Origin of the sequence: Corallococcus sp. AB032C (assembly GCF_003668935.1) — a bacterium.
Classification (GTDB): domain Bacteria; phylum Myxococcota; class Myxococcia; order Myxococcales; family Myxococcaceae; genus Corallococcus; species Corallococcus exiguus.
In genome coordinates, this window is the sequence record NZ_RAWP01000076.1 from 1 (window position 1) to 49,986 (window position 49,986).

Below are 49,986 nucleotides of genomic sequence, written 5' to 3' on the forward strand. Positions count from 1 at the left end.
GGGCAACCGGAGCGGGGCGCGCACGGCGCCGGCCAGGACCAGGGCGCCCACCACCTTGTCCACGGCGTTGTGGCGGCCCACATCCTCATAGGAGGCGAGCAGCTCGCCATGGGCATCCAGCGCGGCGGCGGCGTGCACTCCACCGGTGTGTTCAAACGTGTGTTGGATGTCGCGCAGGCGTTCGGTGGCGCGGGCCACGGTGTGGGCGGAGAGGACGGGGCCTGGGGCGACGGGGGCGCACGTGGCCATCAGGTCGTCCACGTCGCGGCGGCCGCACACGCCGCAGGCGGAGGTGGTGAGGGTGCCGCGGCGGGTGGCCTCCACGCGCTCCAGGTCGAGCACGGCACCGGCGGCGGGGACGACCTCCAGCACGTTGCCGTACCCTTCCTCGCCGGGGTGGCCGCAGTGGAACAGGCTGCCCAGGTCGTCGCGGTCGTTGAGGATGCCTTCGGCGAAGAGAAAACCCACCGCCAGCTCGCGATCATGCCCGGGGGTCCGCATGGTGGTGGCGACGGGGTCGCCATTCACGCGGATCTCCAGGGGCTCCTCCACGGCCACGCGGTCATCCTCGGCCGCACGGAGCGTGTCTCCGTCGAAGCGGCGCACGGCGCGGTGGGTGACGCCGCGCGGTTCAGGGAGAGGAGGCTTCGCATTGGCGTTCGATGCGCGAACGTCCGGCCGCGCGGCGACCTGGCCCAGCCACCGGGTGAGGAAGTCCGCGACGGCGTGAGCGGTGGCCGGCACGCGCGGGCGCGAGGCCACGGCGGGAGGAAGCGCGGGCGCGTCCGTCACCAGGGCGAGCACGTCGGGGCGCGAGGCCGCGAGCGGTGCTTCCAGGCCCTCGCGCCACACCTCCAGCTTCGGGAGCGGGCCGTCCTTCCAGCCCTCCACGAGCACCAGGTCCACGCGGTCCGCGTCGCGCGCGAGGAGCGAGGGGGACAGGGGCTGCCGGGTGGTGAGCTGCGTGCCGTCCGGCGTGGCGAAGCCGGTGAGCGCGGCGCCCGCGGCGTCCAGGCGCGCGGTGTCGCTGCCCGGGCGGTGGAGCGGGTGTGCATCCGAGGAGTGCTTCACGTACGCGACGCGCAGGCCGCGCGAGGCCAGCTCCGGCAGCAGGCGCTCCAGGAGCGTCGTCTTGCCGGCGCTGGAGTGGCCGATGACGGCGAGCGCGGGAGGCGGCTTCACGCGGCCTCCACGGCGTGGAAGACCGGTGCGTCGAAGAGCTGCACGTCCACGGCTTCGCCCTCGGCGAAGTCGGCGCGGCCGGCGGGGAGCACGGCCCAGCCCCGGGCGGCCACGTTCTGCAGAATCTGTCCGGCGCCCTGGGGACGCAGGCGGGCCCACGGTTCGACGCTGTCCTCGCGCGCTTCGAGCGCCGCGACGGTGACGAGGTAGGTGAGGCCGGCCTGCTTGTGGCGGGGCTCGGAGAGGCGGGCGCGGGTGACGCGGCGCTGTTCGATGACGCCCTGGTGCTTGAAGAGGAGGGGCCGCGCGAACTGGTCGAACGCGACGGTGGCGGCGCCGGGGTTGCCGGGCAGCACGACGACGGCGGTGGAGCCCAGGCGGGCCACGGCCACGGGCTTGCCGGGCTTGAGCGCGACGCCGTCCACGAGGAAGCGCGCGCCCATGCGGGTGAGGACGCGCTTCACGCAGTCCTTGTCGCCCACTGACGCGCCGCCGGTGGTGATGAGCACGTCGACCTGGGGCGCGAGCTTCTCCAGCTGGGCGTGCAGCTCCGCCTCGTCGTCGCGCGAGCGGGCCAGGTGCGTGACGTCCGCGCCGGCCTCGCGGGCGAGGGCGGCCACGAGGAGGCGGTTGCTCTCGAAGACCTGGTGGGGTTGCGCGGGCTGGCCGGGGGAAACGAGCTCGTCGCCGGTGGCGATGACAGCGACGCGCGGCGCGGGGCGCACGAGCGCGGTGGCTTCGCCCAGCGACGCGAGCACGCCGAGCACGGTGGCGTCCACGCGCTGGCCGGCGGGGAACAGCGGCGTGCCGGGCATCACCTCTTCGCCGGCGCGGCGCAGGTCATGGCCGGGGGCGACGGAGACGAAGAGGTCCACATGGGTGCCGTCGTCGGTTGGGCGCGCGGCCTCCTGGCGGACGACGGCGTCCGCGCCAGGGGAGAGGGGGGCGCCGGTGAAGACGCGCGCGGCCTCGCCGGGCTGGAGGGCGCGGCGCGGGAGGTGGCCGGCGTAGACGGTGTCGACGATGCGCAGGCGCGCGGGGCGGTCGCGGTTGGCGCCCCGGGTCTCCTCGGCGCGCACGGCCCACCCGTCCATGGCGGAGTTGTCGCAGCCGGGCAGCGCGCGTGACGCGACGACGCCCGCGGCGAGGAACCGGCCATGGGCTTCCATCAAGGGAAGGCGAGCGGGGGCCGCGGGCACGATGGCATCGAGCGCGGCCAGTCGCGCGGCGGGGAGGGGAGTCAGCGGCATGCGTCCAGGAGGGGGAGCAGGACTCTACGACGGGGTGCGCGTGCCTTGTCCACACGGGGCATGGGAGCGGCGGTTGCTCCCTCCCTCTGGGGGTTGGCGAAATCCCGGGTGTGAAGCGTTCTCGCGGAGGATGAGAGGTGTGTAGGGTCGGCGGACATGGACGGATCCGCGACCTTTCCCGACGTGACGCTGGCCATCCTGGCAGGGGGGCAGGGGACCCGGCTGGGGGGCGTGGCCAAGGGGCTGCTGAGCGTGGAGGGGCTCACAACCTTGGAACGGCTGCGGGCGTTCGGGTCGCATTTCGAGGACGTGTTGCTGGTGGCGAATGTTCCGGCGCCGTACGAGCGCTTCGGGCTCCGCACGGTGGCGGACGCGGTGAAGGGCAAGGGAGCGCCGGGAGGGGTCCATGCGGCCCTGGGCGCGGCCCGCACGCCGTGGGTGTTCGCGGTGGCGTGTGACATGCCGTTCGTGACGGAGGCCGCGGCGCGGGTGGTGCTGGACGCGCGAGGCGAGGATGTGGACGCGGTGTGCATCGAGCGGGACGGACGGTGGGAGCCGTTGTTCGCGGCGTATCGTACGGAGCGGGTGTCACACTGGGGTGAAGCCTTGGTGGAGGATCCGTCTCTGCGGCAGCTGCTGATGCGGTTCCGTACGCGGACCTTGCCGGTGGACGCACTGCGCGCGGTGGATCCGGAGCTGCGTGCGCTGGCGAACGTGAACACGCCGGAGGATTTGGTTCGGTATGGGGTGACGTTGCCCTGATTACCGCTCCGACTGGGGCGCCATGAATCGTGCGTAGGGCATGCCCGCCCGTGGCGCCGAGCCCTGGCCCAGCACGGGCAACGGGAAGCTCAGGGGTTTTCCGTCCGATGCTTCCGTGTTCCCCTCCACCTGTGCCGCACCCAGTCCCTGTCGCTGTCCCTGGAACGTGGCCTGAGGATTCCTCGCGGAGGCCCTGCCCGCCTGGATGACGGCATAACGCGCGGCCACCGCTCCCACCGTGGACAGCACGTCCGCCGTCACCTGCTTCCACCGTGCGCGCCCAGGCAGCACGTCCATCACCAATCCCGCCAGTGAGCACGTCCGAGACAGCGTCCACAGCGCTCCCGAGACACCCGTGCGCAGGGGCTTCCCCACCTCCACCACCTGCCGCGCCTCCAGCTCCACCGCTTCGCGCGTGAACACCTCCGCCACCTTGCCCGCGACCCGGAAGCGGCGCAGCACTCGCTCCTCTGCGTTCGTGTGTGGGAATAGGGACAACAAACTCCCAGCGCTCGCGGTCGCGGAGGCCATGAAGAACAGCGGCAGTGTGCGCCCTACCTGCTGCCACAGGGGCACCGCCGTGTTGCTCACCAGCACCGCCGTGTACCCGGCGAGCGGCAACCCCAGCACCGCGCCCACCAGTCCCGCCGTGCGTCCCATGACTCCAAGAGCCCCGGGCATCCGCCGCAGCACGAACGCCGCCGTGTTCACCGCGCCCGAACCGGCCAGCACCCACGAACCCACGCTCATAGGGGACGTGGGCCGGAACACGCGCAGCATGTTCAGGAATCGCGATGGCCGGCCCAGGTCGTGGATCAACAGGCCCGCGCTCACGATGTCCCCCGCCGTGGCCACCGCGTGACAGCGCCCCGCCAGCCGCTCCAGCCTCCGTCCCCCCAGGTACTCCAGCGTCACCCCGAGCACGCTCGCCGCGCCCGCCACCCCGCCCACGTAGAAGTACGCCGGGACCGTCCAGATCCACAGCGGCTCCTTCAACACCGGCATGCCGTAGTAGCTCGGCGCCTCCGCGTTGTCCGGCCCCGACCGCGACGGCACCGTGGACAGCACTCCGGCTCCGTGCCGAGCAGGCTCCGGATCCTTCACCCGCTGCTGGGCGCCCTCGCCCTCCAGGATGCCCGCGCGCGTGTCGATGTTCCGCCCGTCCGCCTTGCGCTGGAGCCGATCCAACAGCGTGTCGTCGCTCATCCGCGCCCCTCCCGACCGAACGCCACCGCGCCCACCGCCACCGCCACCATGCCCACCGCGCCCATCGCCACCGAGGCCCATGAGCGCAGCGCCTTCTTCGTCGGCACCACCGGATCGGGCGGCAGGTTGTAGACCTCAGGCTTGTCCAACAGCAGGAAGAACGCGTTGAGCCCACCCGTGCCCGGTTGGTTCTCCGCGTCCTTCCCGTACAGGTACGCGTCCGTCACGCCCCGCTGATGCAGGTCGCGCACCCGCGACTCCGCGCGCGCGCGCAACTCGTCCAAATCACCGTACTGGATGGACGCAGTGGGACACGCCTTCGCGCACGCGGGCGTCTGGTCGTCACCGATTCGGTCGTAACAGAGGGTGCACTTCCACGCGCGCCCGTCGTCCTCGCGCCGGTCAATCACTCCGAACGGACACGCCGACACGCAGTAGCCGCAGCCGTTGCACACGTCCGGCTGCACGTAGACCGTGTCGAACTCCGTGCGCACGATGGCGCCCGTGGGACATGCCTCCAGGCACCCCGCGCGCTGGCAGTGCTTGCACACGTCCGACATCATCAGCCACGAGAAGTCCCCCGCGCCCGACGTCTGCCCCTGCAACGGCACCGGCCGCTCCACGAACGCCACGTGCCGCCAGGTCGACGCGCCCAGGTGCGCCGTCTGGTCGTAGGACATCCCCGTGAAGTGGAAGCCGTCGTCCGGAAGCTGGTTCCACTGCTTGCACGCGACCTCGCACGCCTTGCAGCCGATGCAGAGCGTCGTGTCCGTGAAGAACCCCTTGCGGCTCCCCATGCGCCTATCCCTTCCCCTCGGGTTCCTGCGTCTCCGAATGGTCCGTGTCCCCAGGCGGCGTCACGTCGCGAGGCACCTCCGGCACCGTCAGCGGAGGCGGCGCCGCTCCCGCCGCGGCCCTCTCCCCCGAGCGCATCCGCCCCGCCCGCAGGTCCGCCGTGAACACCTTCGACTCCTGGATGTCCACGTTCTGATCCGCGACGAACGCCGTCAGCTCGTTGGCCCCTTCACCGCGCACGCGCCCCGTGACGCCCCAATGGTACGGCAGGCCAATCTGGTGCACCTGCAGCCCCTTCACCTTCAGCGGACGGATGCGCTCCGTGACGAGCGCCCGGCACTCCAGGTCCCCTCGCGCCGTGGCGATGGTGCACCAGTCCCCATTCTTCAGCCCCTTCTCGCGCGCCAGTTCCGGGGAGATCTCGCAGAACATCTCCGGCTGCAATTCGCTCAGCCAGGACAGCCAGCGCGACATGCCGCCCGCGGTGTGGTGCTCGGTCAGCCGGTACGTCGTGACCAGATACGGATAGCGCGGGTCGCCCCAGGCCCGGTGATAGGGATTGTCCTTGCGCTTCCACTCCTCGCGCGTGGGGCTGCACTGCTGCGCGTAGAGCGGGTTGGGCACCACCGACTCCATCGGCTCGTAGTGCGTGGGCAGCGGCCCGTCCATCATCCCGCTGGGCGCGAAGAGCCAGCCCTTGCCGTCCGCCTGCAAGAGGAACGGATCATTGCCGGCGATGGTCGCCAGCCCCGTCGCGCCCTCGGGCGGCCGGTACTCCGGCGGCCGGTCCGCGATGAAGTCCGGCACGTCCTCGCCGGTCCACTTCTTCTCGCCCGCGTCCCACCACACGTAGCGCTTGCGCTCGCTCCAGGGCTTGCCGTTCGCGTCCGCTGACGCGCGGTTGTAGAGGATGCGCCGGTTGGACGGCCACGCCCATCCCCACTCGGGCGCCACCCACGTCTGCTCCTGCCCCGGCTTGCGCCGCGCCGTCTGGTTGACGCCGTCCTTGAAGCAACCCGAGTAGATCCAACAGCCGCACGCCGTGGAGCCGTCGTCCTTCAGCGCCGTGAAGCCATCCACCAGCTTCCCGTCCGCCACCGTGTAGCCGTTGATCTCCTTCAGCACCGCCTCCGCGGAGGGCTCCGCGTGCGGCCCGTGCGTGGGATAGTCCCACGTCAAATCCAGCAGCGGCGCGTCCTTCGGATCCGTGGAGCCCGCGTAGCGCTCACGCAGCTTGCGCCCCAGGTGGTAGGCGAAGTGCAGCTCGCTGCGCGTGTCCCCCGCCGGCTCCACCGCCTTGTGATGCCATTGCAGCAGCCGCTGCGTGTTGGTGAAGGTGCCGTCCTTCTCCGTGTGCGCGGCGGCTGGGAAGAAGAACACCTCCGTCTGGATGTCCTCCGGCCGCACCTGCCCGGACTGGATCTCCGGCGCCGTGCGCCAGAACTCCGCGGTCTCGATGAGCGTGAAGTCGCGCACCACCAGCCAGTCCAGCTTGCGCAGCCCCTTGCGCTGGAGCGCCCCGTTCATGCTGCCCACGGCGGGGTTCTCCCCCATGACGAAGTAGCCCTGGAGCTTCCCGTCCGCCATGTCCGCCACGGTCTGCATGTGCGAGTGGTTGCCCGTCAGCCGGGGCAGGTGGTTGAACAGGTAGTCGTTGCCCTGTGTTGCCCGGTCCCCGAACCACGCCTTGAGCAGGGACACCGCGTACTTGGGGAACTCCGTCCACCAGCCGCTGCCGGACTTGTTCTTGCGGATGTAGTGCTCCAGCGAGTCCGTGCCGCTCGCGCGCGGCATGGGCAGGTAGCCGGGCAGCAGGTTGTAGAGCGTGGGGATGTCCGTGGAGCCCTGGATGGACGCGTGCCCTCGCAGGGCGAGGATGCCTCCGCCGGGCCGGCCGATGTTGCCCAGCAGCAACTGGAGGATGGCCGCCGTGCGGATGTACTGCACGCCCACCGTGTGCTGCGTCCAGCCCACCGCGTAGCAGAACGCGCTGGTGCGCTCCGGGTTGGAGTTGTCACACAGCGTCCGCGCGACCTGGAGGAACAGCGCCTCGTCCACGCCGCACACCTGGGACACCACCTTCGGCGTGTAGCGCGCGAAGTGGCGCTTCAAGAGCTGGAACACGCATCGGGGATGCTGGAGCGTCTCGTCCCGGTGCTCGTCGCGGAGGTCCACGCGGTGGTCATGCCCGCCCGCGCCCGCGCCCGGCTCGTCCGTCAGCTCCTTGTGGCCCGCCGCCGGCACCACTCCGGACACGCCCTGGTACTGCCAGGTGTGGATGTCATAGCGGTTGTCCTTCGGCTGGTAGCCGCTGAAGAGCCCCTCCAGGTCCTCCGTGTCCAGGAAGCCCTCGCGGATGAGCGTGGCCGCGTTGGTGTACTGCACCACGTAGTCGCGGAAGTACCGCTCGTGCTCCAGCACGTAGTGGATGAGCCCGCCCAGGAACGCGATGTCCGAGCCCACTCGGATGGGCGCGTAGATATCCGCCACCGCGCTGGTGCGCGTGTAGCGCGGGTCCACGTGGATGACCTTCGCGCCCCGGGCCTTCGCCTCCATCACCCACTGGAAGCCCACCGGATGGCACTCGGCCATGTTGGACCCCTGGATGAGGATGCAGTCCGAGTGCTGCAGGTCCTGCTGGAACGTCGTGGCTCCGCCGCGGCCGAACGTGATGCCCAGACCGGGCACCGTGGACGCGTGTCATATTCGTGCCTGGTTCTCCACCTGCACGACGCCCAGCGCGCTGAAGAGCTTCTTGAGGAGGTAGTTCTCCTCGTTGTCCAGCGTCGCCCCGCCCAGGTGAGCCAACCCCAGCGTCCGGTTCACCCGCTGGCCCTTCGCGTCCGTCACCTCGAACGTCGCGTCGCGCGTGCGCTTCACGCGCTCGGCCACCTTCTCCATCGCCTCTTCCAGCGGGATGGGCTCCCACTCCGTGCCGCCGGGGCGGCGGTAGAGGACCTGCTGCACGCGTTGCGTTCCCGTGACCAACTGGAAGGTGGCGGCCCCTTTGGGACACAGCCTTCCGCGTGAGATGGGGGAATGCGGGTCACCCTCGATGTCGAGGATGCGCCCGTCGCGCACGTGCACCTCCTGCCCGCAGCCCACCGCGCAGTACGGACAGATGGACTTCACGACCGCATCAGCGGACTTCGTGCGCGGCGTCAGCGAGCGGCTTCGCGCCGACATCGCCGTGTCGCCCAGGGCCCGGCTGTCTCCTCGGGCGAACTGCCGCGGCACGGGCCAACCCTTCATCAGGTCGCGGAACTTCAAGGCCGCCCCTCCTACGGATGCGCACGTGGAATCTGGTGCACAAGATGGGGACGCGCGGCGGTGCGGACCAGTGCCGCCGGTCCCTGGCTCGCGTCCAGCAGTGAACGCGAGAGCAGGCGAGCAGGCACGGAAATGCGCGGCGCGCGAAATCAGACCGGGGGGGCTGAATCGTTACTACTCCACGGTGCCAACGCCTCTTCCTGCTCCACCCTCCCCTGGGGCCCCGCGGGCCTTCAGGCGGAGCAGGAAGACCCACAGCCACGTGATGGCCGGAGACGTGGCGGAGAGCGAGTGGAGAACCTGCATGACGGACAGTGCCCCTCTCATCCTGTTGATCGAGGACGAGGAAGACCTTCGGGACGCGGTCGCGACGCTGTTGGAGATGGAGGGCTATCGCGTCGCGCAGTGCATCCACGGCGAGGATGCCTGGAGCTGGCTTGCGTCCCATCCCCGTCCGGACCTGGTGCTGCTGGACCTGATGATGCCGGTGATGAACGGACAGGCCTTCCTCGCGAGGCTGTCCCAGGAGCGCATGCTGGAAGGCGTGCCCATCATCGTGCTGTCCGGCAGCCCCTTTCATCCCCCGGGCGCGGTGGACTACCTGCGCAAACCGGTGGCGGTGGCGGACCTGATGGAAGTGGTGCGCCGCTTCCTGCCGTCATCCGGGGAAGGCCCGGAAGGACCTCCCACGTCGTGAAACATGTGTCGCATGGCGCGGCGCGTGCGCATCGAGGACTCGCGATGGAGCGAGACCTGTGGAATCCTCGCGCCCCGTCAGGTCCCCGCCTGGTCCATTCCCCCTCACTCAAAGGACGACAGATGCCGGATGGCACGCTGAACCTACCCGAGGACGTCGCCCGAGACCTGGAAGCCCGTCTGGCCGCGACGGAGCCGGAGGAGACGAGCCGGGGCCTGTTCTTCCTGGGCGTGTTGGACGCGGTGCGCTTTCTGGGCGGAGCGGACGCGGTGAAGCGCTGTCTGGATCAGGTTGGGGAGACCGCGGACTTCATCCCCATGCAGACCTATCCGTTCCCGCGCTTCCTGCGGTTGTCCTACGTGGCGGCGGAGCAGCTGTCGCCGCTCGTTGGCGGCCATGATGCGGCGCAGCGGCAGATTGGCACGCAGGCGATGCTGGACTTCCTCAACTCCATGTTCGCGCGCGACTTCGTGCAACAGGCGGGTGGGGACCCGAAGCGGCTCCTGGAGTTGATGCACTCCGGTTACCGCACGGCGCTGAACTTCGGCGAGCGCTCCGTGGAGTGGACGGGCCCTACGTCGGGCCGGGTCATCATGAAGCGCTCGCTGATGCCGGTGCCCTACAACGAGGGCATCCTCCAGTCCGCGCTGGAGGTGACGGGCGTGCATGACGTGCAGGTGCGCGGGCATGCCCAGTCGCTGGTGGACGCGTACTACGACGTCTCCTGGTCGTGAGCCGCACGGGCCGCGCTCAGGCCAGGGCGCGGCGCACGAGGCGGTAGGTGCCCTCCGCCGTGGTGCCGTAGACGATGTGGGCGGCGAGCGCGCTCAGGTGCGACTTCGCCGGGACCTTCTGGGGCGGCGGAGCGAGGCGCAGGAGCGGCACCGCCAGCTCGTCACCGATGAGGAACAGGCCCAGGCCGAAGCCCACGCCGAACAGCTTCCCCGTCAGCGGCACGCGCTCATGCAGCGCACCGTGCACGGCGCCCCAGAGCGTGCCGTAGCTCCAGTGCACCACGTTGCCGGCTCTCTTCTTCCGCTCCCCCTCCAGCTTCACGCCCGCGCCTTCCGCCGCCTTGCGCGCGGCGACCTCCGTGGCGGGCTCCTGCTGGGAGTCGTCCCGCTCCTTCGACTCGCCCAGCCTGGCGATGAGCGCCTGCGCCTGGTTCATGGCGAAGGTGCCCAGCGCGCCGCCCGCGGCGCCCATGAGGATGTCCTGGAGGAGCGAGCGCTTCTCGGGGCGTGCGAAGGGACGGAGTCGGCTCCAGCGGATCATGGTCGGGCCCTTTCGGTGCGGTGGCTGCAAGCGTGCTCATAGGGTGGGGCGTCTTGTTGACGGGTGCACACCCGGGGATGGGGAGGCGGGGCGCGCCCTGTTCCCGGTCCGGAGAGCGGCCGTGCGAGCGGGCACCGCGCGGAGGATTCCGGGGGCTTGCCTCGTGCGAAGCCCGGCCAGAAGGCCCACCTCAGGGCGAGGGGGCGAAAGCGCATGGCGCGTCACGAGGACTTGAGAGGACAGGTGGCCATCGTCACGGGCGCGTCGAGCGGCGTGGGCTGGCAGTCCGCGCTGCGGTTGGCGGAGGCCGGCGTGCGGCTGTGCGTCACCGCTCGGCGCCAGTCGGCCCTGGAGCAACTGCGCGTGGAGGTGCTCCAGCGCGGCGGCGAGTGCCTGGTGAGTGACGGCGACGTCACGGTGGCCGAGGACGTGGAGCGCGTGGTGCGCGAGTGCGTGGAGCACTACGGCCGCGTGGACCTCCTGGTGAACGCGGCGGCGGTGCAGTCCTACGGCTACTTCGACCAACTGCCCTGGGAGCACATCACGCGCGTGTTCGACGTGAATTGCTTCGGCTACTTCCGCTTCGCGCGCGCGGTGCTGCCGCACTTCCGCAAGCAGGGCCACGGCCACCTGCTCAACGTGCAGTCCATGCTGGCGGCGGGGTCCGCGCCGCTGTTGTCCGCGTATTCGTCCGCGAAGCACGCGACGCTGGGGTGGGCGCGGGCGCTGGAGATGGAGCTGGCGGGCACGGGCATCCACGTCTCCAACGTGCTGGTGCCGTCCGTGTCCACGCCCATGTTCGACCACGCGCCCACGATGCTGGGGTGGAAGCCCGTGCCGGTGCCGCCCACGTACGACGTGGACCTGGTGGCCCGCGCGGTGGTGCGGCTGGCGAAGCGGCCGGGCCGCACGTCGGTGCCGGCGTTCCTCCAGGGGCGGTTGATGCTGTGGCTCAACGGCCTGGCGCCGTCCGTGGGCAAGGCCGTGCTGTCCCGCTTCGGGGTGCGGATGCAGACGACGGACATGCCGCTGGACAGGCCCGAGGGCAACCTCTTCACCCCCGTGGTGGAGGGCGTGGGGCCTCGTGGCAGCGTGCCGCCCACGCCCGCGTGGGTTCGCTTCACCGCGACGCTGGGCCTGGCCGCGCTCACGGGCGGCGTGGTGGGCGGCGCGGTGCTGGGCGCGCGCGGATTGATGCGCGCGGCACGCTGAAGCGGGGCGCCATCAGACGTCCCCCTCTCCGAGGGGGCCGCGATCAGGATTTTTCCGTTCGCTGCGCTGATGGTGGGGTGTCAACGAAGTGTTGGGTGGGTCAGAAAACATCCTCGCGTTGCGGCGCCCTTTGGCTAGAAGGGGCCCCGCATGCGCTCCGGGAAGGGTCGGCCGGGGCGCCAACGAGGGGAGAAACATCGATGCGTGGAAGCAACAAGTGGACGGGCCTGGCGCTGGTGGCGGGCCTCGCGGTGTCGGCGCAGGCGGTGGCGGCCGAGGAGCCGAACCTGAACGCGAACCCGGGCCGGTCGTCGTCGTTCGGCCAGGCGGGCCAGATGGTCATCAGCCAGGAGCTCAACGGCTTCATTGGCTACAACACGGCCTCGGAAATCTTCACCGTCCGGCTGGAGCCGTCCGCGGACTACTTCCTCCAGCAGAACCTGTCGGTGGGCGCGTCCGCGCTGGTGGCCTTCGGCTTCGGTGACTACACCGTCGTGGGCCTGGGCGTGCTGGGCCGCGTGGGCTACCACCTGCCGCTCGCCGAGCGCGTGTCGCTCTGGCCCAAGGTGGGCTTCGGCATCCAGTTCGGCCACGTCCCGGACAACAGCGACGTGTCCTTCGTGCTGGACTTCAACGCGCCTGTCCTGTTCCACCTCACGCCGAACTTCTTCATCGGCGCGGGTCCGCAGGTGCGCGCCCTCATCAGCAACAAGGGCTTCTCCGTGGGCGCCGAGCAGGGCAACTTCTCCGGCAATGACGTGACCCTGGGCATCACCACCACGGTCGGCGGCTACTTCTAGTCTCAGGCCTTCCCCGGCACTCTGGGCTTCGAGCCCGGGTGTCGGGGAATGCAGGACCCGTGACGTAGGACGCGGTGCGTTGACGTCACGGGTTGGATGTGTTGGGTTGGAGGTTGCCATGTCCGTGCTTCCGTTCGCATCGAGGCTGCCCGCGTTCGCCCCCCTGCATCCGCTGGGGAGGGGCCCGTTGGGCGAGTGGGTGTCCCTGGTGTGGCCGCTGGAGCAGGACGCGGTGGATGCGCGTCCGCTGGTGGTGAAGACGTTCCTCCTGGCGTCGGGGTTGGCGCCGGAGACGCGGCGTCCGCTGGAGGATGCGCTGACGCGTGCGGTGCCGCTGCGGCATCCGGGCATCGCGAGGCTCCACGGCTTCCAGGTGGACGTGCGCGACACGCTGACGGTGGTGTCGGACTACGTCCCGGGCTGTTCGCTGGCCACGGCGCGCCGGCGGGTGCTGGGGCGGTGCGGGCGGCCGTCGGAAGCGTTCGTGTGTCACGTGGGCGCGGAGGTGGCGGGAGCGCTGCATGCCGCGCATGACGCGCGCGTGGTGCACGGGGATGTGCATGCGCACCGCATCCGCGTGGGGCCTCGGGGCGAGGTGACGCTGACGGACTTCGGGTTGCGGCCCGCGCGTCCGCTGCTGCGCCGGTTCATGTCGCCGTCCCGGCCGGACGTGGTGGAGCTGCCCGTGCGCGAGGACGCGGTGGGCTCGTCGGTGGAGACGCGAGAGGATTTGCGCGCGCTGGGGCGGGTGTTGTTGGCGCTGGTCTCCGGGAACACGGTGGTTCCGGAGGACGCGGCCGGGGTGGACGCGGCGCTGGGTGGGGTGTCGCCCGCGCTGCGGGACGTGCTGCGCGGGGTGCTGCTGGATGCGCGCGGGGCGGACTCCGCCGCGGGGCTCCAGGCGGCGCTGCGCGACTGCATGGGGCACGGCGTGGAGTGCCACGGGCGGGACGCGATGGTGCGCGAGCTGGCGGCGCTGCCGGGCTCGGGGCCGCTGTCGCAGGTGGACGTGTACGTGGGCGCGGCGTCGGTGATGGCGGCCTCCGCGTCCGTGCGCGGGCGCACGTTGCCGTCCTGATGCGCGGGGCCTCGGGCCTCGGCGCGTGCTGACGTCGTGCATCGGGACTTGCCCGCGAGCACCGTGCATCGTGCGCTCACGTGCTGTACGGGTGGGCGGCATCCCTGTGGACTGGCGGACGTCGTGCGTCCTGGCCGTGTGAAACGCGACGGGACGCGAGCGGGAGGCTGGTGGTTGCCTTGAGGCCACGCCCACAGTCGCGCCCGCCTCCGGCGACCTGGCCCGCGGAGGCCTCCATGTTGAAGGGGGGGCCATGGCTCCGCTGTTTCGCCCGGGGACCGACTCGGTGCTGCGGGCGTTCATCGCCCTGGCACTGGGTGTGCCCGCGGTGTCGCTGGCGGGCCTGCTTCTGCTCGCGCGCAACCCGCTGGGTCGGGGCTCGTTCACGCCTCGCGAGCAGCCACTTCCTTTCGACCACCGCCACCACGTAGGCGACGAAGGCATCCCCTGTGGCTACTGCCATGAGGGCGCGTGGCGCTCGCCGGTGGCGGGAGTGCCGCCCACGCAGCGCTGCCTGGGGTGTCATGCGCAGGTGTGGAACGAGAGCGCCCGCCTGGAGCCGGTGCGCGCCAGCGGCTTCGACGGTGCACCGCTTCCGTGGAACCGGGTGCACGCGCTGCCGGACTACGTCTGGTTCAGCCATCAAATCCACGTGAACAAGGGAGTGGGCTGCGTCACCTGCCACGGCCGCGTGGACACCATGCCGGCGGTGCAGCAGGTGGCGCCGCTCACCATGGGCTGGTGCCTGGACTGTCACCGCGACCCGACGCCATGGCTGCGCCCCGTGTCCGAGGTCGCGAACCTCACATGGCGTCCACCTGGAGACCCGAGGGAGACGGGCCGCGCGGTGCAGGCCGCGCTCGGTGTGTCCCCTCGCACGGATTGCAACACATGCCACTTCTGACCGACCCCGCACGGACGGATGAACGCGACACGCCCGGCGCTGACGGGACGGAGCCGGTGCGCGCGTGGAGGAGCCTGGAGGAGTGGCACGCGGGAGGACCCGGCGACGAGGCCGTGTCACGCGAACATCCTCCCGGCGCGATGCTTCCGCCCGAGGGCGTGGCGCGGCGCACCTTCCTGCAACTCGCGACGGCGTCACTGGCGGCGGCGGGCTTCAGCGGGTGCTTCCGTCAGCCACCGGAGAAGATCCTCCCGTATTCGACGCCGCCGGAGGGGCTGACGCCGGGAGTGCCGCTGCACTTCGCCACGGGGCTGGAGTGGAACGGCCGCACGGTGGGGCTGGTGGTGGAGAGCCACGAGGGGCGGCCCACGAAGGTGGAAGGCAACCCGCTGCACCCAGCGAGCCTGGGCGCGGCGGGAGTCTTCGAACAGGCGGCGTTGCTGGGGCTCTATGACCCCGCGAGAGCGAAGACCGCGCGACTGCAAGGCGTGGAGTCCGCGTGGAGCACCGTGAGGGATGCGCTGCGGAAGCAGGCCGAGCGCGACGACCAGGGCGCGGGGCTGCGCTTCCTGGTGGAGCCCACGAGCAGTCCGCTGGTGCAGGCGCTGTACGCGCGCATCCAGCAGCGCTTCCCGTCTGCGCGGATCATCCCCTGTGGCTCGGCCCTGGCGGACGGGCGTCGCGAGGGCACGCGGTTGGCGTACGGCAGGGTGCTGGATGTGGTGCACGACGTGGGGCGCGCGGTGGTGGTGGCGGTGGACGACGACTTCCTCGCGACCACACAACCCGGGCACCTGCGCGCGGCGCGGGACTTCGTGAACGCGCGCAAGCCGGAGGCGATGAACCGGCTGTGGGTGGCGGAGAGCACGCTGACCGTCACGGGCGGCTTCGCGGACGAACGGCTGCGGATGCGTCCGTCGCAGGGCGTCGCGTTGATGCTCGCGCTGGCGGAGGCGGTAGGAGCGGGCCTGAGCGGGAATGCTTCGGCGAATCCAACGCGCGGAGTCTCGCCTGCGTTGGCCTCGGGGCTCGCGAGCCTGCGCGTTCCACCGACCGCGCTCACGGATGCACAGCGCGCCTGGGTGCGCGGCGCGGCGAGAGACCTGCTCGCGCACCGGGGACAGGGCCGGGTGACGGTGGGCCCGCGCCAGCCGCCACTGGTGCATGAGCTGGCGTTCGCGATGGACGAGGCGCTGGGCAACACGCCCCGGCTGCTCGAACCCGTGGCGCTCCCGGACGGAGACCCGGAGGCGCTGACCACGCTCACGGGGGAGATGTTCGATAAGCGGGTGGACACGCTGATCATCACGGCGTGGAACCCGGCCTGGACGGCGGTGGTGGACTCAGGCTTCACGCGCAACCTGGAGCGCGTCCCCTTCCGCCTGTACCACGGCCTCCATGAGGACGAGACGGCGGCGCGCTGCCCCACGTTCGTCCCCGCGACGCATCCCTTCGAGTCCTGGCGCGACGGCCGCGCACCCGACGGCACCGCGTCCGTGCTGCAACCCCTCATCGCGCCCCTGTTCCCAGGAGCGGTCTCCGAGGTGGAGCTCCTGTCCGTCTTCGCGGGCCTGGAGTCGCAGAGCCCTTACGAACTGCTCAAGTCCCTGTGGCGTGAACGCTCGGGCTCACCGCCGGACTTCGAGGCGCGCTGGGAGACGTGGCTCGCGGACGGCGTCATCCCGGAGACCCAGTCACCGCCCGCTCGAGCCGTGCTGGAAGAGGCCGCGGTGGTGAGGGACGCGCGGGAGGTCGCGGGGTTGGGGCCCTCCAGGCTCATCGGGGATGCGTTGGACCCCCGAGCAGAGGCCCGCGCGAGCTACCTGTGGGAAGCGCCCAAGGGATTGGAGCTGTCCCTGGTGCTGGACTCGCGGCTGTACGACGGCCGCTTCGCGGGCAACGCGTGGCTCCAGGAGCTGCCTGATCCGGTGACGAAGCTCACCTGGGACAACGCGGCGCTGCTCTCCCCGGCCACCGCGCGGGCACTGTCGCTGGAGAAGGGGGACGTAGCGCGCATCGAGGTGCTGGGCCAGGCGGTGGAGGTGCCCGTGCTGGTGCTGCCCGGTCAGCCGGACGACACGGTGACACTGGCGCTGGGCCACGGCCGGGAGCGTGTGGGGCCGGTAGGCCAGGGCGTGGGCGTCAACGCGTACGCGCTGCGGTTCCGGAACCTGCCATGGGGCGGCGGCACCCCGAACATCACCCGCACGGGCCGCCATCACGCGCTGGCGCTCACGCAGGAGCACTGGAGCATGGAGGGCCGCCAGCTGGCGCTCCAGCTCACGCAGGCGTCCTTCCGCGCGAAGCCCCAAGCGCTCCACTCACTCCAGGAGGACGGCGAGCGGCTCTATCCGCCGGGACCCACGGCGCTCGCGAGCGGCGGCCACCAGTGGGCCATGGCCATCGACCTGCACCGGTGCACGGGGTGCAGCGCGTGCATGGTGGCCTGCCAGGCGGAGAACAACGTGCCGGTGGTGGGACGCGAAGGCGTGCTCAAGAGCCGCGAGATGCACTGGCTGCGCATCGACCGCTACTTCCTGGGCGACCCGGACGACCCGGGCTTCATCACCCAGCCCGTGGCGTGCGTGCACTGCGAGGCCGCGCCCTGCGAATACGTGTGCCCGGTGAACGCCACCGTCCACTCGGACGAGGGCCTCAACCAGATGGTCTACAACCGCTGCATCGGCACGCGGTACTGCTCCAACAACTGCCCCTACAAGGTCCGTCGCTTCAACTATCTGGAGTACCAGCAGCGCGAGCCCCTCACGCGCCTGCGCCAGAACCCGGACGTGACGGTGCGCTCGCGCGGGGTGATGGAGAAGTGCACGTACTGCGTGCAGCGCATCGAACGGGCGCGGACCGTCGCTCGTGCGGCGCACCGGGACGTGCGTGAAGGCGAGGTCCGCACCGCGTGCCAGCAGTCCTGTCCCACGGAGGCCATCACCTTCGGGGACCTGCGCGCACCGGAGTCACGCGTGCGCCGTGAGCACGAAGACCCGAGGCACTACAGGCTGCTGAACACGCTGGGCACCCGGCCGCGCACGGTGCACCTGGTGCGCCTGAAGAACCCGGCGCCGAAGGGAGGCGCATGAGCACGGCCGACCCGCAGGTGCCCGCGCCGGGGGACCCGCTCACCGAGCACCCCATCTTGGAGGGGCGCCACTCCGACCGCGCCTACAGCGAGTCGTTGCTGGCCTTCGTACACCGCCCCGCGGGCCGGACCTGGTGGGCGCTGATGGGGCTGGGGCTGGCCGGGACCACGCTGCTGACGGTGGCGATATGCGTCACGCTCTTCGTGGGCGTGGGGACTTGGGGCAACAACATCCCGGTGGCGTGGGCGTTCGGCATCACGAACTTCGTGTGGTGGATCGGCATCGGCCACGCGGGGACACTCATCAGCGCCATCCTGCTGCTGTTCCAGGAGAAGTGGCGCGGGTCCATCAACCGCTTCGCGGAGGCGATGACGCTCTTCGCGGTGACGTGCGCGGGGCTCTTCCCGTTGCTGCACCTGGGGCGGCCGTGGAAGTTCTACTGGCTGGTGCCCTATCCGAGCAGCCTGCGCGCGTGGCCGCAGTTCCGTTCGCCGCTGACGTGGGACATCGCGGCGGTGGGCACGTACCTCACGGTGTCGCTGCTGTTCTGGTTCGTGGGGCTGATTCCAGACCTGGCCACGGCGCGCGACACGGCGAAGACGCCCCGAGCGCGCTTCTGGTACGGGCTGGCGAGCCTGGGATGGCGGGGCTCGGCGAGGCACTGGCGGCAGTGGCGCACGGGCTACCTGCTGCTGGCGGGGCTGGCCACGCCGCTGGTGGTGAGCGTGCACACCATCGTGTCCTTCGACTTCGCGGTGGCGCAGCTGCCGGGCTGGCACACGACGGTGTTCCCGCCGTACTTCGTCGCGGGCGCGGTGTTCAGCGGCTTCGCGCTGGTGCTCACGCTGTTGATTCCGGCGCGCAAGGCGCTGGGCATCGAGCACGTGGTGACGCCGCTGCACCTGGACAACATGGCGAAGGTGTTGATGGCCACGGGGTGGATGGTGGCCTACGGCTACATCCAGGAGCACTTCTTCGCCTGGTTCAGCGGGAACCCGTTCGAGATGCACGCCACGGAGGCCGAGTTCTTCGGACCGTACGCACCGCTCTTCTGGATGCAGATCTTCTGCAACGTGTTGGTGCCGCAGCTGTTCTGGTTCTCCCGGCTGCGCACGAACGTGGGGGTGTTGTGGGTGGCGGCGCTGCTCATCAACGTGGGGATGTGGACGGAGCGCTTCCTCATCGTGGTGGCGTCGTTGAGCATGGATTTCCTGCCGTCGTCCTGGGCGGCGTACCGGCCCACGTGGGTGGACTGGAGCCTGCTGGGCGGCACGGTGGCGTTCTTCGGCACGGCGTTCCTGCTGTTCCTGAAGTTCGTGCCGGCCGTGTCGGTGAGCGAGATGAAGGAGCTCCAGCGCGAGGTGGACGCGTCGCTTCAATTCCGGCGTGAGCAGGGCACACGGCCAGGCGGTGCGCCATGAACCGCCACTGGGTGCTGGGAGAGTTCGCGTCCAGCGAAGCCCTGGTGGCCGCGCTGAAGGACCTGCGCGCGAGGGGCTTCGAGCAGCTGGACGCGCACACGCCGTTCCCGGTGGAGGAGACGTTCGAGGCGCTGGGGCTGAAGCGCTCGTGGTTGCCGTTGCTGACCCTGGGGGCGGGGTTGGGAGGGGCGGCGTTCGCGTACGTCACGCAGTGGTTCACGAACGCGGTGGACTATCCGTTGAACGTGGGAGGCCGGCCGCTGCACAGCGTGCCCACGAACCTGCCCATCACGTTCGAGCTGGCGGTGCTGAGCGCGGCGCTGACGGTGTTCGGCGCGCTGATGTTGCTCTTCGGCTTCCCGCACGTGACGCACCCGGTGTTCGACGTGGAGTCCTTCCGCAGCGCGTCCGTGGACGGCTTCTGGGCGAGCGTGTCGGTGGACGGGGAGGACGCGCCGAAGGTGGAGGCGGCGCTGCGCGAGCTGGGAGCGCGGCAGGTGTCGGTGGTGGCGGAGGGAGCGCGATGAAGCGCTGGACGCTCATGGCGCTGCTGGGCGGGATGGCCGCGTGCGACGACACGGATCCGATGGCGTCACAGCCGCGAGCGGAGGCGTTCGGGGCAAGCGAGTTCTTCGACGACGGCCGGGCCATGCGCCCCCTGGTGCCGGGGACGGTGGCTCGGGAGTGGCGCACGCGAGGGGACACGCAGGGGCTCACGGCGGAAGGGACCTGGCTTCAGGCCGTGCCGGTGCCGTTGACCCAGCAACTGCTGGAGGAGGGGCGCACGGCCTACGAGACCTGGTGCGCGGTGTGCCACGGGCTGACGGGAGATGGGGACGCCATCGTGGCCCGGAAGATGCCGCAACGCAGGCCACCCGGGCTGTTCGTGCCGCACCATCATGCGACGCAGGTGGTCTACGGCGTCGTGGAGGGCGAGGCCCCGTACACCGGAACGCAGGCCGTGACCGCGAGGGTGGGGCCGGAAGCGTTCCCGCTGCCCCAGAGGGTGGACGGGTGGGGCGCCGTGAGGGACACGGCCGATGCGGGGCGGCCCGGTGTTCCGGACGCGGGGCGCGTGAAGGTGAGTGACGCGGACGCGGCGCGGGCCCGGCAGGTGGCGCTCGTGGGGCCACGAGGCCTCGCGATGGAGGGACGGCTCGATGAGCCCTCCACGACGGGAGACCTGCCGCACCCTCCGGGCTTCTACTTCGCGGTCATCTCCCAGGGCTTCGGCGTGATGCCCGCATACGGGCCACAGCTCACGCCTCACGAACGCTGGGCCGTGGTCGCGTACCTGCGAGCCCTGGGCCGCAGCCAGCGCGCGCCGCTCACTGTCGCACCGCCCGAAGTGCAGGCGCGGCTGCGCCAGGAGGTCGGAGCCCCATGACGCCTCCCGTGCTCCCACGCTTCGAGGGTGGACAACGCGCGCTGGGCGTCAGCGCGGCGCTCGGCGTCGTAGGGCTTGCCGCCACTGCCGTCGGCGCCTTCCTCGACGTGCGTCAGGCACTGGCGGGCTACCTCTTCGGCTTCTCCTACTGGCTGAGCCTGTGTCTGGGCGCGCTGCTGCTGCTCGCCGCCTTCCACGCGTCAAAGGCGCGCTGGCCCGTGGTGCTGCGTCGCGCGCTGGAGGTCACGGCGGCCACCGCGCCGCTGTTCCTCGTGCTGTTCGTGCCCCTCGCGCTGGGAATGCGGCACCTGTATCCGTGGGTCGCGCCGTCCGCGGACCTGGGCGAGCACACGCTGCAGGTGCTCGAACACCGGCGGCTCTACAACAACGTGCCCTTCTTCCTGGTGCGCGCCGCGCTGTACTTCCTCACCTGGGGACTGGTGGGCCACCTGCTGCACCGCTGGTCCGTGCGCCAGGACGCGACGGGCGACGTGCGCTGGACGCTGTGGCAGCGGCGGCTGGGCGGGGGCTCGCTGCCCGCGCTGGGTCTCACGTTCTCCTTCATGACGCTGGACTGGATGATGTCGCTGGAGGCGACGTGGCAGTCCACCGTCTACGCCGTCCACGTCTTCTCCGGTGCGTTCGTGGGCGCGCTGGCCTTGATGATCATCGCGGGCGCGGCCACGCGCGGCACACAGCACTTCGGCAGCTTGATGTCCCCGGGCCACTACCACCGGCTGGGCACGCTGATGTTCGCCTTCGTCTGCTTCTGGGCCTACATCGCCTATTCGCAGTTCATGCTCATGTGGGTCGCCGCCCTGCCTGAGGAGGTGAGCTGGTACCGCGTTCGCCTGGAGGGCGGCTGGGGCGTGCTGTCGCTCGTGCTGGTGCTGGGTCACTTCGTCATCCCCTTCGCGCTCCTGTTGTCGCGCGAGCTCAAGACGCGTCCGCGAGTGCTGGGGGCCGTGGCGTTGTGGCTGCTCGCGATGCACGCCGTGGACGTGGCGTGGCTGCTGTTCCCCTCGCTCTCCCCGGAGCGCGTCTTCGTTCCCTGGACGGCGCTCACCGCGTGGCTGGGCGTGGGCGGGCTGTCCGTGGCGGCGGCGCTCTGGCTGTCGCGTGGCGCCTATCCCGTGCCCGTGGCGGATCCGTATCTCGTCCACTCGCTCCAGGTGCGTCCTCCATGAGCGAAGCCCGTCCACCCCCTCCGGAGCTGGAGCGGTTGCCCACCGCGTGGTTGCTGCGCGTCGGAGCCGTGGCGCTGGCACTGCTCGCGGCGGCCAGCGTCGCGGCGTGGGCCTTGTGGCTCCTCTGGCGCCCCGAATTCGAGCGCCCCCTCCCCATGCCTCCGAGCACCCTGCAGGTGGGCATGCTCGACCAGGCCCCCTTCTCGCTGGACCGGCGCGCGGACGCGCTGAAGGCACGGCAGCGCGAGCGGCTGGACGGCTACGGCTGGGTGGACGCGGACGCGGGCGTCATCCATCAGCCCATCGACGCGGCCATGCGGCAGATGATCTCCGAAGGTGAAGGGGGCGCGCGATGAACGAGCTGCTGCGCCGCCTCTTCTTCCTCCCGGAGCAGGGCTCCACCTTCGCCGTGAAGGTGGATCACCTGCACTTCGTCCTGCTGCTCACCACGATGGCGGTGGGGGTGGGCATTGGCGCCGTCGGCCTCGTCTTCCTCGTGCGCTACCGCCGGCGCACGGCGTCGGACCCCACGCCGCGCGTGGTGGCGCCCACGTGGCTGGAGGCGCTGTTCATCGGCGTGCCGCTGTCGCTGTTCCTGCTCTGGTTCGTCCTGGGCTTCAAACAGTTCGTCTGGGTGATGAGCCCGCCCCAGGACGCGCTGGACGTGTACGTCACCGGCAAGCAGTGGATGTGGAAGTTCACCTATCCCGGAGGCCCCAGCGCCATCGACACGCTGGTGGTGCCCGCGGGCCGGCCCGTGCGGCTGCTCCTCACCTCGCGCGACGTCATCCACTCCTTCTTCGTGCCGGACTTCCGCATGAAGCGGGACGCGATACCCGGCCGCTACACCGACCTCTGGTTCGAAGCCCCGAAGCCCGGCCGGCACCAGGTGCTGTGCGCGGAGTACTGCGGGCTGGACCACTCGCAGATGCGCGGCGAGGTGGTGGTGCTGCCGCTCGAGGACTTCGAGGCGTGGCGGGACGCGCAGCGCCGCAACCTCCCCGTGGCCGCGCTGCCCGGCGCCAACACCCCCGAGCCCATGGCCGTCCGGGGCGAGCGCATCGCCGCGGCGCAGGGGTGCCTGCAATGCCACACGGTGACGGGCGCGCCGCACATCGGCCCCACGTGGCTGGGGCTGTATGGCAGGCAGGAGCCGCTGGAGGGCGGCGGCGCGGTGCTCGCGGACGAGGCGTACCTCACCGAGTCCATGATGGATCCGCTGGCGAAGGTGGTGGCCGGCTACGCGCCCGTGATGCCGGGCTACCACGGCCGGTTGACCGCGGAGGACACCGGCGCGCTCGTGGAGTTCATCAAGTCCCTGCGTCCCCTGCGCCCGGGTGTCACCGCGGCCGAGGAGCCCGTCTATGTCCCCACCGGCCGCTGAGTCCTACCTGACGGACGGACGCACCGTGTGGTCGTGGCTCACGACGCACGACCACAAGCGCATCGGGGTGATGTTCCTGGGGCTGACGCTCTTCTTCTTCCTCGTGGGCGGCCTGTTCGCGCTGGCGCTGCGCATCGAGCTGCTCACGCCCGGCCGCACCATCATGGGGCACCTGGCGTACAACCGGATGTTCACGCTCCACGGCGTCACCATGGTGTGGCTGTTCATGATTCCGGCCATCCCATCCGCCTTCGGCAACTTCCTGGTGCCGCTGATGATTGGCGCCAGGGACGTGGCCTTCCCCCGGCTCAACCTGGCGTCCGTGTACCTCTACGTGCTGGGAGCCAGCGTCGCGCTGTGGGGCATGTTCGAGGGCGGCGCGGACACGGGCTGGACCTTCTACACGCCCTACAGCACGACCACGGGCACGGCGGTGCTGCCGGTGCTGGTGGGCGTGTTCATCATCGGGTTCTCCACCATCCTCACCGGGCTCAACTTCATCGCCACGGTGCACACGCTGCGCGCGCCGGGCCTGACGTGGATGAAGTTGCCGCTGTTCGTCTGGGCCATCTACGGCACGTCCATCATCCAGGTGCTGGCGACGCCGGTGCTGGGCATGGTGCTGCTGCTGGTGGCGCTGGAGCGGGTGGTGGGCGCGGGCATCTTCGACCCCTCGCGAGGAGGCGACCCACTCCTCTTCCAACACCTCTTCTGGTTCTACAGCCACCCGGCCGTCTACATCATGGTGCTGCCGTCCATGGGCGTCATCAGCGAGGCGGTGTGTGCCTTCAGCCGCAAGAACGCCTTCAGCTACCGGATGATTGTGTATTCCACGCTGGGCATCGCGTTCGTGGGGTTCTTCACCTGGGGCCACCACATGTTCGCGTCCGGCCAGTCCGTGTTCGGCTCCGGCGCGTTCGGCGCCATGTCGATGCTGGTGGCCATCTTCACGGCGATCAAAATCTTCTCCTGGCTGGGCACGCTCTACAAAGGCTCCATCGCCATCGAGGCGCCGCTCATCTACACGCTGGGGTTCATGTTCTTCCTCTTCTTCGGGGGGATGATTGGCGTGGCGTACGCGACCACGTCGTTGAACCTGCACTGGCACGACACGTACTCGGTGGTGGCGCACTTCCACTTCATCATGGTGGGGGCGACGGTGATGGCGTTCCTGGCGGCGCTGCACTACTGGTTCCCGAAGATGTCCGGGCGCTGCTTCCCCGCGAAGCTGGCCAACGGCGCGGCGGTGCTGATCATCTTCGGCTTCATCGCCACGTTCGTGCCGCAGTTCCTCTTGGGGAACCTGGGGATGCCCCGGAGGTACGCGGACTATCCGCCGCACTTCCAGTCGCTGCACGTGGCGTCCACGGCGGGCGCGTCACTGCTGGCGTTCGGGTTCCTGGTCATCGCGGGGTATCTGGCGTGGAGCCTGCGGCATGGCGCCGCCGCGGGAGCCAACCCCTGGGGCAGCGACGGCTTCGAGTGGCGGTCCGCGTCTCCGCCGCCCACGCACAACTTCTCCACACCGCCCGAGTACCCCACCGGTCCGCACGAGTACGCGAGCGAGGAGGTGCCGCATGCCGCCTGAGGCCGTGACGGAGCACTGGGGCTCCGAGGGTGCGCGCCGGCAGGCGGCGTACCTGGGCATGTGGGTCTTCATCGCGACGGAGGTGTTGCTGTTCGCGGGGTTGTTCACGGCCTATGGCGTGTATCGCTCGGTGTATCCGGAGGTGTTCCGAGCGGCGCAGCTCACGATGGACGTGGGGTTGGGCACGCTGAACACGTTCCTGCTGGTGACGAGCAGCATCGTGGTGGCGCTCGCGGTGCACGCGGTGCGGGAGGACCGGCCGGGGCTGGGCGGCGCGTTGCTGTTAGCGGCGGCGCTGTTGGGAGTCGCATTCCTGGGGGTGAAGGGCGTGGAGTACGCGCACCACGTGAGGGACGGCGGGCTGCCGGGGGACGCGTACCGGTTCACGGAGGTGCCGCGCGTGGGCGCGAGCCTCTTCTTCACGCTGTACTACCTGCTGACAGGCCTCCACGCGCTGCACGTGACCGTGGGCGTGAGCGTGCTGACGGTGTTGGGCGTGCGGTCCGCGTCGGGGACATTCGGCTCGGCGTACGCGACGCCGGTGGAGCTGGGCGGCATGTACTGGCACCTGGTGGATGTCATCTGGTTGTTCGTCTATCCCATCCTGTACCTGTCCTGAGGAGCGGGCCCGTGACCGAGGACGCGGTGGAGAAGCCGGGGCGTCAGCTGGGCGTGGCCGGGGTGCTGGTCGTGGGCGCGGTGCTGCTCGCGCTGACGGCGCTGACGTACGGGCTGCACAAGTTGCCGCACGGCGCGTGGTCGCTGCCGGTGGCGCTGCTCATCGCGGGAGCGAAGGGGCTGTTGATCGCCCTGTTCTACATGCACCTGCGCGAGCAGCGCACGAGCAACGGGCTGGTGCTGCTCACGTCAGTGGTGTTCGTGGCGGTGTTGCTGGCGGTGTGCGTGCTGGAGACGCGCACGCGCTTCCGGCCCACGATTCCCCCAGGTCCGTTCCCGGTGGAGGCCCTGCCGGGAGCGCTGGAGGACCCGAGGAGCGCGAGGCCGCCGGAGCCCGCGGGCCCGCGGAATCCGTAGGGCTCAGCGGGGGCCGTGGCCCTGGGGGCTGGGGCGGCGGGCCATGGCCGCGTCGCTCGCGTCCTGGAAGGAGCGGTCGATGCTGGCGTCCAGCAGGTGCAGCTGCCGCTCCAGCTCCTCGCGCCGGAAGGCCGGGGCCACGCTCAGCAGGTCCTGCACGAGGAAGCGAAGCCGCCGCGCGACCTGGAGGTCCCCCGCGCCGAAGAGGCGGATCTCATCCACGGTGAGCCGCACGTAGGCGTCCCAGTCCGGCCGGGGACACAGCAGCCGGAGCGCGCCGGTGTCGTCCTCCCGCGACGGGGACGGGAAGCGCCGGTGCACCATGCGGCGCAACAGGTCGTGGAGCGGGTCGATGGCCTGCACCGCCGTGCTGGGGTCGTTGATGCCGGGCGACAGGGCCCGCTCCGCCACGTCCACGAGCTGCCGGAAGCCGAAGGCGGTGTCCTGCTGGAGCGTCCGCTCCGGCCCCGTGCCCACCGCGTCCGTCAGGGCCTTCACGTCGAGCGTCGCGCAGTCGCCCCATACCTCGAAGAGCGGCGCGCCGTGCGGCACGAAGTCGCCCATCACCGGGACCAGGGCCACCAGCACGCCGGCCTTCCGCGCGCAGGCCATCATCCGGTGCTCATCCACGGTGACGAGCACGCCGGAGGCGCCCCCGTGGGGCACCACCAGCGACGGCGGGGCCAGGGGCCGCTGGAGGACGGGGTCGTGCGTGTCCTGCCCCACGCCCCGCGGATACATCCGCTCCAGCGTGGCGCACGTCTCCTCGTGGATGCGGCCCAGGATGACCACCGCGCGGATGGACTGCGCGACGTGGTGGATGAAGAAGATGAACGCCCCCACGGACAGCAGCACCAGCACCAGCGCCAGCCACACCGACAGCGACGGCACGTGGGCCTGGATGTGCAGCTCCTCGGACGTCCCTCGCACGCTTCGCAGGGTCAGCAGGGCGTAGACGAAGGTGCCCACGAAGATGCCCAGGGTGAGCTGGCTCTGCCGGTCACTCAGGAACGTGCGCATGATGCGCGGCGAGTACTGGTTGCTCGCCTGCTGGAGCACGAGGATGGTGACGGAGAAGACCAGGCCCGAGAACGTCATCATCGACGAGGCCACGGCGCTGAGCACGGAGCGCGCTCCCTCCGGTCCGCCACGGAAGAGGTACCAGGCGGACTCCGCCTGCGGCACCCGCGCGTCGAGCGCCTCGGCCCCGGAGGACAGGGCCATGGCCGCCACCACGCAGAGGGCGGGGAGCAGCCAGTAGCTCGTGCCCAGCGTCTCCGCCAGGCGTGTGGCGCGCAGCCGGGCGAGGGCGCGCGGGACCGCTCCTTGGCTCATGGACAGACGTTATGCACGCCGGGCGTCCGCCGCGCGTGGGGAGGGGCTGCCTGTCTGGCGGCTTGAGACGCGCCGGGAGCCCCGGGCGTCAGGGCGTGGCGGCGCCGTAGCGCTAGGTCTCTTCCCGAAGCCAGAACCAACGCCCGGGTCCGGAGGGCATGAACCCGGTCAGCTCATTCCGGACCCGGGCGTTGGGCGGGCTTCAGGGCCAGCAGGTGGAGGCGCAGCCGGTCCACGCGGGTGAGGACGGCCCGGAACGCGGGCACCGTTCCGAGCGCGGCTCCGAAGGCGAGGTGCAGGAGGAACAGCATCGAGGTGGGGGCCTCGTGTGAGAGCGGTGGCGACGCGAACGGAATCATCAGCCAGGTCATCACCGTCCACAGGCCCATGCCGTAGAGCACGCCCAGGCAGAGCGCCGCGACCGCGGTCCCCCGGCGAGGCAACAGCATCGCGAAGCCCGTGGCCAGTGCGCCCGCCAGGCTGAAGTGGATGAACAGGCCCATCAGCACCGGCACGACGCCGTGGGCCTCGCCCCCGCGGAAGAACAGCCCCGACACGAGGAGCGCCGGCCTCCAGGGCTCGCCGTGAAGCACGCCAGAGAACGCGCAGGCGAGCGCCGTCATCGCGAAGGCGCCCAGCGTTCCCGCGAGCGCGCCGGGGATGACGGCATCGCGCACGGGGTTCCACGGCGCCACCGCGAGGTCCACCGCCTGGAGCCGTCCGCGCGTCCGCATCCCTCACTCCCTTCATCGTCGAGAGTAGGAACTGCCGCGCGAAGAGAGGACCCGGTTCACCCGCGGCGGAGACCCCGCCGGGGAAGGGCCTGACCGCCTGGAGGGCGTGGTGGACACCCTACGTTGGAGCATGGGTCCGACTGGAGCCATGGACGGCCCCTGGGGGGAGGCCGTTAGGCTTCCATCTGTGATTGCCTCCGTCCGCTTCGAGCACTACCGGTGCCTGCTTCACGTGCAGCTCGCCCTGGAGCCATTGACCGTCCTGGTGGGGCCTTCAGGGGCGGGGAAGACCGCCGTGCTGGAGGGGCTCCAACACCAGCTCGCGTACGAGCCCTCGGACTTCTGGCGGCGGGATGAGTCCCGTCCGCTCTCCATCGAATGGACCTACACGCACGGCGACCGCACGCGCGTGGAGTATCCGTTCAGTGTGATGGACACGCTGCCCGGCCAGGGGCACTCCACGCAGCAGCTGTCGCTGAGCATGGAGGCGCTGCGCGGAGCTGGCTCGTCCGCGAAGGCGACCTGGCTGGAGCGCAAGGGCGGCAACCTCGCGAGCGTCTTCGCGGCGCTGCCCATGTCCACGCGGGAAGTCATCTCCCAGGAGCTGGCGAGGCGCGTGCCCTCGCTGTCGGAGGTGGACGTGGCGCGCGACCTGGAGGACCGCTCCTTCCGGCTGCGCTTCCGAGACCGCTGGAGTCCGGACGTCTGGTTCGGCCCCGACTACGTGTCGGACGGGGTGCTGTGGCTGCTCGCGTTCCTGGTGCTGCCCTATCAGCGCCCGTTGCCGGAGCTGCTCACGCTGGACGAGCCGGAGCGCGCCCTGCATCCGGGCCTGGTGCGCGAGGTGCTGGAGCTGCTGCGCGCCATGACGCGAGGCGAGTCCACGGGAGGCCAGCCGGTGCAGGTGGTGCTGGCCACGCACTCGCCGGACCTGCTGGAGCACGTGCGCCCGGAAGAAGTGCGCCTCCTGTCGAGAGAGCCCACGGACGGCTCCGTGCGCGTGAACCCCGTGCCCGCCACCGCGCTCCACTGGCGGCGCGAGTGCCGGGAGCTGCTGGACTCGCTGTAGCACCGGGGGACAGCGTCCTTCCGGAGACGGGAGGGACAGGGACGCGGAATGAAGCGGGTACGACTCAGGCCCACGGTAGAGTACCGGGATGCTCCGCAGCATCCGCCTCCAGAACCTCCTCTCATTCGGACCTGACTCCGATGCCTTCCCCCTTCAGGCACTCAACGTCCTGATTGGGCCGAACGCGTCCGGAAAGTCCAACCTCATCGAGGCGCTGGGCCTGCTGCGGGCGACCCCAGGCAACCTCCTTGCTCCCATTCGCGAAGGCGGCGGCATCACGGAGTGGTTGTGGAAAGGAGGAACGGAATCCAGTCCCCCCACTGCGAGCCTGGAGGTCGTCCTGGACTACCCGGAAGGCATCATGCCGCTGCGCTACCAGTTGGCATTCACTTCCGAAGGTCAACGCTTGGAGCTGGTCGACGAAGTCATCGAGAACGCGCGACCGCAGAAGAAGTCGGCCCAACCCTTTTTCTTCTATCGGTACCAATCGGGCAGGCCCGCCATCAATGCTCGCCAGATGGTAGATGCCCAGCCAGGGTCCGCCAATGGGCGCCTGGGCAGGGTCTTGAAGCGCGAATCCGTAAGCTCTGATCAGTCCATCCTCTCTCAGAAGCGGGATGAGGACGTGTACCCGGAACTGACATACGTGAGCTCGCTGCTGAGCCGCTTCTCGCTGCACCGTGAATGGAACATGGGGCGCTACACGCCACCACGGCTTCCCCAACGGGTGGATCTTCCGGGGGACTTCTTGCTGGAGGATGCAAGCAACCTGTGCCTCGTCCTCAGTGACCTGGAAGCCAGGGGCATGAAGAAGCTCCTGCTGGAGAACCTGAAGCTCCTCTACGCACGCGTGATGGACTACTCGGTCCGTATTTCGGGAGGGACCGTCCAGGTGTTCTTCCAGGAGGAGGGGCTGAACGCCTCCGTGCCGGCAACACGCTTGTCCGATGGAACCTTGCGGTATCTCTGCCTGTTGACGCTCCTCTGCCACCCCACGCCGCCGCCCCTGGTCTGCATCGAGGAGCCGGAGCTGGGATTGCATCCCGACATCCTTCCGGAGGTCGGACGTTTGCTGGTGGAGGCGAGCTCCCGCACGCAACTCATCGTGACGACGCACTCGGAGACGTTGATTTCGGCCCTCTCAGAGGTCCCGGAAGCTGTCGTCGTCTGCGAAAGGGATGGAACCGGGACGACGCTGCGTCGCTTGGAGAAGGCGAAGCTCTCGGAGTGGCTGAAGAAGTATGGGCTGGGCGAGGTGTGGAGGATGGGCGAGTTGGGGGGGAACCGTTGGTAAAGGAGATCCGGCTCTACATCGAGGGCGGAGGAGATACCCGGTACGGCAAGGAGCGGCTTCGGGCTGGATTCAGCAAGTTCTTTGGTGCCCTGGTGGATCGCGGTCGCAGCAACAACATTCGATGGGTGGTCATCATGTGTGGGCCGCGTGATGCCGCGTTCAAGGGCTTCAAGCAGGCGCTCAAGGACCATCCTTCCGCGTTCAACATCCTGCTCGTCGATTCAGAGGGGCCGGTGAACAAGACGCCGTGGGCCCATCTGGCGACGCGGGCCCCATGGCCACGTCCAAAGAACGCCTCGGACGATTCCTGCCACCTGATGGTCCAGACCGTCGAGGCCTGGCTCCTGGCCGATCTGGTCACGCTCCAGCAGTACTACGGCAAGAACTTCGCAGTGGGTCGTTTGCCCAAGGCAACGAACGTGGAAACCATTCCCAAGGCGGCACTCGAACCCGCGCTGGTGAGCGCGACGAAGGCGACGCAGAAGGGCGAGTACCACAAGATCCACCACTGCTCGGACCTGCTGGGGAAGGTGGACCCCGCGCTCGTGCGCGCCCGTTCAGCGCACTGCGAGCGGCTGTTCACCGTGCTGGAAGGCTTGCTGTCCTGAGCTGTGTCCACCAGCGCACGGCCCCGGCTCCACGAGTGACCTGGGGGTGACGCTCCGCGCGAGGGGCTGACGGTTGTGTGCCTGCGTCGGCGGGCCACTCCTAACGTGGGCCTCTTCGCCCATGCCCCTCCTCCTGCCCATCCTCCTGGCCCTGGCGTGCGCGCCGCTCGCCTATGTCGCGGGCCGGTGGCGTCCGGGCGCCGCGGCCTGGATGGGCGCCCTGGGCGCGCTCGCCGCGATGGGGGCGCTGGTCTACGAATGGATGCAGGGGACCACGCGCCTCGTGCTCCCCTGGGCCCCCTCCTGGGGCCTGTCGCTGGAGTTCACCCGCGACGGCCTGTCCGGCCTCTATGCCGCCATGGCGCTCGGCATCGGCGCGCTCGTGGTCCTGTACTCGCGCGCGTACATGCCGCACCACCTCCACGAGGAGGGCCGTCCCGCGCGCGACGAGGTGCGCTTCCAGGGACTCCTCCTCGCGTTCATGGCCGCCATGGTGCTGCTCGTCACCGTGGATGACCTGCTGCTGCTCTTCGTGGCGCTGGACCTCACCACCATCATCTCCTACCTGCTCATCGGCTTCGACCGCGAGGACCCCGAGTCGCGCGCCGCCGCGCTCCTGTCGCTCGTGCTCACCGGCGCCACCTCCGTCGTCTTCTTCGCGGGCGCCATGACGCTGGGCCTCCAGTACGGCACCTTCTCCCTGCCGCTCGTCTTCGAACGCGCGGCGCGGAGCCCCGCGTCCACCGGCGCCCTGGTGTGCCTGGCCGTGGGCGCGCTGGGCAAGAGCGCGCAGGTGCCGTTCCACTTCTGGCTGCCTCGCGCCATGGCAGCGCCCACGCCCGTGTCCTCGTACCTGCACTCGGCCGCGATGGTCGCCGCGGGCGTCTTCCTCCTCCAGCGCCTCTACCCCCTGTTCGCCCCCGCCACGGACGTGCGCCACGGCCTGCTCGCCATCGGCTTCCTGTCCATGGGCATGGGCAGCCTGATGGCCCTGGTGGCGGATCCGTTCAAGCGCGTGCTCGCGTACTCCACCATCGCGCAGTACGGCTACGCGCTGGTGCTGGTGTCGCTGGGCTCCGAAGGCGCGCCGCTCTACGTGGCGGCCCACGCGCCGTGCAAGGCCGCCCTGTTCCTCACCGCGGGCGCCGTCACCCAGGTCACCGGGAAGAAGAAGCTGTCCGAGGTCGGAGGCCTGCGCCACTCGCTGCCCGTGCTCGCGGGCGCCAGCGCCGTCGCGGCGGCGGGGCTCGCCGCGCTGCCCCTCACCGTGGGCTTCTTCAAGGACGAGGTCTTCTTCCACGCGCTCGCGAAAGAGGGCCCCGCGTTCATGGCGGCCGGGCTCGTGGGCGCGGGCATGACGCTCGCGTACACGCTGCGCCTGTGGTGGGGCCTCTTCGGTGGACCGCGCCAGGACGCGCCCGCCGCGCCCCCGTTGCTCGTGGCCCCCGTGGTCGTGCTCGCCGCCGCCATCCTGCTGGGCGGCGTGCTCCCGGGCCTCCTCGTCGCGCCCTCCCGCGCCGCCGCGGAGGCGATGCGTCGCGAGCCCTCCACGCTGGAGCTCGCTTACCACCTGGATGCGCGCGCGGAGAACCTGCTCGCCGTGGGAGCCTGGGTCCTGGGCGCGGCGCTGTTCGCCACGCGCCGAGCGTGGACACCCGCGCTCTCCCGCGTGTTGGAGGGCGCAGCGAAAGTGGGCGCCGAGCGAGGCTACCGCCTGCTGCTGCACCAACTGGACCGGCTGTCCACGTGGCTGCACGAGAAGGAGGTGCGCGACCTGCGCGACCGCGTGGCGTCCGTGCTGGTGCCCGCGGGCCTGCTGGGCCTGGCGGTGCTGGGCGTGACGCCGCTGCGCGACCGCTTCAAGGTGGGCACGGTGGGCTGGGCGGACATCACGCTGGTGATGGCGCTCGCCTTCGCGTCCGCCGCCGCGCTGGCCACGCTGCGCGCGAAGGGCCACCTGCGGCTGGTGCTGCTCATCTCCTGCGTGGGCTTCAGCCTGGCCATGGTGTTCGCCTTCGCCGCCGCGCCCGACGTGGCCCTCACCTCCGTGCTGGTGGAGACCACCTTCACGCTGCTCTTCGCGGGCCTGCTGGCCCTGCTGCCCCGCGGCCGCCTCGCGCGCGCCCAGCACGAGTCCCAGAACCCACGTGGACGCGACCGCCTGGCGGCAGGAGTCGCGGGCGCGAGCGCCTTCCTCCTGAGCTGGAGCGCCCTGTCCCATCTCCATACCGAGCGCGTGGGCGCGCGCACGGTGCAACTGGCGGACGCCGCGCATTCGCCCAACGTCGTCGCCGCGGTGCTCACGGACTTCCGGGGCCTGGACACGGTGGGGGAGATGACCGTCGTGGTCGCGGCGCTGCTGGGCGTCACCAGTCTCCTGAGCCTGAAGGGGAAGCGTTGAGGCCATGATCTCCTTCGTCCCGCCCCTGTCGCGCCTGTTGCTGTGGCCGTCGTTGATCATCGCGCTCTCGCTCTGGCTGAAGGGCGGCGCGTCGGTGGGCGGAGGCTTCCCGGCCGGGGCGCTCGCGGGCCTCGCGGTGCTGCTCCAGTACGTGGTGGTGGGCCGGGACCAGGCCCGGCGCTACGTGGCGGTGCGGTACGCGGCGCCGCTGGCGGGCGTGGGGCTCTTGCTCGTGGTGGGCACGGCGTTCCTGCCCGTGCTCGCGGGCTACACACCCATGAGCCTCTTCCCCCGCCCGGACCAACCGGAGCTGGGCGTGGGAGGCCTCCACCTGCACACCGCGCTCATCTTCGAGGGAGGACTGATGCTCATCGTCTTCGGGCTGGTGGTCACCGTCATCGACCGCTTCGCCCTGCGCACGGGAGCGCAGGAGGAGTCCGGGTCATGATCCTCATCGCGTCCCTGGTGGTGGGCCTGCTGTTCGCGTGCGGCGTGCGCATGGTGCTGGAGCGCGAGCTGGTGCGCGTGGCGTGCGGCACGGTGCTCATCACCAACTCCAGCGTCCTGCTCATCCTCGCGGGCTCATTCCCGGAGCGCGGCGAGGCGCTGAGCGTGCAGCCCGGCTGGCCGGTGACGGACCCGGTGCTCCAGTCGCTGGCGCTCACGGCCATCGTCATCGGCTTCGCGGTGTCCGCGCTGCTGCTCACGCTGGTGCACCGCACGCAGCGGGCGCACGGCTCGTTGCGCACGGACCGGCTGGTGGAGGCGGAGCTCAAGCGCGTGCACGCCGTGGAGAAGGAGGAGGGGACCTGATGCCGCTCTGGGGTCCGCTGCTCCTGCCGTGGGTGCTGGGCACGGTGCTGGCGTTCCTGGATGGACGCCGCGCGTGGGTGGCGTGGTTGGCCATCGCTGGGCTCGCGGGCACGCTCGTGTGCACGGCGTGGCTGTTGCCCCAGGCATGGAGCGCGCAGGCGCCCCAGTTCGTCACGGGGGACTGGCCCGTGGGCGTGGGCATCCGCCTGCGCGCGGATCAGCTGTCCATCGTGTTCGCGCTGGTGTCCACGGCGGTGCTGCTGGGCACGCTCGTGTACGAGCACGTGGCCGGAGGCATCACCACGCGCAGTTTCCCCGCGCTGGTGGTCTTCATGGGGGCGGGGCTCACGGGGGTGTTCTTCACGTCGGACGCGTTCAACTTCTACGTCTTCTTCGAGCTGGCGATGACGTCCGCCTTCGCGCTGGCGTCGTATGGCGAGAAGCCCCGGAACCTGCGCGCCGCGTTCACCTTCGTGGTGGTGAACCTGATGGGGTCCACGCTGTTCCTCACGGCGGTGGTGATGCTGTACCTGACCACCGGCACGCTGGACATGCTGTCCATCATCGCGTGGGGCCAGGCGGGGCCGCCGTTCGCGCTGCTGGTGCCGGGCACGCTGCTGTTGTGCGCGTTCGGGGTGAAGCTGGGCTTCTTCCCGTTCCACTTCTGGGCGCCCGCGGTGTACCGGGACGCGGGCCCCACGGTGGCGGCGCTGCTCGCGGGAGCGCTGGCGAACATCGGCAGCTATGGGCTGCTGCGCTTCGGCGTGGACGTGATGCCGCAGGTGCTGGCGCAGGCCCGGCCGCTGCTGGAAATCCTGGGCGCGGCGAGCATCCTCTACGGCTCCGTGCTGGCGCTCTCCCGGCGGGACACGCGCGAGGTGCTCGGGTACGCGTCCATTTCGCACGCAGGGCTCATCATCGCCGCGCTGAGCCTGGAGGGCCGCGAGGGCCTGTGCGCGGCGGTGGCGCTGGCGCTGGCGGGCTCCGTGGACAAGACGGCGCTGTTCCTGGCGCAGGACCGGGGTGGCGAGCGGGCGCGCCGAGCCTACTCGGTGGCGGCCTTCAGCACGGCGGGAGTGCCGCCCACCGCGGGCTTCTGGTCCAAGGCCTGGCTGCTGCGAGCGGCGCTGGAGCAGGGGCATGCCTGGCTCGCGGGGCTGGTGGTGCTGGCGAGCGCCCTGTCCCTGCTTGCCCTCTTCCGCGCCTACCAGCGCGAGCGGTGGTTGAGGGAGGGCGCGGCCCTGCACCGGGGTACGGGCGCGGTGGTGTACGCGCTGTCCCTGGCGCTCATCGCCGCGGGCCTCTGGCCGGAGCCGTTGCTGCGCGCCGGACGCGACGCCATCCAGGGCCTGGGGACGCTGCCGTGAGCCCGCGCACCCTCGTGCCCACGCTGTCCCTGACGCTGCTGTACGCGCTGATGGTGGGCAGCTTCCACCCGGTGGACCTCACGCTGGGCGCGGTGCTGTCCCTGGGCGTGATGCGCCTGTTCCCCCTGGCGGGCCTGCCGCCGGTCCTGAGTGCTCGCGAGCACTGGCGCCGCACGCTGCACCTGCCCCGCTTCGGCTGGGCCCTGGCCGTGCTGGTGACGCGGAGCTGCTTCCAGGTGATCACGGTCATCTTCGGCCCCGCCGACCGTGCGAATCACGCGGGCGTGGTGGAGGTCCCCATGGGCGAGCGCACCCCGCGCGGCGTGCAGGTGTCCTCGTGGATCATGTCCCTGGCCCCAGGCACGGTGCTGCTGGAGCTGGACTGGAAGAAGCGCGTGATGCGCATGCACGCGCTGGACGCGTCGGATCCGGACAGGTTGATCCGGCAGCAGGACAACTTCTACCAACGCTACCAGCGCGCGGTGTTTCCGTAGGGAGGCGGCCCGGATGCACGAGACCTTCTTCACCCTGGCCATCGTGTGGATGGTGGGCCTGCTGGGAGCGCTGGTGCTGCTGGCCTCACGCCAGCGGTCCTCGGCGGACATGCTCATGTCCGTGGACACCCTGGGCCTGGTCATCTGCGCGGTGCTGGCGCTGTACGGCGCGACACGCGGCGAGGCCGGCTACCTGGACGCGGCCCTGGTGCTGGCCCTGCTCTCCTACGTGCAGACCGTGGCCGGCGCCCGCTTCCTGCACCACGGCCGCACCTTCCACGACGAGGAGGACGGCCGATGATGTCCGCCATGGTGCAGTGGTTGGCCGACGGCCTGGTGGCGCTGGGCCTGTGCTTCATCACCGCCGCCATCATCGGCATGTACCGGCTGCCCTCGGTGCTCACGCGCGTGCACGCGGCGGGCGCGGTGCCCTTCGGCGGAGCGCTGGTCATCATCGGCGCCACGCTGGCGACGGCGGACGGCTGGCTTCTGCTGCGAGGGCTGCTCGTCGCCGCGTTCCTGATGCTCACCATCCCCAGCTCCGCCCACGCCATCGCCTGGCTGGCGGAGAAGCGCCCGGAGCTCGCCCACGACAAGGGCCAGCGGCACCGGCGCGAACCGGAAGGCCCCGAGCGGCAGTAGCCGCCCGCACGCAGGCCCGCTCACGGAAGGGCGGAACAGGCACCCGGATGCCCCCGGGCTCCAGGGCACACCGCGGTCACCAGCTTGATGTCCGAGGGACCTCCCCCTTCCCAGGAGCCTCGCGCATGAGCGCCACCGTCAGCGACTACCTCGTCTATCGCCTCATCCAGTGGGGCGTGCGCCGCGTCTACGGCTACCCGGGCGACGGCATCAACGGCGTGATGGGCGCGCTGAGGCGCAGCTCGGAGATGCAGTTCGTGCAGGTCCGCCACGAGGAGATGGCCGCCTTCGCTGCCTGCGCGCACGCGAAGTTCACCGGCGAGGTGGGCGTGTGCATGGCCACCTCCGGCCCGGGCGCCGTCCACCTGCTCAACGGCCTCTACGACGCGAAGCTGGACCACCAGCCCGTGGTGGCCATCGTCGGCCAGCAGGCGCGCACGGCCCTGGGCGGGCACTACCAGCAGGAGGTGGACCTCACCACGCTCTTCAAGGACGTGGCCAGCGAGTACGTCACCATGGTGACCGCGCCCTCCGCCGTCCGCCACGCGCTGGACCGCGCCGTGCGCATCGCCCGGTGCGAGCGCACCGTGACGTGTCTGGTGTTGCCCAACGACTTGCAGGAGCTGCCCTACGAACCGCCCGCGCGCAAGCACGGCACCGTGCACTCCAGCGTGGGCTACGCGTCCCCTCGAGTGATTCCACAGGACGCGGACCTGCGCCGCGCCGCGGACGTCCTCAACGCGGGCAAGAAGGTGGCGATGCTGGTGGGCGCGGGTGCCATGAACGCGGCGGTCGAGGTGATGGAGGTCGCGGACCGGCTGGGCGCGGGAGTGGCCAAGGCGCTGCTGGGCAAGACGGTGCTGCCGGACGCGCTGCCCTTCGTGACGGGCTCCATTGGCCTGCTGGGCACGAAGCCCAGCTGGGACCTGATGCAGGACTGCGACACGCTGCTGATGGTGGGGACGAGCTTCCCCTACTCGGAGTTCCTCCCGCCGGAGGGCCAGGCGCGCGGCGTTCAAGTCGACCTGGACGGCCGGATGCTCTCCATCCGCTACCCCATGGAGGTGGGGCTCGTCGGCGACGCGAAGGAGACGCTGCGCGCGCTGCTGCCCCAGCTGAAGCGCAAGGAGGACCGGAGCTGGCGCGAGGGCGTGGAGAAGGGCGTGGCGCGCTGGTGGAAGGTGCTGGAGGCGCGCGCCATGAACGACGCGAACCCCCTCAACCCGCAGCGCGTGTTCTGGGAGCTGTCCCCGAAGCTGCCCGTGGACGTCATCCTCACGGCGGACTCCGGCAGCTCCACCCATTGGTTCGCGCGCGACTTGAAGATGCGGCAGGGGATGAAGGCGTCCCTGTCCGGCAACCTGGCCACCATGGGCTGCGGCGTGCCGTACGCCCTGGGCGCGAAGTTCGCGTTCCCGCACCGCCCGGTGCTCGCGGTGGTGGGCGACGGCGCCATGCAGATGAATGGCAACGCGGAGCTCATCACCGTGGCGAAGTACTGGAAGGAGTGGAAGGACCCGCGCCTCATCGTCCTGGTGCTCAACAACCGCGACCTGGGCCAGGTGACCTGGGAGCAGCGGGCGATGGCCGGCGACCCGAAGTACGCCGCGTCGCAGGAGCTGCCGGACTTCCCCTACGCGAAATACGCCGAGTCCCTGGGCCTCAAGGGCCTCCGCGTGGACCGGCCGGACCGCGTCGCCGCCGCGTGGGATGAAGCGTTGGCCGCGGACCGGCCCGTCGTCTTCGAGGCCTGGGTGGATCCGGACGTGCCGCCCCTGCCGCCGCACATCACCGTGGAGCAGGCGAAGATGTTCGCCTCCGCCTGGGATTTCAGCCTGCGTTCGCCTGGAGCGCGGGCTCTTCCTCCGTCACCAGCCAGCGCATCGTCGCCTCGGTGACCACGCCGAACAGCGCCGTCTGCGCGAACAGCCAGGCGTGCTCCGCGCGCGACCAGGTGCTCTCCGCGGCCGTCGCCTTGAAGAGGGGAAAGGCCATGCGCTCGAACGCGAGCACGCCCAGGCCCAGCAGGACGCCGCTGTGCGGCAGGGACCCCTTCGACGTGCGCCTTCGCACCAGGCCCCAGCCCATCCCCAGCAGCGGGCCATAGCCCGCGCGCAGCGCGAAGGCCCAGTCCGCCGCCTCCCGCCGGGACAGCTTCCGTCCGAACAGCCGGCTCAGCACGTGCCGCGCGATGTCGCGCGCGGAGTAGGGCGGCGGACGGCCCAGCGAGGCATTGCGCACGGCGACCAACATGCCCAGGGCACCGGTGCCCACCGCTCCGGCGACATACGCCGCGGCATATGGATTCCTCATGGCCTACCCCTTCATCAGGTTGCGCATCACGAACCACAGGTTGGCCGGACGCTCCGCCAGCCGGCGCATGAAATAGGGATACCAGTGCTTCCCATACGGGACATAGACACGCACCGGATGGCCGTCCTTCGCCAGCTGCTCCTGGAGGTCGCGCCGGATGCCATACAGCATCTGGAATTCGAAGGCCCCTTTGGGCAGATGCCGGCGCGCGGCGTACTCCAACGTGGCGTCAATCATCCGCTCATCATGCGTGGCGATGCCGTGATACACGCCGCTGTCCAGGAGGATGCGCATGCAGCGCACGTAGTTCGCGTCCACGTCCTTCTTGTCCGGGAACGCCACGTCGGAACCCTCCAGGTAGGCCCCCTTGCACAGCCGGATGCGGACGCGCTCGGCGCACAGGGCCTTCGCGTCCTCCTCCGTGCGCCGCAGGTAGCTCTGGAGCACCGCGCCCACGTGCCGCTCGCTGAACTCCGAGTGCAAATCCCGCACGATGTCCAGGGTCGCCTGCGTGACGGCGCTCTCCTCCATGTCCACGCGCACGAACGAGTCCCGCGCCGTCGCGTCCGCCACCACCGCCCGCGCGTTCTGCAGCGCCAGGTTCCGGTCGAACAACAGACCGCACTGCGTGAGCTTCATCGACACGTTGGCCCGCACGCCCACCTGGTCGATGCGCGCCAGCAACCGCAGGTACTGCTTCACCTCGTCGCGAGTCTCCGGGGGTGAGCGCACCGCTTCGTTGAGATGGTCGAAGCTGGCCATCAGCCCCTTCGCCGTGAGGGCCTTCACCGCGTCCACCGCCTCCTCCAGCGTCTCTCCCGCGATGAAGCGGGACGCCAGCTGGCGAAAGGGTTTGAGCCGCGTGGCCACGTCCTTCAGGTTGGACTGACGCGACAGGAACAGCAGCGCGGAGCGGGACAGCTGGTCTGCGGCCGTGGTCATGTGGATGTGTTCCCCCCGCGACCAGAGATAACGCCTGTTCAGTCAGGGTGCCGCGAGAGGAAGTCGGACACGCGTTCATTGAACGCTTCCGGGTGGCTCATGTACGGCAGGTGACTGGCCGCCTCCAGGAACTCCAGCCGGGCGCCCGGCACATGCGCCGCCACGTCGCGCGCGGCCGCGGGCGGCACCAGCAGGTCCCGGCCCCCCTCGATGACGAGCGTGGGCACGCGCAGCTCTTGCAACCGGTGCAGGAAGTCCGCGGCCAGGATGTCACGCAGCCGCCGCATCAGCTCCAGCGGCGAAATGCGCCGGGCCTCGCGCACGATTTCCGCCCGCCCCTCCGCCGGCAGCCACCGGCCTCCCATGACCCGCGCCACCGTGGGCGCGAACACATACGCCAGCGGCCGGGGCGCCCGCACCAGCGTGGACAGCGTCAACGCCAGCCTCCGGATCTTCCGCACGCTGGCCACCGGCGACACCAGCACCAGCGCCTTCACCCGCTGGGGGTGCTCCAACGCATACGCGATGGACAGCAGGCTGCCGTAGGAGGACCCCATCAGCGCGAAGCGCTCCGGCAGCCCCGCCTCCGGGTGGTTGAGCACCGACAGGTTCCACTGGAGCGGCGTATGGGTCGCGGGTGTCTTCAGCGGCGGCGTCCACAGGAGCAGGTTCCACGCCTGGGCCAGCGGCTCCATGGGCGCGAACGACCGGCCACTGGCGCCCAGCCCCGGAAGACAGACCACCGTGCGTGATACATCCCTGTTGCCCCCAGGGAAGGTGAACAGCCGCACCGCCGTGCCCCGGACGACGCGCTCCTCGCAGTCCAGCCGTTCATACCCGCGCTGGATGTCTTCCACGTCCGGCACCCGCGGCGGCGGGCGGGGCGGGGCGGGGACGCGAGTGGAGGCGGTATCAAGCATGGCAGGCCCTCAGCAGCAGGCGCCGGACGCTGGCGGCCACGCGGTCGCGGAAGGCTCGCACGCGTGACTCCGAAGCACCCGACGGCGGCGGTTCATGGGGTTCACCCACGGCGAAGGTTAATTGAACTGGCAGCGGCAGGGGGCCCAATCCCATCACCAACGGAATGCGGTACTTGTCCTCCACGGCCAGGCGCACACACCACCGGTCCTCGTCCGGAGGCCAGAAGAAGGTGTCATCCACCCCGAAGCCGGCGAAGGGCACCACCGGCACCCCGGCCTGCATGGCCAGCCGGACGAAGCCCAGCGCGCTCTCCCACCGGAGCTGGTAGCGGCCCTGGCTGCGTTTGAAGGTCTCCCGCGCGCCGCCTGGATAACAGACGACGAGCTGCCCCTCCTGGAGCGACCGGAGCGCGTTCTCCCGCGTCCCCTCCACCCCACCCAGCCAGGGCAACACCGTGCGCACGAGGGGAATCTTGAAGAACCCCCGCTCCGCCAGCCCCAACGGATAGCGCCCCGTGGCCCGGTGCAGGAGGTGGAAGAAGGCGGGGGTCTCGTATCCCCAGACACCGTGATTGCCCACGAGCAGCAACGGCCCATGTCTGGGCAAATGTTCAGCTCCCACCAGGCGGGCGCGGTGATAGCGCGCGGACAGGGCGGCGCCGCCCTCCGCGAAACGGAACACGGCCTGCCGGACGCTTACGAGTGGGTTTTCCACGGTGGAGCCAAGATGCAGCCGCCCTCGCGAACCGGCACCTTGATACCAGGCGGCCAGGCAGGGGCTCCACCGCCGCAATCACCGGAAAAGGGCATGCACGCCAGCAGGCTGCCTTTCCCGGCGGGGGGATGGGTGCGGTTGTCTGCCCCCGGCGCCGTGCTGATGCTTGGGGGTATGGCCGGCCCATTCGACATCCTCCTGCATCAACATCGCGAGCTGGAGGAGCTGCTGGCGCGGCTGGCTTCGGAGGCGGAAGCGGAGGAAATGACTCACGGTCAGGAGGCCCTGGCCCGCCTCCTGCGCCTGCACTCCCGCCTGGAGGAGCGCTGCGTCCATCCGCTGCTGACACGCGTGGAGGGCCGCACCCGCGCCCGCGAAGAGGCCGAGGACCACCTCACCCTGCGTGAGCTGATGGAGGAATTGCAGGAGCTGACGCCTCGCGGCGTCGAGTGGCAGGCGCGCCTTTTCACGCTGGAGGATCAGGTCGTGGCGCATGTGCAGGCCACCGAACACGGGGTGCTCCCCCGCCTGTCCGCGTCTCTAGACGCGGAGGAATTGGAGGAACTGGGACACGACCTCGCACTCACGTACGAGGAACTGCTGGATCGCTCGCAGCACCCCCCCGCCCCGGGTCGCGGAGCGTTGTTGGAACCCCTGCATTGGGATGCGTGAGAAGCGCCTGAAAGCGTCGCCGAGACCCATTTCCCGGGCCTTTCTCGCCTGCTGATACGCAGTGGCGTCACAACTTTTTATCGCTTCCTTCGACAATTGCCTTTCTGGAAGGTATTGGTACTTGGGCGTGCCGGTTCACGCCAAGGCAATGCTCCCCCCTTAAACCGAGGATTGGTCGAAATGTCAGTTGACAAGGCGTTCCGCGAGATGATTCGCAACGAGATTGAAGTGCAGCTCAAGCCCCTGCGCGACGTGGTGTCTCGTCTGGAGTCGGGCACGGCGGACCTGGATGCGCTGCGCAGCGTGGCCGAGCGTCTGGCGCCCCTGGCTCAGGTGGTGGGCCCCCTCTTCGGCGCGAACGCGCCCGCGGCCGGCAAGCCCGGTCGTCGTCCCGTGGGTCGCCCGGCGGGTCGTCCGTCGGTGAGCGCGCCGGTGGTGGCGGCGGGTGGCAAGCGCCGGGGTCGCAAGCCGGCGGTGACGGAAGGCGGCGCCCGTGAGTGCGCCATCAAGGGCTGCGGCAAGCCCAGCCGCACCAAGGGCTACTGCGCGGCGCACTACCAGAAGCTGCGCATGCTGGAGAAGACCAACCGCCGTCCTTCCGAGTGGTCCGACTACGCCAACCCCAACAGCGTGGAGGACATCAAGCTGCCCCGTGGCCGCGCCGCCTCCAAGGCGCTCGCGGAAGCCGCTCAGAAGAACGCTTAAGCAGTTTCAGTCGCCCCGGCCCGGGCATACAGGTAGACCACGCCCTTCCGTCTGGAAGCACGTGGCAGGATTGACCGCGCGGAGGATGTGCTTGCGCCGCGAGGGCGTTGGTGTGCATGAGTGCCCGGGCCATGAACAAACGCGACCTGGAGCCTGGAATCGTCACGGACCTCGCGGGCCGGACGACCTATGGCGATTACCTGCAGTTGGACCGCCTTTTGTCCGCGCAGGTGCCCCGCTCCCAGCCTCCCCATCACGACGAGTTGTTGTTCATCGTCCAGCACCAGACGAGCGAGCTGTGGATGAAGCTGCTCATCCACGAGCTGTCCGCCTGCATCCGTTACATCCAGGCGGACCGGCTGGAGCCGTCGTTCAAGATCTTCGCGCGCGTCGCGCACATCCAACGGATGCTCTTCGAGCAGTGGAGCGTGCTGGAGACGCTCACGCCCAACGAGTACCTGGAGTTCCGCGACACGCTGGGCCACGCGTCAGGCTTCCAGAGCTTCCAGTACCGGGCGCTGGAGTTCCTTTTGGGCAACAAGGATGACGCGGCGCTGGGGCCCTTCAAGCACGTGCAGGGCGTGCACGCGGAGCTGGACCGCCTGCTGGAGTCGCCGGGCATCTACGACGAATTCCTGCGCCACCTGGCGCGCATGGGCCATGACATTCCCAGAAGCCACGTGGAGCGCGACTGGCGTCAGCCGTATGAGAAGAGCCCCCAGGTGATGGAGGTGTTCCGGCGCATCTACGAGGACACCGAGAAGCACTGGGACGCGTATGAGATGTGCGAGAAGCTGGTGGACACGGAGGAGCGGTTCCAGCTCTGGCGCTACCGGCACATGATGACGGTGATGCGCATCATCGGCTTCAAGCAGGGCACGGGCGGCTCGTCGGGCGTGGGCTTCCTGCGCAAGGCGCTGGACCTGCGCTTCTTCCCGGAGCTGTGGGACGTGCGCACGGTGCTGACGCCGCCCGCGAAGCCCCGGGGCGCCTGAGCTCCCCCATCCGCCCCGCTCGTGTCCCCGCATGCTCCGCGGGCCGGCAGGGACGGGGTGCCAGCCGGGGCACGGGCTCCCTAGCTTGGGAGAGGTCAAATCCTCTCAACGTGCGAAGGAGCCACCATGGGTGAGCACGAAAGCCCCCGGAAGGAACCGCAGCTTCCGGAAGACGAACAGAAGAACAAGCGTCAGGCGGGAGACCGCCCCGTCCCCACGCCCGGCCACATTGGCAACCTGCCGGACAACGGCGAGGGCCCGGGTGGCATTGGCATCAAGCTGCCCGAGGGCGGCGGTGACTGAGTGAAACATATGGAAATGTTTCAGGCCCGGGGGCCTTCCGGGGCTCCCGGCCGCCGGGGTACACGTGTCAGACGGGCATGAGAGTGTCCGGGCATGTCCCTACCTGCTAGGTTGTTCGTCCCAGAGATGACCCGAAAGCCCGCCACCTACGCCGACCTGGAAGCGCTCCCCTCGAACCAGGTGGGGGAGATCGTCAACGGGGAGCTGTACGCGAGCCCCCGGCCTGCATCGCGGCATGCCGTCGCGGCGTGGCATCTGGGAGGCGAGCTCTATGCTCCCTTCGACCGGGGACGTGGGGGGCCCGGAGGGTGGATCATCCTCACCGAGCCGGAGCTGCATCTGGGCAAGGACGTCCTGGTGCCGGACCTCGCGGGTTGGCGCCGGGAGCGGATGCCCAGGGTGCCCGACGTCGTGGGCTTCACGATGGCGCCTGATTGGCTGTGTGAGGTGCTGTCCCCGTCCACGTCCCGGTTGGACCGCTTCCGGAAGCTGCCCATCTATGCCCGGGAGGGCGTCAAACACGTCTGGTTGGTGGACCCGCGCGAACACACGCTGGAGGTCTTCCGGCTGGAGGGCGGCCACTACCTGCTGCTGGGGACCTACGTGGACGAGGAGACCGTCCACGCGGAGCCATTCGAGGCGCTCGCGCTGGAACTTCGCGTCTTGTGGGAGGACATCGCGGAGTAGGCTCCTCCGCACCATGTCCGCGCCCGCCGGAATGACACTGCTCTTCGAACAGGCCCACATCCTCTGCTACCGCACGTTCGACATCGCGGAGGAGATAGACCTGGAACGCGCGCGCAAGGCGCTCACGGAGGACTCGCGCCGGTTGAAGCTGTCGCGCGAAAACAGCCAGTACATCCAGCTGCCCAACCCGCCCGTCGTCTACGAGCTGGGCCGCAGGCCGCTCGCGCTGCGTGACGGTCCTGTCACAGTGGACGCTACCGCTCGCCTGTTCGACCACGGCGCCGCGTCCATCATCCTGCGCGTCCCCGTCGCTCCCGGCACCACCTGGGAGACGCTCACCCAGGTCGCGGATGAGCTCTATGACAGCCATGCCCTGGAGGACCTGGCGCGGGAGCTGGTGGAGGGCGTGCGCCGCACCATCGCCTCCGCCGTGCAGGGGCCGCACCTCTGGGACCAGAGCGAGAGCTACACCGTCATCTTCGCCGAGCGCATCCAGGGCGACCCTTCCGCGGAGGAGCTGTTCCAGCGCGCGGACATCGCGCGGCTCCTGCTGGGAGAGAGCACCGCCGCGCCGCTCGCGCCGCGCGAGCGCGAGGCCGTCACCCAGGTGCGCTTCAGCTACACCGCCCATGACCTGGTCGTCGTGGATTGGAACAGCGCGTTCGTCTACGAGCCGTCCGGCTCGCGCGACATCCCGGACCTGTTGGAGATCGCCAACGCGCAACTCCTGGAGTTCCGCTACTACGACGAGCGGTTGGACAAGCACATCGCGCGCATCCACGACGAGGTGCAGGCGCGCAAGCCCGGCTGGCTCACGCTGTTCCGCAGCCCGTACCGCAACCTGGCGCGCGAGACGCTGGGCACGCTCGTGGACCTCAACGAGTTCGTGGAGCGGGTGGAGAACAGCCTGAAAATCATCGGCGACTTCTACCTGGCCAAGGTCTACGAGGGCGCCGTGCGCCGCCTGCGCATCCCCGCGTGGCAGGCCTCCGTCACGCGCAAGCAACAGCTGCTCGCGCAGACCTATGGCCTGCTCAAGGGCGAGGTGGACATCGACCGCTCGCACGTCCTGGAAATCATGATCGTCGCGTTGATCATCCTGGAAATCGTCATGGCCTTCGGCCGCATGTTCGAGCACTGACGGCGAGCCGGCCAGGAACGCCGCGCGGCGCTCCCGTGGACCGTCCGAAGGGACGACGGTCTCGTCGGGTGGGGGACGCGGAGGAGGGGAAGACGGGGTGAGGGCTTCGCGGCGGCCGGGGTTGCGCTACGCTCCCGCGCACGGGTGTGCGTGACGGAGGCTTCCGCGTGAGTGCATCGAACCCCCTCTTCGGTGATTTGCTGCTCAAGCTGGGCGTCGTCGCGCCGGGGCAGGTGCAGGAGGCGCTCGCGCTGCAGGCCCTGACCGGACAGCGCGTGGGAGAGGCGCTCATCTCCCTGGGCTACGTGTCGCGCGAGCAGATTCAGGACGCATTGGGAGAGGCCCTGGGCTTGAACCACGAGAAGGGGCCCGCGCAGCCGCCCCTGGGCGAGCTGCTGGTGGGGCTCAAGTACGTGACGCTCGCGCAGCTGGACGAGGCGCTGGCGCGGCAGCGGCGCGACGGGCGGCGGCTGGGGGAGATCCTGGTCGAGCTGGGCCACTGCACGTACAAGCAGATCTACGAAGCGCTGGGCGTGCAGAACCGCATCGTCGGCCGGCAGGACCTGCCACGTCCCGCGACGGAGGGGCGCCGCCGCGTGGTGGTGGTGGACGACAGCCCCCTGGCGTGCGCGTTCGTGCAGGAGGGGCTGGTGGCCCTGGGCTACGAGGTCCTCTGCTTCCAGGACCCCTACGAGGCGCTGGAGGGCATGGGGCGGCTGCAGGCGGCCATCGTGCTGAGCGACCTGGAGATGCCGGGGCTGGACGGCGTGGAGCTGTGCCGGCGGCTGAAGGAGGGCCCTCGCAGCGCCATCCCCGTCATCATGCTCACCGCCAACGACCGCGAGGCGGAGCGCGTGCGCGGCCTGCGCGCGGGCGCGGACGACTACGTGAACAAGTCCGCGTCCATGGACGAGCTGGCGGCCCGCATCGAGAGCGTGGTGCGCCGCACGGACGAGACGGAGCGCATGCGCAAGCTGTTCGCGCGCTACACGTCCGACGCGGTGGTGGAGGAGATCCTCAAGAGCGCGGACGCGGCGGTGCTCGCCGGCGAGAAGCGCGAGGTGACGGTGCTGTTCGCGGACATCCGCAACTTCACCGGCCTGGCGGAGAGCCTGCCTCCCGAGCAGGTGGTGGCGGTGCTCAACCAGGTGCTGGGCCGGCTGTCGGACGCGGTGCTCACCTGCGGCGGCACGCTGGACAAGTTCCTGGGCGACGGGCTGATGGCCGTCTTCGGCGCGCCGGTGGGCCGCCCGGACGACGCGCTCCGGGGCCTGCAGTGCGCGAAGATGATGATGGAGGCCGTGGCGGAGCTGCGCGCCGTGGCGGAGGCCGAGTGGGTGGCCCACGGCCGCGAGGGCCGGCCCCTGGTGCTGGAGCTGGGCGTGGGGTTGAACTCGGGCGTGGTGGTGTCCGGCAACATCGGCGGCGCGATGCGGGCCGAGTACACCTGCATCGGCGACGCGGTGAACGTGGCCGCGCGGCTGTGCGCGCTGGCCGGGCCGGGGGAAATCCTGGTGGGCGAGCGCACGCGCGAGCTGGTGGACGCGAACGAGACCGCCTTCGAGGACCTGCCGCCAGTGCGCTTGAAGGGCAAGCAGCAGCCGGTGCCGCTTTACCGCGCCCTCTGACGCGGTAGGGTGGATGGGCCATGGCCGCCACTCCCGCCTCGTCCGCCGTCCCCGAGAAGTCCCGCCGCTCCCCGCTGCCCTGGGTGGCGGTGGTGTTCGTGGTGGCGCTCGTCGTGGCCCTGGTGCTCACCGCCTTCCGCCACCGCGACCCCGAGCAGGCCCAGCACATCCACGCCGACTTCACCCTCATCCTGGGCGCGCTGGAGCGCTACCGCGCGGACCACGGGGGGCAGCTGCCGGAGGAGGGAGACCTGGACGCGCTGCTGGTGCCCCGCTACCTCCACGCAGTGCCCCTGGACCCCTGGGGCCGGCCGTACCACTACGCGAGCAGCGCGCAGGGCGTGTTCCTGTCCAGCTTCGGCCGCGAGAACCAGCGCGGCGGCGTGGGCGACAACCAGGACCACACCAACCACGACGGGCACCAGCAGCTCCTGCGCTAGGGAGGGCCCCGCCGCCGGGACGCCCCTCCCTGGTGGGCAGGCAGGCCGGCATGCACGGGCCGCACGCCACCGGGCGTCCGGCGTGCGCATCCTTCGTGGCGAGGGGAGGCTCCAGCGGGCATCGCCTCCTCGGGGGGCCCCGCCATGGCCATCATCTGCGCAACCAACCTGTCCGCCGACGCCGCGCACGCGGCCACCGTCGCGGCGACGCTCGCCGGCCGCCTGGGAGAGCCCCTGCTGCTGCTGGGGGTGGATGACGAAGTGCCTGACGCGGAGGCCCCGGACGCCCTGTCCGCGGCGGAAGGCGGGCTGGCCGCGGAGGCCGCGCGCCTGAGGCCGCTCGCGGGCATGGTGGAGCCGCGCATGCAGCGGGGTGCCTCCGTGGAGACGCTGCTGGGGGACGAGGAGTGCCGCAGCGCCCGGCTGGTGGTGGTGGCCGCGGAGGGCTGGCGCACGTCCCCCTGGCGCAAGACGTCCCTGGCGGAGCGCCTGGCCCGCCACGGCTGCGCCCCGGTGCTGGCGGTGCGCCGGGACACGGCGCTCCTGGACTGGGCCCGCGGCCGGCGCCGGCTGCTGGTGATGGTGGGGGTGGACCCCCGCTCCTCCACGTCCGACGCGGCCATCACCTTCCTGCGGGAGCTGCGGCGCGTGGGCGGGTGTGACGTGCTGGCCACGTACGTGTGCTCACCGCTGGAGGAGCGCGAGCGGCTGGGCGTCCACACCCCCGTGCACGTGGAGCGGCTGGACGCGCGCGAGCGCACCATGGAGGGGCTGGAGCCGCTGGTGGAGCGCGTGCTCCAGCGCGAGGTGCGCGAGCGCCTGGGTGACCTGGAGGGGGAGGGCCGGTTGGAGGTGGTGCTGGAGCCCGGATATGGCCGCCCGGCGGACCACCTGCTGCACGTGGCTCATGCGCGCAGCGCGGAGCTGACGGTGGTGGGCATGCACCTGCGCGGCGGGGTGCAGCGGCTGTGGCACGGCTCCGTGTCGGAAGGGGTGCTGCGCCACGCGGAGCGCTCCGTGGCGTGCATCCCTCCCGGAGCGCGCGAACCTCGCCGGCTTCCTCCGCCCCGGAGCGCGCTGGTGCCGGTGGACTTCACCCTCGCCTCCGGACAGGCCATCGCGCAGGCGTGCTCGCTGGTGGGGCCGGGCGGCCGCGTGCACCTGCTGCACGTGCACCGGCTCCGGGGCCGCGAGCGGGGCCCCCGGGACTTCCACGGCGTGCTCCCGGAGCCGGACAGCGAGCGGGACCGGGTGCTGAACCGGCTCTGGGCGCAGGTGCCTGGGGACACGGTCGCGCGGGCGGTGCACTGGAGCGTGGAGGGGGTCAGCGGCGACGACGTCGCCAGCGCCATCTGCCAGGCCACGGAGCGCGAGGGCGTGGACCTGGTGTGCGTGGGCACGTCCGCCCGCCGTGAAGTGGCTCCGGACGTGCTGGAGGAGGCGGTGGCGCGCGAGCTGGTGCTGCGCTGCCGCCGGCCCGTGATGGTGGTGCCTTCCGTTTGACCCGGGAACGGGCGTCCAGTGGACGGGCTGCTCGCGGAACGGGTCCCTGTTTTTTTCCCACGCGTAAGGGATTGAACAGGCGACCCTGGAGGGCGTTAGACTTTGGGAGGACCCGCTTTCCCAGAAGGGTAGGGCATCCCGTGGCTCTTCGCGGTTATCGAGAAGAGGACCTCGTCTCCAACCGTGCATCGTTGATCATCCACGGAGGTACCGAGGATGAGCGCAGGGCCTGGGCGGAGGAAGCCGCGCGCAACTTCGGCGTCCCGCTCACGGAGGTGCGCCAGGGCTCGGAGCTGGCCGGAGCGCTCCGTCAGCCCAACGGCGTGGTGTTCATCGCGGACGCGGGGAAGCTGCCGCTGGACGCCCAGGGCCTCATCCTGCGCTGCCTCCAGATGCAGGAGGAGCGGCCCAAGGTGGTGGTGGGCGTGTCCGGCACCGCGATGGCCGCCCTCACCCGGGGCACGCTGCGCGAGGACCTGCACTACCGGCTGAACCAGGCGCAGGTGGACCTGCAGACGGATGGCCTGAGGGACGCGCTCAAGCGCCGCTGGGCGCAGCAGGCGGAGCAGCTGGCCGTGCGCGCCGCGGCGCTGAAGGCCGCCGAGGAGAAGGAGCGCGCCGCCGCGGTGGCCCGCCGCCCCGGCTCCGTCACCCGCATCCTGCCCAAGCGCAAGGCCTCGGCCCCCGCGCGCAAGGGCGCGCCGCGCAACGCGGTCCGCTGAAACCCGGGGGTTTCCAGG

Annotated in this window: 50 protein-coding genes; 38 read left to right on the forward strand and 12 right to left on the reverse strand. The window is 70.5% G+C overall.

What is annotated here, in order from left to right; genetic code table 11:
• Together mobB and glp are read right to left on the reverse strand one after the other, a co-directional pair.
• A partial coding sequence (gene mobB / locus D7X99_RS28145; RefSeq protein ID WP_121780486.1) for a molybdopterin-guanine dinucleotide biosynthesis protein B occupies positions 1–1,182 on the reverse strand: 1,182 nt, incomplete at its 3' end.
• Positions 1,179–2,432 carry a gephyrin-like molybdotransferase Glp gene (gene glp / locus D7X99_RS28150; protein ID WP_121780487.1) on the reverse strand — a complete coding sequence of 418 codons (1,254 nt, stop codon included), beginning with the start codon at positions 2,430–2,432 and terminating at the stop codon, positions 1,179–1,181. The genes glp and mobB, both read right to left, overlap by 4 nt.
• Positions 2,433–2,588: 156 nt before the next feature.
• Here glp and D7X99_RS28155 point away from each other — a divergent pair, with 156 nt between their 5' ends.
• Positions 2,589–3,194, forward strand: coding sequence for a molybdenum cofactor guanylyltransferase (locus D7X99_RS28155; RefSeq protein ID WP_121780488.1), 606 nt, complete (start codon positions 2,589–2,591; stop codon positions 3,192–3,194).
• Here the strand turns inward: D7X99_RS28155 and nrfD (D7X99_RS28160) are convergent, their stop codons facing one another.
• From nrfD (D7X99_RS28160) to fdh, 3 genes are read right to left on the reverse strand one after another with little or no spacing between them, the layout of a single operon-like run.
• On the reverse strand, positions 3,195–4,400 hold the full coding sequence (gene nrfD / locus D7X99_RS28160) for an NrfD/PsrC family molybdoenzyme membrane anchor subunit (protein ID WP_121780489.1): 1,206 nt from the start codon (positions 4,398–4,400) through the stop codon (positions 3,195–3,197). It lies immediately after the preceding gene.
• The gene (locus D7X99_RS28165; protein ID WP_171805353.1) at positions 4,397–5,197 is read right to left on the reverse strand and encodes a 4Fe-4S dicluster domain-containing protein; all 801 of its coding nucleotides are present in this window, start codon (positions 5,195–5,197) and stop codon (positions 4,397–4,399) included. The genes nrfD (D7X99_RS28160) and D7X99_RS28165 overlap by 4 nt, the downstream gene beginning before the upstream one ends.
• A 4-nt stretch (positions 5,198–5,201) precedes the next feature.
• A complete protein-coding gene (fdh, locus tag D7X99_RS28170) occupies positions 5,202–8,447 on the reverse strand; it encodes a formate dehydrogenase (protein WP_199756371.1) in 3,246 nt (1,081 codons plus the stop codon).
• 322 nt (positions 8,448–8,769) lie between these two features.
• Between fdh and D7X99_RS28180 the strand changes: the two genes are divergently transcribed.
• Positions 8,770–9,162 carry a response regulator gene (locus tag D7X99_RS28180; RefSeq protein WP_158627085.1) on the forward strand — a complete coding sequence of 131 codons (393 nt, stop codon included), beginning with the start codon at positions 8,770–8,772 and terminating at the stop codon, positions 9,160–9,162.
• Between the two features lie 122 nt (positions 9,163–9,284).
• Entirely contained in the window at positions 9,285–9,896 is a 612-nt protein-coding gene (locus D7X99_RS28185) for a DUF2378 family protein (RefSeq protein ID WP_120576907.1), read from the forward strand.
• 16 nt (positions 9,897–9,912) lie between these two features.
• Here D7X99_RS28185 and D7X99_RS28190 read toward each other — a convergent pair whose 3' ends face one another.
• Positions 9,913–10,437 (reverse strand): DUF1440 domain-containing protein, encoded by a 525-nt coding sequence (locus tag D7X99_RS28190; protein ID WP_121780492.1) that lies wholly within the window; start codon positions 10,435–10,437, stop codon positions 9,913–9,915.
• A gap of 213 nt (positions 10,438–10,650) precedes the next feature.
• Between D7X99_RS28190 and D7X99_RS28195 the strand changes: the two genes are divergently transcribed.
• The 14 genes from D7X99_RS28195 (at position 10,651) to D7X99_RS28260 (ending at position 25,525) form a co-directional block, all read left to right on the forward strand.
• A complete protein-coding gene (locus D7X99_RS28195; protein ID WP_121780493.1) occupies positions 10,651–11,649 on the forward strand; it encodes an SDR family NAD(P)-dependent oxidoreductase in 999 nt (332 codons plus the stop codon).
• Between the two features lie 200 nt (positions 11,650–11,849).
• A complete protein-coding gene (locus D7X99_RS28200) occupies positions 11,850–12,449 on the forward strand; it encodes an outer membrane beta-barrel protein (RefSeq protein WP_121753582.1) in 600 nt (199 codons plus the stop codon).
• Positions 12,450–12,567: 118 nt separating this feature from the next.
• Positions 12,568–13,527: a protein kinase gene (locus tag D7X99_RS28205; RefSeq protein ID WP_121780494.1), complete on the forward strand. Its 960-nt coding sequence runs from the start codon at positions 12,568–12,570 to the stop codon at positions 13,525–13,527.
• Positions 13,528–13,780: 253 nt separating this feature from the next.
• Entirely contained in the window at positions 13,781–14,431 is a 651-nt protein-coding gene (locus tag D7X99_RS28210; protein ID WP_121780495.1) for a cytochrome c3 family protein, read from the forward strand.
• Positions 14,419–17,523 carry a TAT-variant-translocated molybdopterin oxidoreductase gene (locus D7X99_RS28215; protein ID WP_121780496.1) on the forward strand — a complete coding sequence of 1,035 codons (3,105 nt, stop codon included), beginning with the start codon at positions 14,419–14,421 and terminating at the stop codon, positions 17,521–17,523. The genes D7X99_RS28210 and D7X99_RS28215 overlap by 13 nt, the downstream gene beginning before the upstream one ends.
• Entirely contained in the window at positions 17,520–18,944 is a 1,425-nt protein-coding gene (gene nrfD, locus D7X99_RS28220; protein WP_121780497.1) for an NrfD/PsrC family molybdoenzyme membrane anchor subunit, read from the forward strand. The genes D7X99_RS28215 and nrfD (D7X99_RS28220) overlap by 4 nt, the downstream gene beginning before the upstream one ends.
• Positions 18,941–19,471 carry a DUF3341 domain-containing protein gene (locus tag D7X99_RS28225; protein WP_121780498.1) on the forward strand — a complete coding sequence of 177 codons (531 nt, stop codon included), beginning with the start codon at positions 18,941–18,943 and terminating at the stop codon, positions 19,469–19,471. Before nrfD (D7X99_RS28220) ends, D7X99_RS28225 begins: the two co-directional genes overlap by 4 nt.
• Complete coding sequence (locus D7X99_RS43945) at positions 19,468–20,331, forward strand: cytochrome c (RefSeq protein ID WP_233613786.1); 864 nt, start codon at positions 19,468–19,470, stop codon at positions 20,329–20,331. Before D7X99_RS28225 ends, D7X99_RS43945 begins: the two co-directional genes overlap by 4 nt.
• A complete protein-coding gene (locus tag D7X99_RS28235; RefSeq protein ID WP_121780499.1) occupies positions 20,328–21,518 on the forward strand; it encodes a hypothetical protein in 1,191 nt (396 codons plus the stop codon). The genes D7X99_RS43945 and D7X99_RS28235 overlap by 4 nt, the downstream gene beginning before the upstream one ends.
• On the forward strand, positions 21,515–21,874 hold the full coding sequence (locus tag D7X99_RS28240) for a hypothetical protein (protein WP_121780500.1): 360 nt from the start codon (positions 21,515–21,517) through the stop codon (positions 21,872–21,874). The genes D7X99_RS28235 and D7X99_RS28240 overlap by 4 nt, the downstream gene beginning before the upstream one ends.
• A complete protein-coding gene (coxB, locus tag D7X99_RS28245; RefSeq protein ID WP_121780501.1) occupies positions 21,871–22,902 on the forward strand; it encodes a cytochrome c oxidase subunit II in 1,032 nt (343 codons plus the stop codon). Before D7X99_RS28240 ends, coxB begins: the two co-directional genes overlap by 4 nt.
• Positions 22,883–24,490: a cbb3-type cytochrome c oxidase subunit I gene (locus D7X99_RS28250; protein WP_121780502.1), complete on the forward strand. Its 1,608-nt coding sequence runs from the start codon at positions 22,883–22,885 to the stop codon at positions 24,488–24,490. Before coxB ends, D7X99_RS28250 begins: the two co-directional genes overlap by 20 nt.
• The gene (locus tag D7X99_RS28255) at positions 24,480–25,109 is read left to right on the forward strand and encodes a cytochrome c oxidase subunit 3 (protein ID WP_121780503.1); all 630 of its coding nucleotides are present in this window, start codon (positions 24,480–24,482) and stop codon (positions 25,107–25,109) included. The genes D7X99_RS28250 and D7X99_RS28255 overlap by 11 nt, the downstream gene beginning before the upstream one ends.
• An 11-nt stretch (positions 25,110–25,120) precedes the next feature.
• On the forward strand, positions 25,121–25,525 hold the full coding sequence (locus D7X99_RS28260; RefSeq protein ID WP_233613787.1) for a cytochrome C oxidase subunit IV family protein: 405 nt from the start codon (positions 25,121–25,123) through the stop codon (positions 25,523–25,525).
• A 3-nt stretch (positions 25,526–25,528) separates the two neighbouring features.
• On the opposite strand, the gene D7X99_RS28265 is transcribed toward D7X99_RS28260, so the two are convergent.
• Together D7X99_RS28265 and D7X99_RS28270 are read right to left on the reverse strand one after the other, a co-directional pair.
• Positions 25,529–26,860 (reverse strand): DUF2254 domain-containing protein, encoded by a 1,332-nt coding sequence (locus tag D7X99_RS28265; protein WP_121780504.1) that lies wholly within the window; start codon positions 26,858–26,860, stop codon positions 25,529–25,531.
• 173 nt (positions 26,861–27,033) lie between these two features.
• Positions 27,034–27,594: a hypothetical protein gene (locus D7X99_RS28270; RefSeq protein ID WP_121780505.1), complete on the reverse strand. Its 561-nt coding sequence runs from the start codon at positions 27,592–27,594 to the stop codon at positions 27,034–27,036.
• Between the two features lie 187 nt (positions 27,595–27,781).
• Here D7X99_RS28270 and D7X99_RS28275 point away from each other — a divergent pair, with 187 nt between their 5' ends.
• From D7X99_RS28275 to D7X99_RS28325, 11 genes are all read left to right on the forward strand, one after another.
• Positions 27,782–28,663: an AAA family ATPase gene (locus D7X99_RS28275; RefSeq protein WP_121780506.1), complete on the forward strand. Its 882-nt coding sequence runs from the start codon at positions 27,782–27,784 to the stop codon at positions 28,661–28,663.
• An 88-nt stretch (positions 28,664–28,751) separates the two neighbouring features.
• A complete protein-coding gene (locus D7X99_RS28280; protein WP_121780507.1) occupies positions 28,752–29,957 on the forward strand; it encodes an AAA family ATPase in 1,206 nt (401 codons plus the stop codon).
• Positions 29,951–30,565 (forward strand): DUF4276 family protein, encoded by a 615-nt coding sequence (locus D7X99_RS28285; protein WP_121780508.1) that lies wholly within the window; start codon positions 29,951–29,953, stop codon positions 30,563–30,565. The genes D7X99_RS28280 and D7X99_RS28285 overlap by 7 nt, the downstream gene beginning before the upstream one ends.
• A 121-nt stretch (positions 30,566–30,686) precedes the next feature.
• Complete coding sequence (gene mbhE / locus D7X99_RS28290; protein ID WP_121780509.1) at positions 30,687–32,966, forward strand: hydrogen gas-evolving membrane-bound hydrogenase subunit E; 2,280 nt, start codon at positions 30,687–30,689, stop codon at positions 32,964–32,966.
• 4 nt (positions 32,967–32,970) lie between these two features.
• The gene (locus D7X99_RS28295) at positions 32,971–33,414 is read left to right on the forward strand and encodes an MnhB domain-containing protein (protein WP_121780510.1); all 444 of its coding nucleotides are present in this window, start codon (positions 32,971–32,973) and stop codon (positions 33,412–33,414) included.
• Complete coding sequence (locus tag D7X99_RS28300) at positions 33,411–33,779, forward strand: sodium:proton antiporter (RefSeq protein ID WP_121780511.1); 369 nt, start codon at positions 33,411–33,413, stop codon at positions 33,777–33,779. The genes D7X99_RS28295 and D7X99_RS28300 overlap by 4 nt, the downstream gene beginning before the upstream one ends.
• Positions 33,779–35,146 (forward strand): complex I subunit 5 family protein, encoded by a 1,368-nt coding sequence (locus D7X99_RS28305; RefSeq protein ID WP_121780512.1) that lies wholly within the window; start codon positions 33,779–33,781, stop codon positions 35,144–35,146. The genes D7X99_RS28300 and D7X99_RS28305 overlap by 1 nt, the downstream gene beginning before the upstream one ends.
• Positions 35,143–35,640: a Na+/H+ antiporter subunit E gene (locus D7X99_RS28310; RefSeq protein WP_121780513.1), complete on the forward strand. Its 498-nt coding sequence runs from the start codon at positions 35,143–35,145 to the stop codon at positions 35,638–35,640. The genes D7X99_RS28305 and D7X99_RS28310 overlap by 4 nt, the downstream gene beginning before the upstream one ends.
• A 13-nt stretch (positions 35,641–35,653) precedes the next feature.
• A complete protein-coding gene (locus D7X99_RS28315) occupies positions 35,654–35,941 on the forward strand; it encodes a monovalent cation/H+ antiporter complex subunit F (RefSeq protein ID WP_121780514.1) in 288 nt (95 codons plus the stop codon).
• On the forward strand, positions 35,938–36,282 hold the full coding sequence (locus D7X99_RS28320) for a monovalent cation/H(+) antiporter subunit G (RefSeq protein WP_121780515.1): 345 nt from the start codon (positions 35,938–35,940) through the stop codon (positions 36,280–36,282). The genes D7X99_RS28315 and D7X99_RS28320 overlap by 4 nt, the downstream gene beginning before the upstream one ends.
• Positions 36,283–36,407: 125 nt before the next feature.
• Positions 36,408–38,180: a thiamine pyrophosphate-requiring protein gene (locus tag D7X99_RS28325; protein WP_233613788.1), complete on the forward strand. Its 1,773-nt coding sequence runs from the start codon at positions 36,408–36,410 to the stop codon at positions 38,178–38,180.
• Here the strand turns inward: D7X99_RS28325 and D7X99_RS28330 are convergent.
• From D7X99_RS28330 to D7X99_RS28345, 4 genes are read right to left on the reverse strand one after another with little or no spacing between them, the layout of a single operon-like run.
• Positions 38,113–38,595 (reverse strand): hypothetical protein, encoded by a 483-nt coding sequence (locus tag D7X99_RS28330; protein WP_147476289.1) that lies wholly within the window; start codon positions 38,593–38,595, stop codon positions 38,113–38,115. The two genes, D7X99_RS28325 and D7X99_RS28330, sit on opposite strands and share 68 nt — an antisense overlap.
• 3 nt (positions 38,596–38,598) lie before the next feature.
• A complete protein-coding gene (locus D7X99_RS28335; RefSeq protein ID WP_121780517.1) occupies positions 38,599–39,537 on the reverse strand; it encodes a proline dehydrogenase family protein in 939 nt (312 codons plus the stop codon).
• Positions 39,538–39,575: 38 nt separating this feature from the next.
• Positions 39,576–40,457 (reverse strand): alpha/beta fold hydrolase, encoded by an 882-nt coding sequence (locus tag D7X99_RS28340; protein WP_121780518.1) that lies wholly within the window; start codon positions 40,455–40,457, stop codon positions 39,576–39,578.
• Positions 40,450–41,139, reverse strand: a complete 690-nt coding sequence (locus D7X99_RS28345) for a lysophospholipid acyltransferase family protein (RefSeq protein WP_233613789.1) — start codon at positions 41,137–41,139, stop codon at positions 40,450–40,452. Before D7X99_RS28345 ends, D7X99_RS28340 begins: the two co-directional genes overlap by 8 nt.
• Positions 41,140–41,346: 207 nt before the next feature.
• On the opposite strand from D7X99_RS28345, the gene D7X99_RS28350 reads away from it, so the two are divergent.
• From D7X99_RS28350 to D7X99_RS28390, 10 genes are all read left to right on the forward strand, one after another.
• Positions 41,347–41,844, forward strand: a complete 498-nt coding sequence (locus tag D7X99_RS28350; protein WP_233613790.1) for a hemerythrin domain-containing protein — start codon at positions 41,347–41,349, stop codon at positions 41,842–41,844.
• A gap of 180 nt (positions 41,845–42,024) precedes the next feature.
• A complete protein-coding gene (locus tag D7X99_RS28355; protein WP_121780520.1) occupies positions 42,025–42,549 on the forward strand; it encodes a cell wall protein in 525 nt (174 codons plus the stop codon).
• Positions 42,550–42,680: 131 nt separating this feature from the next.
• On the forward strand, positions 42,681–43,544 hold the full coding sequence (locus D7X99_RS28360) for a tryptophan 2,3-dioxygenase (RefSeq protein ID WP_121780521.1): 864 nt from the start codon (positions 42,681–42,683) through the stop codon (positions 43,542–43,544).
• A gap of 126 nt (positions 43,545–43,670) precedes the next feature.
• Positions 43,671–43,847 (forward strand): hypothetical protein, encoded by a 177-nt coding sequence (locus D7X99_RS42925; protein WP_014400762.1) that lies wholly within the window; start codon positions 43,671–43,673, stop codon positions 43,845–43,847.
• A gap of 126 nt (positions 43,848–43,973) precedes the next feature.
• Positions 43,974–44,534: a Uma2 family endonuclease gene (locus tag D7X99_RS28365; RefSeq protein WP_121780531.1), complete on the forward strand. Its 561-nt coding sequence runs from the start codon at positions 43,974–43,976 to the stop codon at positions 44,532–44,534.
• A gap of 13 nt (positions 44,535–44,547) precedes the next feature.
• Positions 44,548–45,675, forward strand: coding sequence for a hypothetical protein (locus tag D7X99_RS28370; protein WP_121780522.1), 1,128 nt, complete (start codon positions 44,548–44,550; stop codon positions 45,673–45,675).
• A 167-nt stretch (positions 45,676–45,842) separates the two neighbouring features.
• Positions 45,843–47,303: an adenylate/guanylate cyclase domain-containing protein gene (locus D7X99_RS28375; RefSeq protein ID WP_121780523.1), complete on the forward strand. Its 1,461-nt coding sequence runs from the start codon at positions 45,843–45,845 to the stop codon at positions 47,301–47,303.
• Positions 47,304–47,323: 20 nt separating this feature from the next.
• Entirely contained in the window at positions 47,324–47,743 is a 420-nt protein-coding gene (locus tag D7X99_RS28380; protein ID WP_120577728.1) for a type II secretion system protein GspG, read from the forward strand.
• A 144-nt stretch (positions 47,744–47,887) separates the two neighbouring features.
• Positions 47,888–49,246: a universal stress protein gene (locus tag D7X99_RS28385; RefSeq protein ID WP_121780524.1), complete on the forward strand. Its 1,359-nt coding sequence runs from the start codon at positions 47,888–47,890 to the stop codon at positions 49,244–49,246.
• A 140-nt stretch (positions 49,247–49,386) separates the two neighbouring features.
• Complete coding sequence (locus tag D7X99_RS28390; protein ID WP_147476290.1) at positions 49,387–49,968, forward strand: Fis family transcriptional regulator; 582 nt, start codon at positions 49,387–49,389, stop codon at positions 49,966–49,968.
• The last annotated feature ends 18 nt before the right edge of the window (positions 49,969–49,986 follow it).

Excerpts from the sequence above, each read along its gene's own strand:
- D7X99_RS28265 (WP_121780504.1), bottom strand. The coding sequence starts at position 26,860 with ATGAGCCAAGGAGCGGTCCCGCGCGCCCTCGCCCGGCTGCGCGCCACA.
- nrfD (WP_121780489.1), bottom strand. The coding sequence starts at position 4,400 with ATGAGCGACGACACGCTGTTGGATCGGCTCCAGCGCAAGGCGGACGGG.
- D7X99_RS28210 (WP_121780495.1), top strand. The coding sequence starts at position 13,781 with ATGGCTCCGCTGTTTCGCCCGGGGACCGACTCGGTGCTGCGGGCGTTC.
- D7X99_RS28330 (WP_147476289.1), bottom strand. The coding sequence starts at position 38,595 with ATGAGGAATCCATATGCCGCGGCGTATGTCGCCGGAGCGGTGGGCACC.
- D7X99_RS28270 (WP_121780505.1), bottom strand. The coding sequence starts at position 27,594 with ATGCGGACGCGCGGACGGCTCCAGGCGGTGGACCTCGCGGTGGCGCCG.
- D7X99_RS28350 (WP_233613790.1), top strand. The coding sequence starts at position 41,347 with ATGGCCGGCCCATTCGACATCCTCCTGCATCAACATCGCGAGCTGGAG.
- D7X99_RS28365 (WP_121780531.1), top strand. The coding sequence starts at position 43,974 with ATGACCCGAAAGCCCGCCACCTACGCCGACCTGGAAGCGCTCCCCTCG.
- D7X99_RS28165 (WP_171805353.1), bottom strand. The coding sequence starts at position 5,197 with ATGGGGAGCCGCAAGGGGTTCTTCACGGACACGACGCTCTGCATCGGC.
- D7X99_RS28295 (WP_121780510.1), top strand. The coding sequence starts at position 32,971 with ATGATCTCCTTCGTCCCGCCCCTGTCGCGCCTGTTGCTGTGGCCGTCG.
- glp (WP_121780487.1), bottom strand. The coding sequence starts at position 2,432 with ATGCCGCTGACTCCCCTCCCCGCCGCGCGACTGGCCGCGCTCGATGCC.
- D7X99_RS43945 (WP_233613786.1), top strand. The coding sequence starts at position 19,468 with ATGAAGCGCTGGACGCTCATGGCGCTGCTGGGCGGGATGGCCGCGTGC.
- D7X99_RS28315 (WP_121780514.1), top strand. The coding sequence starts at position 35,654 with ATGCACGAGACCTTCTTCACCCTGGCCATCGTGTGGATGGTGGGCCTG.
- mbhE (WP_121780509.1), top strand. The coding sequence starts at position 30,687 with ATGCCCCTCCTCCTGCCCATCCTCCTGGCCCTGGCGTGCGCGCCGCTC.
- D7X99_RS28200 (WP_121753582.1), top strand. The coding sequence starts at position 11,850 with ATGCGTGGAAGCAACAAGTGGACGGGCCTGGCGCTGGTGGCGGGCCTC.
- D7X99_RS28360 (WP_121780521.1), top strand. The coding sequence starts at position 42,681 with ATGAACAAACGCGACCTGGAGCCTGGAATCGTCACGGACCTCGCGGGC.
- D7X99_RS28370 (WP_121780522.1), top strand. The coding sequence starts at position 44,548 with ATGTCCGCGCCCGCCGGAATGACACTGCTCTTCGAACAGGCCCACATC.
- D7X99_RS28225 (WP_121780498.1), top strand. The coding sequence starts at position 18,941 with ATGAACCGCCACTGGGTGCTGGGAGAGTTCGCGTCCAGCGAAGCCCTG.
- D7X99_RS28300 (WP_121780511.1), top strand. The coding sequence starts at position 33,411 with ATGATCCTCATCGCGTCCCTGGTGGTGGGCCTGCTGTTCGCGTGCGGC.
- D7X99_RS28305 (WP_121780512.1), top strand. The coding sequence starts at position 33,779 with ATGCCGCTCTGGGGTCCGCTGCTCCTGCCGTGGGTGCTGGGCACGGTG.
- D7X99_RS28355 (WP_121780520.1), top strand. The coding sequence starts at position 42,025 with ATGTCAGTTGACAAGGCGTTCCGCGAGATGATTCGCAACGAGATTGAA.
- D7X99_RS28380 (WP_120577728.1), top strand. The coding sequence starts at position 47,324 with ATGGCCGCCACTCCCGCCTCGTCCGCCGTCCCCGAGAAGTCCCGCCGC.
- nrfD (WP_121780497.1), top strand. The coding sequence starts at position 17,520 with ATGAGCACGGCCGACCCGCAGGTGCCCGCGCCGGGGGACCCGCTCACC.
- D7X99_RS28325 (WP_233613788.1), top strand. The coding sequence starts at position 36,408 with ATGAGCGCCACCGTCAGCGACTACCTCGTCTATCGCCTCATCCAGTGG.
- D7X99_RS28255 (WP_121780503.1), top strand. The coding sequence starts at position 24,480 with ATGCCGCCTGAGGCCGTGACGGAGCACTGGGGCTCCGAGGGTGCGCGC.
- D7X99_RS28280 (WP_121780507.1), top strand. The coding sequence starts at position 28,752 with ATGCTCCGCAGCATCCGCCTCCAGAACCTCCTCTCATTCGGACCTGAC.
- D7X99_RS42925 (WP_014400762.1), top strand. The coding sequence starts at position 43,671 with ATGGGTGAGCACGAAAGCCCCCGGAAGGAACCGCAGCTTCCGGAAGAC.
- D7X99_RS28190 (WP_121780492.1), bottom strand. The coding sequence starts at position 10,437 with ATGATCCGCTGGAGCCGACTCCGTCCCTTCGCACGCCCCGAGAAGCGC.
- D7X99_RS28320 (WP_121780515.1), top strand. The coding sequence starts at position 35,938 with ATGATGTCCGCCATGGTGCAGTGGTTGGCCGACGGCCTGGTGGCGCTG.
- coxB (WP_121780501.1), top strand. The coding sequence starts at position 21,871 with ATGAACGAGCTGCTGCGCCGCCTCTTCTTCCTCCCGGAGCAGGGCTCC.
- D7X99_RS28240 (WP_121780500.1), top strand. The coding sequence starts at position 21,515 with ATGAGCGAAGCCCGTCCACCCCCTCCGGAGCTGGAGCGGTTGCCCACC.
- D7X99_RS28205 (WP_121780494.1), top strand. The coding sequence starts at position 12,568 with ATGTCCGTGCTTCCGTTCGCATCGAGGCTGCCCGCGTTCGCCCCCCTG.
- D7X99_RS28215 (WP_121780496.1), top strand. The coding sequence starts at position 14,419 with ATGCCACTTCTGACCGACCCCGCACGGACGGATGAACGCGACACGCCC.
- D7X99_RS28235 (WP_121780499.1), top strand. The coding sequence starts at position 20,328 with ATGACGCCTCCCGTGCTCCCACGCTTCGAGGGTGGACAACGCGCGCTG.
- D7X99_RS28250 (WP_121780502.1), top strand. The coding sequence starts at position 22,883 with ATGTCCCCACCGGCCGCTGAGTCCTACCTGACGGACGGACGCACCGTG.
- D7X99_RS28185 (WP_120576907.1), top strand. The coding sequence starts at position 9,285 with ATGCCGGATGGCACGCTGAACCTACCCGAGGACGTCGCCCGAGACCTG.
- D7X99_RS28385 (WP_121780524.1), top strand. The coding sequence starts at position 47,888 with ATGGCCATCATCTGCGCAACCAACCTGTCCGCCGACGCCGCGCACGCG.
- D7X99_RS28340 (WP_121780518.1), bottom strand. The coding sequence starts at position 40,457 with ATGCTTGATACCGCCTCCACTCGCGTCCCCGCCCCGCCCCGCCCGCCG.
- D7X99_RS28195 (WP_121780493.1), top strand. The coding sequence starts at position 10,651 with ATGGCGCGTCACGAGGACTTGAGAGGACAGGTGGCCATCGTCACGGGC.
- D7X99_RS28155 (WP_121780488.1), top strand. The coding sequence starts at position 2,589 with ATGGACGGATCCGCGACCTTTCCCGACGTGACGCTGGCCATCCTGGCA.
- D7X99_RS28180 (WP_158627085.1), top strand. The coding sequence starts at position 8,770 with ATGACGGACAGTGCCCCTCTCATCCTGTTGATCGAGGACGAGGAAGAC.
- D7X99_RS28335 (WP_121780517.1), bottom strand. The coding sequence starts at position 39,537 with ATGACCACGGCCGCAGACCAGCTGTCCCGCTCCGCGCTGCTGTTCCTG.